Below are 57545 nucleotides of genomic sequence, written 5' to 3'. Positions count from 1 at the left end.
TGAAAAGCGCCTCGACCTGCTCGGGGTCGGTGACGTCGACCTTGACGAAGATCCCGCCCACCTCGTCGGCGGCGGCCTTGCCGCTCGGCTCGTCGATGTCGCCGCAGACGACGTGGGCGCCCTCGGAGGCGAACCTGCGCGCGGTGGCGAGGCCGATGCCGCTGCCGGCACCGGTGATGACGGCGGTACGGCCGACGAGGCGTCGGCAGATGGGGGCTTCGGTCGATTCGGTCACTGTGCGGGGCCTTCCGTGCTGATGAAGACGTTCTTCGTCTCGGTGAATGCGGCGAGGGCGTCCGGGCCGAGCTCGCGGCCGATCCCGGACTGCTTGAAGCCGCCGAAGGGGGTCGAGTAGCGCACGCTGGAGTGCGAGTTGACGGACAGGTTGCCTGCCCGGACGGCCTGCGACACACGCAGGGCGCGGCCGACGTCCCGGGTCCAGATGGAGCCGGAGAGGCCGTAGTCGGTGCCGTTGGCGAGCGCCACGGCGTCCGCCTCGTCGTCGAAGGGGAGGACGACGGCGACCGGGCCGAAGACCTCCTCGACTGCCACGCGCGCGTGCGGGTCGACGTCGGTGAGGACGGTCGGCGGGAACCAGAAGCCGGGGCCCGCGGGTGCCTCGCCCCGGATGCCGGCCAGGTCGTCGGTGACGTACGCGCGTACGCGGTCCAGCTGGGCCCTGGAGATCAGCGGGCCCATCTGGGTCTTCTCGTCCGCCGGGTCGCCGACGAGGACGGATTCGACAGCGGGGGCGAGCAGGCCGAGGAAGCGGTCGTACACGGAGCGTTGGACGAGGATGCGGGTGCGGGCGCAGCAGTCCTGGCCGGAGTTGTCGAGGAACGACATGGGGGCGGCGGCCGCGGCGGCCTCGATGTCCGCGTCGGCGAAGACGATGTTGGGGCTCTTGCCGCCGAGTTCGAGGGTGACGCGCTTGAGGAGCGCCGACCCCTTCGCCAGGACCTGCTTGCCCACGCCCGTCGACCCGGTGAAGACGATCTTCGCGACGCCCGAGTGCTCGACGAGCGCGTTGCCCGCGACGGGACCGTGGCCCGGCAGCACCTGGAAGAGACCCTCCGGCAGGCCTGCTTCCAGGGCGAGTTCGGCCAGGCGCAGCGCGGTCAGGGGGGTCGTCTCGGCGGGCTTGAGGATCACCGCGTTGCCGGCGGCGAGCGCGGGAGCCGTACCCCATGCGGCGATCGGCATGGGGAAGTTCCAGGGCGCGATGACGCCGACGACGCCGAGCGGTTCGAGGAGGGTGATGTCGAGGCCGCCGGCGACCGGGATCTGCCGTCCGGTCAGCCGTTCGACACCGCCCGCCGCGTAGTCGAGCAGGTCTCGGACGTTGCCCGCCTCCCAGCGCGCGTTGCCGATGACGTGCCCGGCCTCCCGCACCTCCAACTGGGCCAGTTCTTCGAGGTGTTCGTCGACGGTGGCCGCGAAGCGGCGCAGCAGACGGGCCCGGTCGGCGGGCGCGAGGGCAGCCCAGCGCGTCTGCGCCCGCGTGGCCCGTGCGACGGCCGCGTCGATGTCCTCCCGGGTGGCGGCGGGGACGGTGGCGACGACGTCCTCGGTGGCGGGGTTGAGGACGCGAAGCTCACGCTCGTACGTAAGTTCGCGCTCATGCTCGTACGACAAGAAAGGACCTCTCACAAGCGTTCGAAGGAGCGGCGAAGCTCCCAGTCGGTCACCGCGGCGTCGAAGGCGTCGAGTTCGACGCGGGCCATGTTGCGGTAGTGGGCGACCACCTCGTCGCCGAAGGCGGCCTGGGCGATGGGACTGTTCTCCCACAGCTCGGCGGCCTCGCGCAGGGTCGTCGGGACGTGCGCGTAGTCGCCGGCGTACGCGTTGCCCGCGCATGCCTCGGGCAACTCCAGCTTCTGCTCGATGCCGTACAGCCCGGCGGCGACCAGCCCGGCGACGGCGAGGTACGGGTTGACGTCACCGCCGGGCAGCCGGTTCTCGAACCGCATGGACCTGCCGTGGCCGACGATCCGCAGCGCGCAGGTGCGGTTGTCGTAGCCCCAGGCGACGGCGGTCGGCGCGAACGAGCCCGGCTGGAACCTCTTGTACGAGTTGATGTTGGGCGCGTACAGGAGCGAGAAGTCCCGGAGGGCGGCGAGCTGCCCGGCGAGGAAGTACCGCATCACCTCGGACATGCCGCCGGGGTCGGCCGCCGTACCGGCCATGACGTTCGTGCCGTCGGCGTCGGCGAGCGAGAGGTGGATGTGACAGGAGTTGCCCTCGCGCTCGTTGTACTTGGCCATGAAGGTGAGCGAGACGCCCTCCTGGCTGGCGATCTCCTTGGCGCCGGTCTTGTAGACGGCGTGCTGGTCGCAGGTGACGACCGCGTCGTCGTACTTGAAGGCGATCTCGTGCTGGCCCGGGTTGCACTCGCCCTTGGCGGACTCGACGATCAGTCCGGCGGCCGTCATCTCGTTCCGGATACGGCGCAGCAGGGGCTCGATGCGGCCGGTGCCGAGTACCGAGTAGTCGATGTTGTACTGGTTGGCCGGGGTCAGCCCGCGGTAGTTGGCGTCCCAGGCCTGCTCGTAAGTGTCCTTGAACACGATGAACTCGAGCTCGGTGCCGACCTTCGCGGTGAACCCGTGCTCGGCGAGCCGGTCCAGCTGGCGGCGGAGGACCTGGCGGGGCGCGGCCACGACCGGGGAGCCGTCGTTCCAGGCGAGGTCGGCGACGAGGAACGCCGTACCGGCGTTCCAGGGCAGGCGGCGGAGCGTGGACAGGTCGGGATGCATGGCGAAGTCGCCGTACCCCCGCTCCCAGCTGGACATCTCATAGCCGTCGACCGTGTTCATCTCGGTGTCGACGGCCAGGAGGTAGTTGCAGCCTTCGGTGCCGTGCTCCAGGACGTCGTCGAGGAAGAAGCGGGCGGCGAACCGCTTGCCCTGGAGCCGCCCTTGCATGTCGGGGAAGGCCAGGACAACAGTGTCGATCTCTCCGCTCGCGACGAGGGCGTGCAGCTCCTCGACGCTCAGCGGGGGTGTGCGGTCTGCCACGGGAAAGCTCCTTCGGCTTCTGCGCGTTTTTTCCGGCCGGGCCGGAAGCCATAAGGTATTGCGGAGAACCATTGCTTGGGAAGGGGGCACGACGAGATGTCGCTGGACGCGGAGGGCGGCTTGGAGGACCGGTTTGCGCCGGTGCTGCGGCCCGTGCGGGCGGGCAACGGTTTCGAGGAGGCGCTGGAACAGATCCTGCAGGTCGTGCGGCTGGGCCTGGTACCGGGCGGCGAGCGGCTGCCGGCCGAGCGCGAACTCGCGGAGCGGCTCGGGATCAGCCGGGTGACGCTGCGCGAGGTGCTGAAGGTGCTCCAGGACCAGGGGCTCGTGGAGTCGCGGCGCGGCCGGTACGGCGGCACGTTCGTACTGCCCCGGGACGGCGCGGGCGGTGAGGTGGAGCTGCGGCGGCGGATCAGCGCGGTCGACATCGAGGACGTCCTGCGCTTCCGGGAGGTGCTGGAGGTGGGCGCGGCGGGCCTGTGCGCGCAGCACGGACTGTCGCCCGAGCAGGCGGACCGGCTGAAGGATGCCTTGTCCCGCACGCAGGACGCGCCGCTCCCGGACTATCGCCGACTGGACACGCTGCTCCACCTCACCCTGTCCGAGCTGTGCGGCTCCCCGACGCTGACCTCGCAGTACGCGGCGGTACGGGCGACGGTGAACGACCTGCTGGACTGCATCCCGCTGCTGGTACGCAACCTGGAGCACTCGCAGCGGCAGCACGCGGCGCTGGTCGACGCGGTGCTCGACGGGGACGCGGACGGGGCGCGGGAGATGATGCGGGAGCACTGTTCGGGGACGGCGGCGCTGTTGCGGGGGTTCCTGGCGTGACGCGGGTGGGACATGGGTTGCCAGCCGGGACGAGGGTCGGCAAAGGTATGGCCGTACGCCATTGAAAGCCGCACCGATTGCCCGCTGGATGCCAGGGAGACCCTCGTGACGACGACCGGACGACGACCGCTCATCGGCGTCAGCACCTACCTGGAGTCCAGGACGCGCTGGGGTGCGTGGGAGCTGCCCGCGGCCCTCCTGCCGGCCGGGTATCCGCGGCTCGTGCAGCGGGCCGGGGGCATCGCCGCGATGCTCCCGCCGGACGACCCGGCACACGCCGCAGCGACGGTCGCCCGGCTCGACGGTGTCGTGATCGCGGGCGGCCCCGATGTCGATCCCGCCCGGTACGGCGAGGAGCGCGACCCACGTACGGGCCCGCCCGCCGAGGCACGGGACGCCTGGGAACTGGCCCTGATCCAGGCGGCGTTGGCGACCGGCACTCCGTTGCTGGGCATCTGCCGGGGCATGCAGCTGCTGAACGTCGCCCTGGGCGGCACCCTGGTCCAGCACATCGACGGCCACGCCGAGACACCGGGCGTCTTCGGCCACCACACCGTGAAGCCGGTACCGGGCACGCGATACGCGGAGGCGGTACCGGAGGAGACATCGGTACCGACGTTCCACCACCAGTCGGTGGACCGCCTGGGGAGGGGTCTGGTCCCCTCGGCGTACGCGGCCGACGGAACGGTGGAGGCGGTGGAGGCGGAGGGTTCCGAGTGGGTCCTGGGGGTGCAGTGGCACCCGGAGATGGGGGAGGACCTGAGGGTGATGGAGGCGCTGGTGGCTTTCAGCCTGTCCGGCGTTTGAGGACGAGCGCGTTCAGCGCGACAGGGGGGTCTGGGGGCACAGCCCCCAGGGATGGGACGGGTAAGGGCGGCGGGGGCGAAAAACTCGCCGCCCGCCCAGCGCTCACCCCCGCGTCAGGCCCAACAACTCCCGCGCCGGCCCCACCGGCCGATGCCCCGTGGGCCACACCGCCCGCAGCTCACGATCCAACCGCACTCCCGCCAACGGCACGCACACCAACCGCCGCGTCGCCAGCTCCTCCCCCACCGCCAGTTCACTCAGCACAGCGGGCCCCGCCCCACCCACCGCCGACGCCTTCACCGCGGTCGTCGACGACAGCTCGATCAGCGGACGCGCCAACCCGCCCAACGCCGTGTTCAGCACCTGCCGCGTCCCCGACCCCTCCTCCCGGAGGATCAGCGGCGTCACCGCCAGCTCCTCCGCCCCCACCGGCTTCCTCCGCCGCGCCCATGGGTGCCCCGGCGCCGTCACCACGATCAGCCGGTCCTTCGCGACGACCACCGAGTCCAGCCCGCTCGGTACGCCCGTCCCCTCCACGAAACCGATGTCGGCCTCGTCCGACAGAACCCGTTCGGCGACCGCCGCCGAGTTCCCCGCGAGCAGCGACACCGCCGTCTCGGGCCGCAGCACACGCAGCGCCAGCAGCCAGCCCGGCAGCAGGTACTCGGCGATCGTCATACTGGCCGCCACCCGCAGCCGGGAGTCGCGTCGCGTGCGCAGGGCCTGTGCCCCGGCGTCGAACGCCTCCGCCGCCTCGACGACCCGCCGGGCCCAGTCGGTGACGAGCACACCGGCGTCCGTGAGCCGGGATCCGCGCGGCGAGCGGTCCACGAGCGCCACGCCCAGCTGGCGTTCCATCGACCGGATGCGGCTGCTGGCGGCCGGCTGGGTGATGCCCAGTTCCTGCGCCGCCCGCCCGAGACTCCCCAGCCGCGCCACGGCAAGCAGCAGTTCCATCGCCCCGAGGTCCGGGACCCGCCGCGCGACCCCCGACGCCTGTACGGCCCTGCCCTCCACATCACCCATAGATCCAGCTTATGCCCTCATTCACCGAAACCCCCTGGTGACCGCACGTACCCCCGCGCGACCGTAAGGACATGGCCACCGCAGCCCCCGCCCCCACCCGCCCGCTCCCCCAGCACCAGGCCCAGCCCAAGCACCCCCTCTTCCCCGGCGGCAGCCTCCGCCATCTCGGCCCCAACTGGTACGCCCCCGTCATGGGCACCGCCATCGTGGGCACCGCGGGCGCCGGTCTCCCCGGCGCGGACGGCATCCCCGGGCTGCGTACCGTCTGCACGGCCGTGTGGGCCCTCTCCCTCGCCCTCCTCCTCGCGCTTCTCTGCGCCCGCGCGCTGCACTGGGCCCACCACCGCGACCAGGCCCGCGCCCACCTCCGCGACCCGGCGACGGCACCCTTCTACGGCTGCCTCTCCATGGCCCTGACGGCCGTCGGCGGCGGCGCCCTCGTCGTCGGCCGGGACTGGATCGGCCTCCCGGCCGCCCTGGCCCTGGACGCGGTCCTGTTCACCGTAGGGACGGTCGTCGGACTCGTCGCCGCCGTCGCCGTCCCGTACCTCCTGGTCGTACGCCGCGGGACACCCAGCCCCGTATGGCTGCTCCCCGTCGTCGCGCCCATGGTGTCCGCGGCACTCGGTCCGCTTCTCGTCCCCCGTCTCCCGCCCGGGCAGGGGCAGCAGACGCTCCTGTTCGCCTGCCTGGCCATGTTCGGGCTGAGCCTGCTCGGGACCCTCGTGATGCTGCCGCTCGTCTTCGCGCGCCTCGTCACGACCGGCCCGCTCCCGCTCGCCCTCACCCCGACCCTGTTCCTGGCCCTGGGTCCGCTCGGCCAGTCCACCACCGCCGCCGGTCACTTCGCCGACCTCGCCCCTGGCGTCGTACCCGTCCCGCATGCGGTCGCCGCTGCCGCCGCCGTCCTCTACGGCGTTCCCGTCATGGGCTTCGCCCTGCTGTGGCTCGCGCTCGCAGGTGCGCTGGTGCTGCGCGCCCGGCGCCGGGGCATGGGCTTCACGATGACGTGGTGGGCCTTCACCTTCCCGGTGGGCACCTGTGTCACCGGCGCGGCGAGTCTCGGCCGGCACACCGGGCTCGCCGCCTTCGCCGTCCTCGCCGCCGTCCTGTACGCGCTGCTCGTCGCGGCCTGGGCCGGCGCCGCCGCCCGTACCGTGCGGGGCCTGGTCAGCGGTGAGCTGCTCGCAGGGCCGCGCCCAGCACCCGTGGCGCCGCTGCCAGTGACGGCCCGTACCAGGTGAGGTGGCGCCCGCTGACGAGCGCGCAGGGCAGCCCCTCGAACGCCTCGGGACCGTCCTCGGCCGTGAATCGGTACGGCTCGTCCGGCAGCACGACCATCCCGGTCCGCGCTGCGGCCCGCAGTTCCTCGACCGGTACGCGCGGATAGCGCTCGGCGTGGCCCGCGTACGCGTTGTCGACGCCCAGTCGCGCCAGCACGTCACCCGCGAAGGTGTCCCGCCCGAGCACCATCCAGGGGCGTCGCCAGATCGGCACGACAGCGGTCGTACGACCGCTGTCTGCCGCCCTCCAGCGCTCCGGCGCCGACCACGCCGTCTCCGCCTCGTCGAGCCACCGGGGTCGGGATCCCGCGCCGCACGCCGTCACCACCCGCGCCAGTTCCCGGAACGCCTGCGGCACGTCCCGCACTTCGGTGAGCAGCACCTCGATGCCGGCAGCGCGCAGGGCGGCGAGGTCCGGTTCGCGGTTCTCCTCCTCGTTGGCGACGACCAGGTCCGGCGCGAGTTCGACGATCCGCCCGACCTCGGGGTTCTTGGTGCCGCCGACGCGTACGACGTCGGCACCAAGGTCCGCCGGGTGGCTGCACCAGTCCGTGGCCCCGACCAGAACGCCGGGCACCGTGACCGCCACCGCCTCCGTCAGGGACGGCACCAGCGAGATCACCCTCATGGCCGACCGGGCATCTCAGCGCCGCCCGTCCTGCACCGCCTCGATGTGTTCGGCCACCGCCACCACGATCACCCGGGTGTCCGGCACGGTCGCCCGCCAGCGGTGCCGCACCCCGCCCGTCAGGTACAGCGTGTCGCCGCGGCCGAGCCGGTGTGCGCGGCCCTCCGCCTCGATCTCGACGGCGCCGTCGGCGACGTACATCAACTCGTCGTTGCGGTGCTGGAACTCGCGGCCGGCGTCGTGGTCGCCGATGAACTCCATGGCGTGCAGCTGCTGGTGGCCGCGGACGAGGGAGCGCACCCGGGGCTCGTCGGGGGCGGGTTCGAGGGTGTCCGCGCGGACGACGTCGACGCTGCACGCCGGGTCGGCTTCCGCGAGGAGTTCGACCGCGGTGGTGCGCAGAGCGTCGGCGACCTTCTCCAGGGACCTGCGGCTGGGCCGCGCCCGCTCGTTCTCGACCTGGCTCAGGAAGGGCACCGACAGGCCACTGCGTTCGGCCACTACGGCGAGGGTGAGCTCCAGTGCCCGGCGCCGCCGCCTGACGGCCGCGCCCACCCGCAGGGGCTGTTCTTTGTGGTCGCCCATGGGTCCGGCTCCCTCCTCGGCTCGTCGTCGCGTCCCGGTGGCGTACGTCCCATCACAGCGCATCGCGCCGCGTGTTCGGTGGCTGTTCGCCAGATCGTCCCCGAACCATGCACGACGCGTTCTCTGATGACGTTCCCTGATGGGTTCCTTGCACCCTACGCATGTTCGTCAAACCGTTTCACGCGCCCGTCACATCGGTGTCACCCCCCGTCGGGTACGACCTCATGGTTCGCGCCAGCGGATGAGCCGCCCGGCCCCTCCCGGCGTCGGTCCACGCGCGCGTGCGGCGGACCTGACCAGCGGGACCCGTCGACGGGGCGGCCGAGCCAAGGGGATGGCCTGGCGCTCCGTGGTTGGCCGGATCCCTCTCGTACGCGGAACGTGTCCGTCCGGGAAAGCCGCAAGGGGTGGGCCGCACCGTGGACACTCGCACGCGCGCGTGTCTCCCGGCTCGACCCACCCCTCCTGAGCGGCTCCCTCAGTTGTTCATTACCCCTTTCGCACCGCTCTTGCCCTTGGAATCGCCGACCGGTGCCCATTTCTCGGCGAGCCCGGGGTTCGCCTTCAGCCAACTACGGGCGGCGTCCTGCTCCCCGCCCTTGCCCGCCTGCTGGATGCGCGCCTCCAGACCGGTGAGCTGTTTCTCCGTCATGGAGAATTTCATCAGCCAGGTCCCTGGGGACGCCGGAAAGTGACGCGCGGGGTTTGGAGCTGCTCACACTGGAGTGTGTTCAAGGGTGTTCTGGTGAGCGTGAGTGAGTGTGGGTGGTCTGTGTTCGGGTCGCGCACCTCGGCCGTGGGGCTGGTTCTCGGTGGGGAACTGACGTTCTTGCATCGAATGCGTGACCTTCCCGGGTGGTGCTCGTTTCTCATGACGACGGATCTTCGGATGGGGCCGGGCGGGGGTGACAGGGTGGGTGAGTTGAGGAGCATTGCGCCGACGTTCGTCGCGTCCGGTCCGAGTGGTGTGACAGTCCGGACCCGCCTCAAGCACCTGACGCCGGGCGATGAGAAGGTGCTACGTCTGGTGGGCGCGCATCTGGGGTCGCTGGCCTCGAAGGATCTCAAGACCCGCTGCCGGGACGGCTTGTCGCATTCCGGTGGGGCGTGGGCGGTGCGTAAGCGGGAGCTGACGCCGGTCTCCTCGTCGCGGTGGGCAGGCAGTATCACCAAGGCCACGCAGGACCAGTGGGCGCTGGCCCGCCGCTGCCAGTCGGCGCACATCCACAATCTGGAAGCGGGCGTCCGCACCATTGAGCACCGCCTGGCGCTGCCGGTCGGGCAGAAGGGGAGCAAGAAGGCACCCGGGGGTTACCGGTCCCAGCGGGAATGGCACGCGAAGTCGAGGCGGCTGCGGGTGCTTCAGGACCGGCTCACCGCCGCGAGGGCCGACCGCGAGGCCGGACTCGTCCACGTCGTACGGGGCGGCAAACGGCTGGCCCGCACCCGGCACCACCTGGACGCCGCCCAGCTCACGGAGTCGGCGTGGCGCCGCGGTTGGGAGGCGGAGCGCTGGTTCTGCCAGGCCGACGGAGAGTCCGGCAAGCGCTACGGCAACGAGACGATCCGAGTCAGCCCAGACGGTGAGGTGAGCATCAAGCTCCCCGCGCCGCTCGTGCATCTGTCGAACGCCCCGCGTGGGCGGTACGTCCTGGCCTGCCGGGTCACGTTCGCGCACCGGGGTGGCGAGTGGACAGACCGTGTCGCGGTCAACCGGGCGATCGCCTACCGCATCCACCTCGATACTGGCCGGGACCGCTGGTACTTGACCGCGTCCTGGCAGATCCCACCCACGCCAGCCATCCCGATCGAGGCGGCGCTCGCCCACGGCGTGATCGGCGTCGACATGAACGCCGACCACCTCGCCGCCTGGCGCCTTGACATCCACGGCAACCCCACCGGCAGCCCGCGCCGCTTCTTCTACGACCTCACCGGCACCGCCGAACACCGTGACGCCCAGGTCCGCCACGCCCTCACCCGCCTCCTGCACTGGGCCCGAACGTGCGGTGTCAAGGCGATCGCGGTGGAGGACCTGGACTTCGCCGCCGAGAAGACCCGGGAGAAACACGGCCGCAGGAAGCACTTCCGGCAGCTGATCTCCGGCATGCCCACCGCCAAGCTCCGCGCCCGACTGGCCTCGATGGCCGACCAGACAGGCATCGCGGTCATCGCCGTGGACCCGGCCTACACCAGCCGGTGGGGTGCTCAGCACTGGCAGAAACCCCTCACCACCACAATCCGCAAAACCACTCGCCACGATGCTGCTGCCGTGGCGATCGGAAGGCGCGCCCAGGGACACCCGATCCGGCGACGGACGACACCGCCCCCACAGCACCGGAGTGATGCTGTGGGGCATCGGACCGTCCAGGCCAGATCGGGTGTCCCAGGGCGTGAGGGAACCCGCCCCCGCATCCCCGGACCACGGACACGATCCGTGCCGCCCGGACGCGGAGCGAACGCGGGCCACCAGAACGCCCAACACCGTCCGGGGCGTTCGGCCGAGCATGAGACCTGGCAACAGGCCCCACTCCCGCTCAGTCTTTAGGAACGGTGACTGTCAGTGGCGTACGGCATGATGCGAGGCGTGACCGGACGACTGATGCTTCTCGACACCGCCTCGCTCTATTTCCGCGCCTATTTCGGCGTCCCGGAGTCCGTGAAGGCTCCGGACGGCACGCCGGTGAACGCCGTGCGCGGGCTGCTCGAATTCATCGACCGGCTGGTCAAGGACCACCGGCCGGACCTCCTGGTCGCGTGCATGGACGCGGACTGGCGTCCGCAGTGGCGGGTCGACCTGATCCCCTCGTACAAGGCCCACCGCGTCGCCGAGGAGCGCGAGACGGGGCCTGACGCGGAGGAGGTGCCGGACACCCTGTCGCCGCAGGTGCCGATCATCGAAGCGGTGCTGGACGCGGTCGGCATCGCGCGCGTGGGCGTCGCGGGGTACGAGGCGGACGACGTGATCGGCACCTTCACAGGCCGCGCCGAGGGCCCCGTCGACATCGTCACCGGCGACCGGGACCTGTACCAGTTGGTCGACGACGCGCGCGGGGTGCGTGTCCTGTACCCGCTCAAGGGCGTGGGCTCTCTGCAGCTGACCGACGAGGCCTGGCTGCGCGAGAGGTATGGGGTGACCGGAAGGGGGTACGCGGATCTCGCGCTGTTGCGCGGCGACCCGAGCGACGGGTTGCCGGGCGTGCCCGGTATCGGCGAGAAGACGGCCACGAAGCTGCTGGCCGAGTTCGGCGACCTGGCCGGGATCATGGCCGCGGTCGACGACCCGAAGGCGAAGCTGACGCCGTCGCAGCGCAAGCGGCTCGACGAGTCACGGCCGTACGTCGAGGTCGCGCCCAAGGTCGTCCTGGTGGCCGGCGATGTGCCACTGCCGGACGTCAACACAGCGGTGCCGCGTACCCCTCGCGACCCCGCGGCGCTCGAAGCGCTCGCCGCCCGCTGGGGACTTGGGGGATCGCTGGAGAGATTGCTCACGACACTCGGACACTGAGGCGCTCGCCATCCGCTCCTGAGGCACGATGCACTCGTGCCTCACCACCAGGCACGAGGCTCTGCCCGGAGAGAACGACATCGCCGCTTCAAAGAACGCCGCTCTCACTTTGAGGCATCTTTGCGAAACCGGTCGCCTCGGGTAACAGGGTTTCACCGGGGGGAGATGCTAACTTAGGTAAGCCTAAGCAGAGAACAGGGAGGCCGTCATGGCAGAGCGCCCGGAACGCAGGGCTCCGAAGCTCCACTCCGCGCAGGTCGTCCGCACCGAGCGACTGACCCCGCACATGCAGCGCGTGGTCCTGGGCGGCGACGGCCTCGCCGAGTTCTCGGCCGGCACCCGCACCGACCACTACGTGAAACTGCAGTTCCCGGCCGAGGGCGTCACCTATCCACAGCCTTTCGACATGCAGCGCGTCCGCGAGGAGTTCCCGCGCGAACAGTGGCCCGTCTCCCGCACCTACACGGTGCGCGCCTGGGATCCCGAACTGCGCGAGCTGACCCTCGACTTCGTCCTGCACGGCGACGAGGGCCTGGCCGGCCCCTGGGCGATGCGCGTCCAGCCGGGCGAGACGGTCGTCTTCGGCGGCCCCGGCGGCGCGTACGCCCCGGACCCCGACGCCGACTGGCATCTGCTCGCCGGTGACGAGAGCGCGCTGCCCGCGATCGCCTGCGCCCTGGAGGCGCTGCCCGACGGCTCCAGGGCGTACGCCTTCGTGGAGATCGCCGGACCCGAGGAGGAGCAGAAGATCGACTCCGACGTGGAGGTCCGCTGGCTGCACCGCGGTGAGCGGACCCCCGGCGAGGCCCTCGTCGAGGCCGTACGCGCCATGGAGTTCCCCGCGGGCCGGGTGCACGCGTTCGTGCACGGCGAGGCGGCCTTCGTGAAGGAGCTGCGCCGGCTGCTGCGGGTGGAGCGCGAGATCCCGCGCGAGGATCTCTCGATCTCCGGCTACTGGCGCCTCGGCCACAACGAGGACGGCTGGCAGGCGTCCAAGCGGGACTGGAACGCGCAGGTGGAGGCGGAGCAGGAGCCCGCCGAACCGGCGACCTCCTGACCCTCCGCGAGTATCCGGGGCCCGTGACCACCCCGGCCCCATCGGCCCGGCCCCTCGTCTCGTGGAGCCGGGCCGATGCCGTACCGCCCCGACCGAGCGGGTCCACTCCGGTCGGGGCGACGAGGCGGCCTTCGACTCCCCTCCCCCGGCGCCAGGTCGACGTTCCCGCTGGAGCAGTTGGCCACCGACGCCAGATCGACTGCAGATCCCGCATGCACCCCCGCACCAGCCCTTCACCACGCCCTGAAGACACCGCGCGAGAGCGTCGCCCGAGCCGGCAACACGCCACCGAGCCTCGTCGAATGCCCCGGTTGCCGAGCCTCAGTCGGCACGTGAGGACTTGGGTCCCGCCTCGTCACGGCCACGACATCCCTGCGAAACAGCGCCTCCCTAATTTCTGTCACCCGACAGGAATACGCGCCGAAGGCAGGTCCCGCCGTGACCACGACCGCTCCCACCGACGTACGCCCCGATCCGCCGGACCCGTCCGTCGACCGCTCCCTGACCGAGTTCGGCTACCGCCAGGAACTGCACCGGAGCCTCGGCCGGTACGCCTCGTTCGCCGCCGGGTTCTCCTTCATCTCGGTGCTGACGACCGTCTTCCAGTTCTTCGCCTTCGGGTACGCGTTCGGCGGCCCCGTCTTCTTCTGGGCCTGGCCGGCCGTGCTGATCGGCCAGTTGCTGGTCGCCGCGTGCTTCGCGGAACTGGCCGCGCGCTATCCGATCTCCGGCGCGATCTACCAGTGGTCGTCCCGGCTCTCCAACCTCACCTTCGGCTGGTTCGCCGGCTGGATCATGGTGATCGGGCAGATCGTGGTGGTCGGGGCGGCGGCGCTCGCCCTCCAGGTCGTCATGCCGGCCATCTGGTCCGGCTTCCAGCTGGTCGGCGACGACCCGTCCCCCGTCTCGGCGAGCGGCGCGGCCAACGCGGCGGTTCTCGGCGTGCTCCTGCTGGCCCTGACGACCCTGGTGAACGTCCTGGACAACCGCGTGATGTCCCTGATCAACCGGGTCGGCGTGACCGCCGAGATCATCGGCGCCGTCCTGATCGTCGTCCTCCTGTTCACCCACTCCGAGCGCACACCCGGCATCACCTTCCACACGGGTACGGCACTGGAGTCCGGCCTGACCGGTGCGCTGCTGGTCGGCTCGTTCACGGCGGCGTACGTGATGATCGGGTTCGACAGCGCCGGCGAGATGAGCGAGGAGACACACAATCCCCGGCGCACCGCGCCCCGCACGATCCTCACAGCGCTCGCCTCGGCGGGCCTGCTGGGCGGCCTGATCATCCTCGCCGGCCTGCTCGCCGCGCCGAGCCTCACCGACGGCCGACTCGGCGTCGAGGGCCTGAGCTACGTCCTGACGAGCAGCCTCGGCGACGGGGTGGGCCGCGCCCTGCTGGTCGACGTGGTGGTGGCCATCGCGGTGGCGACCCTCGCGATCCAGACGGCGGCTTCCCGGATGCTGTTCTCGATGGCCCGCGACGGCCAACTTCCGTACTCCGCCCGCCTCGCCAAGGTCAACCCGCGCACGGGCATGCCGAGCGCCCCGGCCCTGGTCGTCGGCGTCCTGGCGGCGGCCCTGCTCCTGCTCAACTTCGCCTCCCCTGAAGCCTTCCTGGCCATCGGCACCACCTGCATCGTGATGCTGTACCTGGCGTACGCGATGGTGACCGGCCCGCTCCTGATCCGGCGCCTCAAGGGCACCTTCACCGCCGACGGCACCGACGAGACCGGCAAACCCCTCTTCTCCCTCGGCCGCTGGGGCATCCCCGTCAACGCCCTCGCCCTCCTCTACGGCCTCTTCATGACCGTCAACCTGGCCTGGCCACGAGCAGCGGTGTACGACCCGGCGGGCGGGCACTGGTACTTCCAGTGGTTCACCGTGCTGTTCCTGGCGGTCACGGTGGGGGGTGGGGTCCTGTACCGGGCGGTGAGGGCGCGACGAGATGCGCTCGGTTCACTTGTCGAGCGTGATGAGTGAAGACACCGAACGGGATTTTGAACCCATGGCTGAGGCTTGAGGGATTGGATCAGTCCAGCCCCTCAACTCCGTGGACCCAGTTGTGGTCATCGGTGCACGTTCAAACACCATGGCGCACAGCTCCGGGGCCCCGTCCTGCTTCTGTCCTGATGCTCAACAGGCCGCTTCGGCGCGCCACCATGTTCGAGGTGAAGATGCGCCGGCATCCCAACCAGCGTGATCGCACGCCATGACGAACACCGAGCGGGGGAAACAGGGCGCGCCTGGCAGTGCCGGTCGTCCGCGGCGGCTCGTGGTCCCGGAACATTTTCCTGGCCAGGAGAAGTACGGGACCTTCATGCACCGCATGACGGGATGCGCGGACTGCGGATACGGAAAAGTCCAGAGCGAGGAGGCGACCGAACTCCGGTAGGCGTACAAGAGACCTCGGCGTAAACACACATGAGCCTCGGGGCAAGCGCTCACGTCCGCGTCGGCTTCGGAAGGGGGTGCGCTCGGAGTACTCGATAGCCGCCGTGGGCGTTCACCGCCTTGATGACCCGCCGCACCGAAGCGACCCCGCCCGCTCTCGTGGCAGCCGAGGGCGAGAAACCGACGCGACGAAGGCCGGCGTGACGTCCAGTTACCGGAGTGCAGCACGTCAGGGACCGTCGAGATCGAACGTCCCGCCTCAGCAACGTTCCGCTGTCCCGACTGCCGCCGAACAAGCCTGACACAGGCGGCGCAAGGGGCGGAGTGGGATGTAGGGCCGCGCATGCGCCCGCTTCATGCGCCCGCTTCATGCGCCGGGGCATACGCCCTTTCCGATGGCCGAAAGCCACTGCATCCTGCGAAGTAATGGGCTATCAGGGCGAGTTGGCGACATGCTCGGGTGTCGCACCTGGGCCCGTGGGGGTGATGTCCGGGTGCCCTCGACAGTCGGCAGTGCGACCCGGGTTCGGCGCAACAAGCTGATCAAGCCGGGCGGGACTGGGTGGCCCATATGAGCAGCGCAAAGTGGCGTGCCGGGGATACGACTCTGGAGATGGACCCGATGCGGTTGTATCGTATGGGGGTGCGAATCCGTCCGGAAGGACGATCTGCTCACCGTCAGCGAGGCCATCCGGATGTTCGCCAAGGATGCAGTACTTGCTCAAACGTTGGCATGCGGCGACCGGCGGGTGTCTTCGCACCGGTCGAATATGCGTCGCCGGGCGTACGTTTCGTACACCACTCGCAAGGTCCTGGCCAACATCTCCGCTGAGCGTGAGCGTTTCGAGGCCCCCCGGCCCAACCCCAGCGGAGGTCCTCCGAGGTGGACGCGGAACAGCGCGCAACAGCCGGCAGGCTGGAAGATCAATTCTCCGGAGAACGTCCAGGACACGACGGAAACGATCCACGGCCCGACCACCGACGACGCGGTCGCTGCGGCAGTGAGGCGCCTGTCCAGTTCCGGGCTTCTATGCACTGCATTCCAGGGGGATACCCACCTCAAGTTCGTCAGCTACTCGTCGTGAGGAGACATCGCTATGCCACCTCTTGAGCTCGACGTTCCATTCGCCCTACGAACAAATCCACGACTGGCACATGCTCTGCCAGAACATGTGCAGCGGCTGCGGAACTTCTGTCTGCCGGAGAAGGTCTACCTGGCCCAGCGGTGCCCCGACATCGTCGGAGGGTGGTGGCCTGAGGCAAACGGAGAAGAACTGGACCTAGGGCTGGACTTCTTCGCCTGGCTGTTCCTGGTCGACGACGCCTTCGACGGCCTCAATGCTCAGGACGCGGAGAAACTGATCAAGACGTTCACCGGCGTCGTAGAGGGTGCCGGCGGCAACGGCGATGGCCGGGTCGACTTCTTCGCCGATGTGTGGGACCGCCAGTGCAAGGGGATGTCAGCCCGATACCGCAGGCGCGCGGCAGACAACTGGACAAAGGTGTTCGACGCCCTCCTGACGGAGGTTGTCAACATCGCGGAGAATCATTTCCCCACGATCGAGGAGTACCGAGATATCCGGTACCGGTCCGGATACATGCCCCCCATACTCGACATGACTGAGCGCCTACGGGGTTTCGAGTTGACGCCCGAGGTCTACGCCGATCCAGTGTTCCGAACCCTCTACGACGCGAATGTGTGGTGTCTCAACCTGGTCGATGACCTGTTCTCGTTTGAGAAAGAGGCAGCTCAGGGCGAGCCTCACAACATGGTGCTCGTCATCGAGCGTGAGCGTGGCTGCCCACGGCCGGAGGCAGTCAATGCGGTGGTGTCCATGCTGGGTGGACACCTCACTGACTTCCTCACAGCGGAATCCCATCTGTCTGCCGCGCTGGAAACTCGTGGCGTTTCGCTGACGGACAGGGCGAATACCTACGCTTTCGTCGACGACCTGCGATCGAGCTGCGCATCCTCCTACTACTGGTGCCGGAGTTCCCCCCGCTACACCGGGGAGATGGAGTGGCTGAGCTTCCGCGACGAATGAGCCAACACTGTTGGTATCCGCTGCATCAGTGGTCGGCCGCCCCCAACCAGAAGCGGCCGACAACATTCGGGATCGCAACCAGCGACGTGCCGCCGTCGGTCACCACGGACGACCAGGCGTATCACTCATGTATCTTCGGCGACCTCCACGCTCCCGCGGAATCACCGAACCTATGCCTGACCACCGAAAACGCCCCCATCAGGTTCGGAGGACAACAGCCGCTCAGGAGAGTCCCGATCCTTTCAACTTCAGGTGCGTCATGCCGCGGTCGCGCCTCCGTCGGCTGCCAGAGCTTGCCCCGTGATGAAGGAGGCGTGATCCGAGCAGAGCCAGGCTGCGGCCTGCCCGATTTCATCGGGACGGCCAACCCGGTCCAACGGCTGCATGGCGCGGGCCTGTTCCTCGCTGAGAGCGCCCAGCCGAATGGCGTCGTCAAGCATCGGAGTGCGGACCACTCCGGGGCATATGGCATTCACCCGGATTTCCTGAGAAGCACACTCGAGCGCCGCGGCCCGAGTGAGCCCGACCACCCCGTGTTTGGCCGCAACGTACGCGGAAAGCCCCAAACCTAATCCGACCAGGCCGGCGAGGGAGGAAGTATTGACGATGGCGCCTCCCGTAGCGGACATCTGGCGGATCTCAGCCCGCATACACAGCCACACTCCAGTGAGGTTGACTCCGATGACCTCCTGCCAGTTTTCCATCGAGGAATCGGCCAGCGGCTTGATCTGGCCATCGATCCCGGCATTGTTGAACGCGCAGTCCAAGCGGCCGAAGTGTGTCACGGCGGCCTCTACCATGGCGGCGACCTCGTCGGGCTGCCGTACATCGGTAGTGATGAAGTGGGCCCTGCCGCCTGCTCGTTCCACGAGTTCGACGGTCTTCTTGCCGCCCGCGGGGTCGATGTCTGCCAGCAACACCTGAGCTCCATGGGCGGAGAAGACCTGTGCTGCCGCACGGCCAATGCCCGAGCTTGCTCCGGTGATGAGGGCTGTCTTGCCTTCCAACAACTGGCTCTTGTCCGAATCCATGGAATACCCCTTCGCCGCGGTGGAGGCTCAAGAGTTGCCCCATCGCTCTGGAGAGCTATTGGCAAGCACGTTTCCAGGGGATTGACAGATGTGGTCAGCGGTGGCCGCGGTCGCGCCGACACGGAGTGGCGTCTCTTGGAAGACCGTGGCGGACGCGGCACCAAGGGCATGCCCAACAGCGGATGGCCAAAACGGCTCAGCCCTCGCCTTCCATGGGCACTGGGCGTGTCCGGACGGCGTGCAAGATCGCCGAACGCCAGAGCACGCAGCGCATGAGCTCGTAACACAATCTTATCGAGGTGCCCTGGTCGGGCGGGGCCGATGTGACGATCCGGCATTCGTGAGGTGTTGGTACTCGGCCACTACCTCTGCCGACAGGGTGGCTGAGTAGACCCACACATCTCATGAGGATCGTCAGCTGGAGGCGTTGCGCAAGGGTGTCCGCGGGAGGGCGCGACGCTTTTCGACATCGCCTCGCTCCCTGTCAGTGCACCCTCGTACGCTTGATCGTGATGAGACGCAGAAGCCCAATCCCTCCGTCCCCCCTGCCGCAGCACGAGGGGGTGGATCCGGTGCGCGTGCGGTTGCCTGCCGAGGACGAGTGGGCGACCGTGCGAGATCATCTCGTGGCGCGGCTGGCGGCCGAGGCCGGGGTGATCGACGGAATGCTCGACGCGGGGCGGATCGTGGACGTCGCCGGTCGTCCGGTGCCGCGAGACATGGCGTACGTGCCGGGTATGTTCGTGTGGTTCCACCGGGACCTGCCCGACGAGGAGCGGGTACCGTTCGAGGTCGGCATCGTGTACCGGGACGAGCACGTGGTGGTGGCCGACAAGCCGCATTTCCTGGCCACAACCCCGCGTGGAAGCCACGTCGCCGAGACGGCCTTGGCGCGACTGCGGAAGCAACTGGGCGTCCCGACACTCGGCGCGGCACACCGGCTGGACCGGCTGACGGCCGGGCTGGTGCTGTTCATCGTCCGGCCCGAGGAGCGCGGCACGTACCAGTCGCTGTTCCGGGACAGGCGAGTGGCGAAGGAGTACGAGGCCGTGGCATCGTACGACCCCGAGCTGGCCCTTCCCCGTACCGTGCGCAGCCGGATCGTCAAGGAGCGTGGGGTCTTGGCTGCCCGCGAATTCGAGGGCGAGCCCAACGCCGTCAGCCGGATCGAAGTTCTGGAGCACCGGAACGGGCGTGCCCGGTACCGGCTGACACCGCGTACCGGGCAAACGCACCAGCTGAGGGTGCACATGAGCACGTTGGGGGTGCCGATTCTCGGCGATCCCCTTTACCCCGTGGTGACCGGCCCCGTGGCGGTCGGTGACTTCCGGCGCCCGCTCCAACTGCTCGCACGGGTGCTGGAGTTCACCGATCCGGTCACGAGGCGCGAGCACCGGTTCGTAAGCCCACGCGTGCTGCGGGCCTGGTCGTCGTACGACGAGTGGGCCGGGTAGCCCCGGTGCCCGGTCGGCTCAGTCGCCGCGCCACCAGCGAAGGAGGCGCCGGAACACCCCTGGCCGGCCGGCCGGTTCGGGCGTCGCCGCCGGCGTCGGAGCGGCGGACTCCGAAGTTGTGAGCCCTGAAGCGGCAGGCTGCGACTGCACCGTTCCGACCTGCATGTTCTTCGCATGCTGCGGCGCGGCAGGGTTGATGGAGGGCTTCTGCGTGACGTCCTGCTGGGGCTTCGGCGCGAACTTCACAGGCAGTTCCACCAGGTGCTGGTTCGAGATGGACGCTCGCCAGCGCAGCTCGTGCTCTTCACAGTCGAGTTGAATGTCTGGAAGGCGGGTCAGCAGCGCATCGACGCCTACGTCGGCGATGGCGCGGCCGATGTCCTGGCCCGGACATTCATGGGGACCCCCACTGAAGGCGAGATGGGAGCGGTTGCCCTGCATGTTCGCCTTGAGGTTGGGACGCACGCGTGGATCGACGTTGCCCGGCGCGATGCCCAGGAGGAGGCCGTCTCCCTTGCGGATTCGCTGTCCACCCAGCTCGGTCTCCTGCTTGGCGAAGTAGCCCAGGATGGAGCTGAACGGTGGCTCGTCCCACAGGGACTGCTCGACCGCCTGGGGCACCGTCATCTGGCCACCGTTGAGCTGGGCGCGGAACCCCGGGTCGGTGAGCACGACCCGCAGTACGTTGGCGAGCAGGTTGGCGGTGGTCTCGTACGCGACGATCAGGACGACGCGCAGGTGCTGACCGACCTCCTTGTCGTTGAGCTGCGCCGGGTGGTTGATCAGCTGGCTGGTGAAGTCCTCTCTGGCTTCGGCTCGGCGGCGGACCGTGAGTCGCGTCAGCACGTCCATGATGTACGCGTTACTGGCGATGGCGGTCTCAGTGCCCTTGAGCATGTCGCGAGCGGCATGCACGATCCGGTTGTTGTACTCGTCGGGCATGCCGAGGATCTCGCACATCACCGCCATCGACAGGTGCTCGCAGAACTGGCTGACCAGGTCGGCGCTGCCGTCCTCGCAGAATTTGTTGACGAGGAGCTGAGTCGCGCGGTTGATGTGGCGGCGGAGGCCCCGGTGGTCGATGGTCGACATGGCACCGGTGACCGCTCCGCGCAACCGCAGGTGCTCGTCGCCTTCGGCGTGGCAGCAGATGGGCTCCCAGGCGATGTGCGGCATGAGCGGGTGATCCGGCTTGACCGTGCCGTCCTGCAAGGCGGTCCACAACCGGGTGTCCCGGCTGTACTGCGAGGGGCTGCGCACCATGTGCATGTTCTCGCCATGCCCCAGCACCACCCAGACCGGCACATCGTCATGAAGCAGCGCAGGCGCCACCGCGCCGTGCTCGGCCCGCAGTTTTTCGTACACGGCTCCCAGGTCCTCGGCCTCGGGGCCGTACAGCCGACGCAGTCCGCCGGGACCGGTGCCGTGGGCGGGGCAGCCGGGGGGCGGGCTGAGGGCGGTGTCGTCCGTGTCGGTCAGGGAGTGGTGCTCAGGCGTCACAGTGATCGCTCCGAAACTGAGGTGGATCCGGTGTCAGAAGAGTTGGTGGTGTGCTGGGTGGTGAGGTGCCGTCCTCAGACAGGCGTCTTCGTCATCTCCAGCGAGTGCAGAAAACGCATGAGCGTCATGAGCGTGTCCCGGCTGGAGGCCCGGCGGCGGGCGTCGCATTCCACGATGGGGATCTCCGGGGCCAGGTCGAGGGCCGCGCGCAGGTCCTCGACCGGGTAACGGGGCGCGTCCGGGAAGGAGTTGACGGCGATGACGAAGGGCACGCCCCGCTCCTCCAGCCGCCCTATGACGTCGAAGCTCACTTCCAGGCGCCGGGTGTCGATCAGGACGACCGCGCCGAGGGCGCCTTCGAACAGGCCGTTCCACAGGAACCAGAAGCGTTCCTGGCCCGGGGTGCCGAACAGGTACAGCACCAGTTGGTCGGTGATGCTGATGCGGCCGAAGTCCATGGCCACGGTGGTGGCGGTCTTCGAATCGGAGCCGTAGTTGTCGTCGACGCCGATACCGGCCTGCGTCATGGTCTCTTCGGTGGTCAGCGGCCTGATCTCGCTGACCGAGCCGACCATGGTCGTCTTGCCGACGCCGAACCCGCCCACGATGACGATCTTCACCGCGGCCTGGGTGGTCTGCGGCAGGCGGTCCTCGGTCCGTGGACCCGTGATGGGGTCAGAGCTTTTGAAGTCCATGCATCACCGCTTCGAGGAGGGAACGGTCGGCGAGCGACTGACTGATGAGCGGGTCGCGCGCCTGGACCAGTTCAGCCGTCAACAGCTCGGTGAGCAGGACGGTCACCACGCTGAACGGCAGGTTGAGGTAAGCCGAGAGCTCGGCCACGGACAGGGGTGCCTTGCACAGGCGGAGCAGCGCCGACTGCTCCGGTGGGGCGGAGGGCGGGGGCTCGGCGCACGCCACGATTAACGTGACAAGGTCGAGGGAGGCGCGTTCGCCGCCCTCAGCCGCGCCGGTGAGCACATAGAGCCGTTCCGGGTTCTTGCGCTTCCCCTTCTTGCTCTCCGTGCCCTCCGTGGCCGCCGCGCTCTCGTAGTGAGACTCCGCCGGAGGGTCCTGCTTGGTGGGGTAGCGCCGCCGGCGCTGCGGAGGAGTCATACGGTCTGCCCGTTCCGCCGGGGCGGACTGGTGAGATGGGCGCCGATCCGGACCACGAGGTCGCGCATGTGATTGCTCATGTTGCCGGGTTCGGCGATCACGTTGGCGAGGACCGCGAGATAGGCGTTGGGGCCGGCGGCCATCAGGTAGAAGTAGCCGCCCTTGACCTCGATGATGACCATGCGCATGGTGCCGTCGCTGTCGGGGATCTCGTGCGCGACGGCGCCCGCGAGGCTCTGCAGGCCCGCGCAGGCGGCTGCGACACGGTCGGCGGCGTCGGGGTCGCCCCCGTAGCGGGCGATGCGCAGGCCGTCGGCGGAGAGCACCACGATCTGCTGGATACCCGGAACGCCGTCGGCGAGCTCCTTGAGCATCCAGTCGAAGTTGGCTCGCTGCGAGATCACTTGAGGTCCCCCTCGTCGTCGGCCTCGGCATGGGCCGGCTGCTGGTTGGTCGCGCTGGCTGCGGTCGGGTCTTCCCGGTGGCCGCCGAAGGCCGCCCGGTCGTCCCGGTGGCCGTCGCGGGCCCTGGAGCCGGCGGCCGGGAACGCGCTGAAGTCGACCGCGTCGTCCGGGTGACCCGAAAAGGTCGTCGGGTCGTCGGGGTTCCTGGTGAAGGCCGTGGGGTCCGGGTCGCCCTTGAGGCCCTCCATGAACGCCTCGACCCACAGGCCCGGCAGGGGTTCTTCTTCCTGCTTCTGCGGCTCGGGCTCCCACAGTTTGCGGAGCTCCGGGTCGGCCTCCATCTCGGCCTCGGCGGCCCTGGACCGGGCGTACCGCTCGCTGAGCGGGGTCTTGACCCGGCTGCGGCGCTGCGGCAGACCGTTCTCGGTCCACTCGGTGACCTCCGGGACGTCGTCCTCCATGGAGACGGAGGCCGGGATTCGCGGGCCGGTCGTGGGGCGGCGCTTCTTGGGCGGTCGCTTGGGACCTTCCAGTGCACCGAGTTCGATCTTGGGCGCGGCGGTGGCACCGATGCCGTGGGCGAGGCCCGGGGCGGGGTCGCTGGTGAGCATGTCGGACGGCACGACCAGAACGGCGCGGACACCGCCGTACGCGGACTGCCTGAGCGAGATCTGCATCTTGTACGAATCACAAAGGCGCCCCACAACCGCGAGGCCGAGGCGCGGGGACTCACCGAGGTCGTTGAGGTCGAAGCCGGCCTGAGCGCGGGCGATCATGCCCTCGGCGCGCTTGCGGGACTCCTCGCTGAGGCTGACGCCGGCGTCCTCGATCTCGATGGCGATGCCGGTCTGCACCTCGGTCGCCGTGACGTGCACCTTTGTGTGGGGCGGCGAGTAGCGCGTGGCGTTGTCGAGGAGTTCGGCCGCCGCGTGGATGAGCGGCTCGACGGAGTTGCCGTCGACGTTGACCTTCGCGATGGAGGTCAGATCGATGCGGCGGTACTCCAGGATCCGGGACATCGCGCCCCGCAGCACGCTGTACAGCGCGACGGGCTGGGGCCACTGGCGTCCGGGACGGCCGCCGCCGAGCACGGAGATGGAGTCGGCGAGGCGGCCGATCAGCGCGGTGCCGTGGTCGATGCGCAGGAGGTCGTCGAAGACCTCGGGGTTGCGGCCGTGGTCCTCCTCCATCTCCCGGAGTTCGTTGGCCTGCTGGTGGACGATCGCCTGAACGCGCCGGGCGATGCTGACGAACGCGCGCTGCGATCCGTCCCGCATGGCCTCCTCGCGGTCGATGACCGCCAGGATCTGCTCCAGCAGTTTGCGCTGCGGGACCGGGAGTTCGCGGTACGGAGAGTCCGGCCCACGCAGTTCGCGAATCACCCCTGTGGGTGAACCGGCGCCGCGCAGGAGATGAAGCCCGTACGGCAGGACTTCCTTGCCGAACCGGTCGAAGTCCTCGTCGTGGGCGGCGATGCGCCGCTCCAGATACGCGGTGTGACGGGCGTGCTCGGCCCGCAGGGTACGGACGGTACGGCCGCGGCGGACCACTTCGGCGGCGACCGCGACGACCAGGACCGTGGCGATGGCTCCGCACCAGCCGACGGCGGCGCGGGCCGGCCCCGTCACCAGGGCTACGGCGGCTCCGGTCGCCCCGGCCATCGCTATGGCAGGTAGCAACAGCACGCGCGCGTAGGGAAGTTCACGGCCACCGGGAGGCGATTGAACACTCACCATGTATGCCCTCTGAGACAAATCGACTGGGGTTGGGGGAGCTTGCTGTGGGGTACGTCTGGGGATTGTCTGGATCTTCGGTATTTTTGGGAACAAGCGCACGAATACATACCAACTCGGCGCGCTGCGGGCGAGCTTAGTCCGACGGGATCAACGCCGTGTCATATTCGGCAACCCTCTGAAACGCCCCCCACAAGTGGAGTACTCTCGGTCCATTTGCACACTGCGGATGCAATCGCACACAATGCGTCACGACATACAGGCGTACGAGAACCACTCACCGTGACGGGTGAACGCGGGCCTCCGGAAGCCTCAGAGGCCGCCGCGGCCCTCAGATACCGGCGATGCGCAGCGCCGCGTCCGCCGTGGCTTCCGCGAAGGCGGAGACCGGGCGCTCGGGGTCGGAGCGGTGCACGAGGATGACGCCCTCGATGAGCCCGAAGAGCAGATCCGTCCGCAGGTCCAGCTCACTCTTGGCGAGCGCGCCTCCGGCGTCCGTCGCGGCGAGCAACTGCCGGTAGGTGTCCTTGAGTTCGGCCCGCACCGCATGGAAGCCGGCGAAGCGTTCGGCGCGCACCTCGGGGAGGAGGTAAAGGCCGCCGAGGTTGTGCGGGCCGCCGCAGAGCAGCTCGACGTCGGTGCGGCACAGCTCCCACAACCGGCCCTCGGCCGGGGTCACGTCGTCGGCGAGCAGCCCTCGGGCGTAGGTCAACGAAGGGGTGACGGTGGACTCCAGGAGCTCGGCGAGCAGCTCCTCCTTGCCGGAGACGTAGTGGTACATGGACGCCTGCCGCATCCCCGCCCGCTCGGCGATGGTCCGGGTGGTGGTGGCCGCGTAGCCGCGCGTGGTGAACAGATCGGCGGCCGCGGTGAGCAGTTCGGCCCGTGGGGTGAGCCCGCTGTCCGGCCGCTGCGAGACGCGCGGCCTGCCGACCCGCCGTCCGCCCGGCCCACCCGTCGTTCCCATGTGTTCGATCCTCGCATACCGCCCGGTCCGATGATCTCGGTGAGCAATCGGTAACCAGGTGGCAACACCCGGGCAATTCCAGCGTCTCGCCCTCCGCCTAATTTCTGTCGCGCGACAGAAATTAGACAGCAGGACAGGCGCAAGCACCACGAGACGCAGTAACCAGACGCAGTACGAGAAGCAGAAGCAGTACGACTTCGGAGCCGGAGGACCCCCGATGGGGACATCGACCACGTACGGAGCCCGCGACCACGCCCGCGCCCAGGAGGGCGCCCGGGCCGAGGCCATGCCCGTCGTCCCGGCCGCCGACTGGCCCGCGCCGCCCTGCGCGGCGGGCCATCTGGTGTGGGCCGAGACGGTGGCGGGCGGCAACTACACGCACCGGGTGCTGGCCCGCGGCACCGAGCTGCGCCTGACCGATCTGCGCGGCGACGCCTGCGCCCATCTGCTGCTCTTCGCCGCGGACCGGCCCTGGGAACGGCTGAACGTCGCCGACACGGTCAAGGTCCAGTGGAACGCCTACCTCGGCGAGGGGCAGTTGCTGCTGTCCGACCAGGGCCGTGTCCTCGCCTCGCTGGTCACCGACACCTCCGGGCGCCATGACGCGCTGTGCGGCACCTCGACCCTCGTACGCAACACCGGCCGGTACGGCGACGGCACCCCGCAGTCGGCCTCTCCCGCCGGCCGCGAGCTGTTCAAGCTGGCCGCGGCCAAGAACGGCCTCCAGCCGCGCGATCTGCCGCCCTCGCTCTCCTTCTTCCAGGGCGTGGAGGTACGCGAGGACGGCGCCCTCGACTTCACCGGCTCGACCGGCCCGGGCGGCAGCGTGACGTTGCGCGCCGAGCAGGACGTCACGGTGCTGATCGCGAACGTCCCGCACCCCGCCGACCCGCGCGACGACTACGTCAGCACCCCGCTGGAGGTGCTGGCCTGGCGCGCCGGAGCGACCGGCCCCGGCGACCCGCTGTGGGAGGCCACTCCCGAGGGCCGCCGCGCGTTCCTGAACACCGCAGAATTCCTTGCCGCGAGGGGGCTCGCATGACCACACCGATCATCCGGAAGACCGTCGTTCCGGCCCGCGCCGCCTGGTCGTCGGTCGTCCGCGCGGGCGGGACGCTGACCATCACCGACCTGCACGGCAACCAGGCCGTCGACTGCCTCGTGTACGACGCCCACGACACGTCCGTGCGCTACAGCGCGCCCGACACGATCCACGCGCAGGGTGGCATCTTCCTCACCACGGGCAGTGTCCTGATGTCGAACGAGTACACGCCCCTGATGACCGTGACCGCCGACGACGTCGGTCGGCACGACACGGTCGGCGGCGCCTGCTCCAAGGAGTCGAACACCCTGCGGTACGGCCACCACACCTGGTCGCAGCACGCGTGCGTGGACAACTTCCTCGCCGAGGGCGCCCGACACGGCCTGGGCAAACGGGACCTGGTCTCCAACATCAACTGGTACATGAACGTGCCGGTGGAGAAGGACGGCACGCTGGGCATCGTCGACGGTCTCTCGTCGCCGGGGCTCTCGCTCACGCTCCGCGCCGAGTGCGACGTCCTGGTCCTCGTCTCCAACTGCCCCCAGATCAACAACCCCTGCAACGGCTTCGACCCGACCGAGGTGGAGATGACCATCACCGAGGCGGGCACCCTGGCAGGCCCGGAATGACCTTCGACACGCTGCTGGTCGCCAACCGGGGCGAGATCGCCGTGCGCATCATCCGTACGGCACGGGAGCTGGGCCTGCGTACGGTCGCGGTCTACTCCGACCCCGACCGCTCCGCCCCGCACGTCCGGCTCGCCGACGAGGCGGTACGGCTCGGTCCGGCGCCCGCGAAGGAGTCGTATCTCGACGCCAGCCTGGTGCTGGCGGCGGCCAAGGAGACGGGCGCGGGGGCGATCCACCCCGGGTACGGCTTCCTGTCCGAGGACGCGGACTTCGCGCGGCGCTGCGAGGACGCCGGGATCGTGTTCGTGGGGCCGACGCCGGGGCAGCTGGAGCTGTTCGGCGCGAAGCACACGGCCCGGGCCGCGGCCGAGGCGGCGGGCGTGCCCCTCGCACCCGGCACGGGGCTGCTGGCCTCGCTCGACGAGGCGTACGAACGGGCCGCCGCCATCGGCTATCCCGTGATGCTCAAGGCGACCGGCGGGGGCGGCGGCATCGGCATGTCGGCCTGCGCCTCGGCCGCCGAACTCACCGACGCCTGGGAGCGGGTGCAGCGCGTCGCCGCCGCGTCCTTCTCCTCGGCCGGTGTCTTCCTGGAGCGGCTCGTCGAACGCGCCCGCCATGTCGAGGTACAGGTCTTCGGCGACGGCGAGGGCCGGGTCGTCACCTTCGGCGACCGCGACTGCTCGCTCCAGCGCCGTAACCAGAAGGTGGTGGAGGAGGCCCCGGCACCCGGGCTTCCCGCCCATGTACGTGCCCAACTAGCCGACTCCGCAAGCACGTTGTGCGCTTCCGTCGGCTACCGCTCCGCCGGAACAGTGGAGTTCGTGTACGACGCCGCCCGCGAGGAGGCGTACTTCCTGGAGGTCAACACCCGGCTCCAGGTGGAACATCCGGTCACGGAGGAGATCTACGGCGTCGACCTCGTCGCCTGGATGCTGCGGCTGGCCCGCGGTGAGCGGGACGTCGTCCAGGACCCGGGCACCCCCCGAGGTCACGCCGTCGAGGCCCGCGTCTACGCCGAGGACCCCTCGCGCGAACACCGTCCCAGCGCAGGCCTGTTGACGCGGGTGGAGTTCCCTGGCGGGGTGCGGGTAGACGGCTGGGTGGAGACGGGCACCGAGGTGACCACGTCGTACGACCCGATGCTCGCGAAGGTGATCGCGTACGGCGCCGACCGGGAGCACGCGCTGCGCCGGCTCGACGAGGCGCTGGCCCGCACCCGGGTCGACGGCATCGAGACCAACCTCGGGCTGGTGCGGGCGGCGCTGGCGAACCGCGGCTTCCGCTCCGCGACGCACTCGACGGCGACCCTCACCGGGGTGAGCGATCCGACTCCGCGCATCGAGGTCGTCGCCGGCGGGACGCTCACCACGGTTCAGGACTGGCCGGGCCGCACCGGCTACTGGCAGGTGGGCGTGCCTCCGTGCGGCCCGATGGACGACCGTTCGTTCCGCCTCGGCAACCGCGCCCTGGGCAACGACGAGGGCGCCCCCGGCCTCGAATGCACCCTCCAGGGACCGTCGTTGAGGTTCACGCACCCGACGACGGTGTGCGTGACAGGGGCTCCGGCGCCGGTCACGCTGGACGGCACGCCGGTCGCGCAGTGGGAGCCGGTGACGGTACCGGCGGGTGCCGTCCTGGCGATCGGCGCGCCGTCGGAACAGGGCCTGCGGACGTACGTCCTGTTCGCGGGCGGCGGCCTGGAAGTGCCGCCGTTCCTCGGCAGCGCGGCAACCTTCACGCTGGGCAGGTTCGGCGGCCACGGAGGCCGGGCACTGCGCACGGGCGACGTCCTGCACGGCGGCGCGACGACGGCGGCGGGAGCCCCGGTTCCAACGACCGACCGCCCGGAGTTCACCGCGCCCTGGCACATCGGCGCCGTCGAAGGCCCGCACGCGGCACCGGAGTTCTTCACCGAGGAGGACATCCACGACTTCTACGCGGCCGACTGGAAGGTCCACTTCAACTCGGCCCGCACGGGCGTACGGCTGATCGGCCCCAAGCCCCGCTGGGCGCGCACGGACGGTGGCGAGGCCGGCCTGCACCCGTCCAACATCCACGACACGCCGTACTCCGTGGGCGCCGTCGACTACACCGGCGACATGCCGGTCCTGCTGGGCCCGGACGGCCCCTCGCTCGGCGGCTTCGTGTGCCCGGCGACCGTTCTCAGCACGGAACGCTGGAAACTGGGCCAGCTGCGCCCCGGAGACACGGTCCGCTTCGCACCCGTGGACACAACAGGCGTACGGCGGGCGGTGATTGTGGACGGGGGCGTACTGGCCAGGGACGGCGACATCACGTACCGCCGCAGCGGCGACGACAACCTGCTGGTCGAATTCGGGCCCATGCAGCTCGACTTGGCGCTCCGGATGCGCGTCCACGCCCTGATGGAGGCGGTGACGGAGCTGGACCTCGACGGGGTCACCGACCTGACACCGGGCATCCGCTCCCTCCAGATCCAGGCGGACCCGGCCCGGCTCCCCCAGCCCGAACTGCTCGGCGCGATACGGCAGACGGCGACGGCACTGCCTTCCGCAGACCGCCTCACGGTTCCCTCCCGCACGGTCCACCTCCCCCTCTCCTGGGACGACCCAGCGACCCGCGAGGCCATCGCCCGCTACATGGCGGGCGTCCGCGACGACGCTCCCTGGTGCCCGTGGAACATCGAGTTCATCCGCCGTGTGAACGGTCTGGACTCGGTCGACGACGTCTATCGCACGGTCTTCGAGGCGGAGTACCTCGTACTGGGCCTGGGAGACGTCTACCTGGGCGCCCCGGTGGCCACCCCGCTGGACCCCCGTCACCGCCTGGTGACGACGAAGTACAACCCGGCCCGCACCTGGACGGCGGAGAACTCGGTGGGCATCGGCGGCGCCTACCTCTGCGTCTACGGCATGGAGGGCCCCGGCGGCTACCAGTTCGTCGGCCGTACGACCCAGGTGTGGTCGGGCTGGCAGCAGCGCGGCGCGTTCGAGCCGGGCTCACCGTGGCTGCTGCGGTTCTTCGACCGCATCAAGTGGTACGCCGTCGAGCCCGACGAACTCCTCGACCTGCGCGCCGACATCACCTCGGGCCGCTTCGTCCCCCGCATCGAGGAGGGCGTCTTCTCCCTGGCGGAGTACGAGGAGTTCCTGACGGAGAACGCCGAGTCGATCGCGGAGTTCCGCTCCCGCCAGGGCGCGGCCTTCTCCACGGAACGGGACGCCTGGGAGGAAGCGGGCGAGTTCACGGGGGCGGAGTCGGCAACGGCACCTGCCGAGGCCTCCCCCGAGGTGACGGTCCCGGTCGGAGGGCATCTGATCGAGGCCGAATTCGCCGCGTCGGTATGGCAGTTGAACGTGTCCCCGGGCGACGAGGTGACAGCGGGCCAGCCGCTCCTGGCCCTGGAGGCGATGAAGATGGAGTCCCGGATACACGCCCCGATAGCAGGCGTGGTCCACGAGATCCTGACCAGGCCCGGCGCGCAGGTGGAGGCAGGCACGGCGTTGATCATCCTGACTCCGAGCAAGTGATATGCGGCGTGTATAGCATTTCGCCCCCGGCGCCACTTCCAGCCCGTCTGGGGGTCCCCCCTCTGGGGGAGTTTGAGGACGAGGCCCCTTCAGGGCCGAAGCGGGGGTCTGGGGGCGCAGCCCCCAGGGACAGGCCGGGTAGGGGCGGCGGGGACGAGAAACCCCTCGCCCACCCGCCCGCAGCCGACAGCACCACCCCAGCCCACCTCAAGGAGCACAGATGTCGACCCTGACCCGAGTCCGTACGGCCTACGCCCGCATCGACGCCGTAGCCCGCCCCGAGGTCTGGATCGACCTACGCCCGCAGACCGAGGTCGAGGCGGAAGCCACCCGCATCGACGAACGCCTCGCCGCAGGCGACCACCTCCCCCTGGCCGGCAGACTCTTCGCCGCCAAGGGCAACATCGACGTCCAGGGCCTCCCCACCACCGCCGGCTGCCCCGCATACGCCTACCACCCCGAGGCCGACGCCCCGGTCGTCGCCCGCCTCAAGGACGCCGGAGCCCTCCTCCTCGGCACCACCAACCTCGACCAGTTCGCCACCGGCCTGGTCGGCACCCGCTCCCCCTACGGCCCGGTCCGCAACGCCCACGACCCCACCCGCATCAGCGGCGGCTCGAGTTCCGGCTCAGCCACAGCCGTGACGCTGGGCCTCGTCGACTTCGCCCTCGGCACCGACACCGCCGGCTCCGGCCGTGTCCCCGCCGCCTTCAACGGCATCGTCGGCCTCAAGCCCACCCGAGGCCTGGTCCCCACCACCGGCGTCGTCCCGGCCTGCGCCTCCCTCGACTGTGTGACCGTCTTCGCCCGTACGCTCCCGGAGGCCGAGCAGGCACTCGCGCACATGGCGTCCCCGCCCGCCCGCGACCTCCCGCCGCTCCCCCAGCGCGCCCCCGGCCCCTGGCGCGTGGCGGTACCGCCGCTCGCCCAACTCGGCGAACTCGACCCGGGCTGGGCACAGGCGTACGAGGCCACGGTGACGCAGCTCCGCACGGCGGGCGTCTCCGTGCGCACGCTCGACCTCACCCCGTTCACCGAGGCCGCCGCGATGCTGTACCAGGGCGCGTTCGTCGCGGAGCGCTACACAGCGGTGGGCACCTTCGTCGACAAGTTGCTCGCCGAGGGTGGTGAAGCGGGCGCGACTCTCGACCCCACCGTCGCCGGCATCATCACCCGTGCCCGCGACGTCCCCGCCCACCAGCTCTACGCCGACCAGGAGCGGCTGACCACCCTGCGCACCCGCGCGCTCGCCGAACTGGCCGACGCAGACGCCCTGTTGCTGCCCACGGCCCCCGGCCACCCCACCCTCGCCGAGGTCGCCGCCGACCCGCTGGGCGCCAACGCCCGTCTGGGCCGCTTCACCAACTCCACCAACCTCTTCGACCAGGCCGCGGTCGCCGTGCCCGCGGGCGAGGTGGACGGTCTCCCGTTCGGCGTGATGCTGATCGGCCCGGCGTTCACCGACGAGCGGCTCGCCACGATCGCCCGCCTGCTCCAGCCCGAGGCCCGTCTCGCGGTGGTCGGCGCGCATCTCGCGGGCCAGCCGCTCAACCCCCAACTCCTCGCCCTGGGCGCCCGGTTGGAACGTACGACCACGACGGCACCCGTCTACCGCCTGCACGCGCTCCCCACGACCCCGCCGAAGCCGGGCCTGGTCCATGTCGGCGAGGGGGAAACCGGCGGGGCGTCCGTCGAGGCGGAGGTATGGTGTCTCCCCGCCGAAGGCCTCGGCCACTTCCTGGCCGCCCTCCCCCGCCCGATGGCCCTGGGCCGCGTCGAACTCGCCGACGGCACCCACGTATCCGGCTTCCTGTGCGAACCGGCCGCCCTCGAAGGCGCCGAGGACATCACGACGTACGGCGGCTGGCGCGCGTACCTGAACGACCGCCGCTGACCACCACGGCCCCGAACACCCGATCGCAACCAGCGCGCTCGGATACACGGGAACCCGGCAGCACACGCGCACCTCGATGGAGCGCGGCCTGAGCGGTGGGTGCGAGCAGACACAGAGAACCCGCACGCACCCACCGAGCAGAACCACAACCGCCGGATCACGACCCGCCGACGGCTACCCCACGGACGAGTACGCCACGACCCCCCGCAGCAGCCCCTCCACGGCCTTGCGCGCGTTCTTCGCGACCGTTGACCCCTCTACGCCGGAGACCGGCGCCGCGGCCGAGATCTGCCCGAGGACGTCGATGACCTGCTTGCACCACCGGACGAAGTCGCCGGCCGGCATCTCCGCCTCGCGCAGCACCTCGTCGAGGCCCTTGCCGGAGGCCCACTCGTAGGCCGCCCAGGCGAATCCGAGGTCCGGCTCGCGCTGGCCTACGCCCTCGCTCTGGGTGATCCGGAACTCCTCCTCCAGCGCGTCGAGCCGGCCCCAGATGCGGACCATCTCGCCGAGCGCGGCCTTGGCCTTGCCGGACGGCACCTTGGGTGCCATGGCGTCGTCGGCGACCCGGGACTCGTACACCAACGCCGAGACACAGGCGGCGAGTTCGGCGGGTGACAGCCCCTCCCACACACCCGCGCGCAGGCATTCGCTGGCCAGCAGGTCCAGCTCGCCGTAGAGCCGGGCGAGCCGCTTGCCGTGCTCGGTCACGTCGTCGCCCTGCAGGTAGTCCAGCTCGGTGAGCAGGGCGACGATGCGGTCGAACGTACGGGCGATGGTGTTCGTACGGCCCTCGATGCGCCGTTCCAGCTGCGAGGTGTCGCGCAGCAGCCGGTGGTAGCGCTCGGCCCAACGGGCGTGGTCCTCGCGGTCGTTGCAGCCGTGGCAGGCATGGGCGCGGATCGCGGTGCGCAGCCGGGCGATCTCCCGGTCGTCCGCCGCCTGGGCACGCTGCTTGCGGGCCCGCTCGGGCGGGACGTGCCCGGCCTTGGTGCGCAGCGCCGAGGCGAGGTCGCGGCGGGACTGCGGCGAACGCGGGTTGAAGGACTTGGGGACCCGCATCCGCTCCAACGGCTCGACGGGCACGGGGAAGTCCATGGACGCCAGCCGCTTCACCTGCCGTTCGGCCGTCAGCACCAGCGGCCGTGGGCCGTCGTGCTGCTCGAAGCCGCGGTGGCCGTTGGACCGGCCGGCGGGCAGTCCGGGGTCGAGGACGAGAGCGAGGCCCGCGTACTTGCCCGTGGGGACGTGGATGATGTCACCGGGCTTGAGCTTCTCCAGCGCGACGGCGGCCTCGGCACGCCGCTGGGCTGCGCCCTGCCGGGCCAGGTCGGTCTCCCGGTCCTTGAGGTCACGGCGCAGTGCCGCGTACTCCTCGAAGTCGCCCAGGTGGCAGGTCATGGACTCCTTGTAGCCGTCCAGGCCCTCCTCGTTGCGCTGCACCTGCCGGGAGATCCCGACGACCGACTTGTCGGCCTGGAACTGCGCGAACGAGGTCTCCAGCAGCTCGCGAGAGCGGTGCCGCCCGAACTGGTCCACGAGGTTGACCGCCATGTTGTACGACGGCTTGAAGCTGGAGCGCAGCGGATACGTGCGCGTGCCGGCCAGTCCCGCCAGGTGGTCGGGGCTCATCCCGCGCTGCCACAGCACCACGGCATGACCCTCGACGTCGATGCCACGCCGCCCCGCACGCCCCGTCAGCTGGGTGTACTCGCCGGGGGTGATGTCGGCATGCTGTTCGCCGTTCCACTTGACGAGCTTCTCCAGCACGACCGAGCGGGCCGGCATGTTGATGCCGAGCGCGAGGGTCTCGGTGGCGAAGACGGCCTTCACGAGGCCTCGCACGAAGAGTTCCTCGACGACCTCCTTGAACGTCGGCAGCATGCCCGCGTGGTGGGCGGCGATGCCTCGCTCCAGGCCCTCCAGCCACTCGTAGTACCCGAGGACGTGCAGGTCCTCGTCGGGGATGGAGGCGGTGCGCTCCTCGACGAGGGCACGCACGCGTTCCCGCGCCTCGTCGTCGTTCAGCCGCAGTCCCGCGTACAGGCACTGCTGTACGGCGGCCTCGCAGGCCGCGCGGCTGAAGATGAACGTGATGGCGGGCAACAGGCCTTCGTTGTCGAGCCGTTCGATGACTTCGGGGCGCCCCGGCGTCCACACGCGTGAGCGCGATCTGCGCTCCCGCTCACGGTCGGCCTCGCGCATGGCACGTCCGCGTTTGCGGTCCTGGAAGGAGGGCCGCTGGGCCTCCATCCGCGCGAGCCGGGTGAGGTCGGGGTTGACGGCCTTCCTGCTGCCCTCGCCCTCCTCGAAGAGGTCGTACATCCGGCGTCCGGCGAGCACGTGCTGGAACAGCGGCACGGGCCGGTGCTCGGAGACGATCACCTGGGTGTCGCCGCGCACGGTGTCAAGCCAGTCGCCGAACTCCTCGGCGTTGGACACGGTCGCCGACAGCGAGACGAGGGTGACCGACTCGGGGAGATGGATGATCACTTCCTCCCACACGGCGCCGCGGAAGCGGTCGGAGAGGTAGTGCACCTCGTCCATCACCACGTAGCCGAGGCCCAGGAGGGTCTGCGAGCCCGCGTACAGCATGTTCCGGAGCACCTCGGTGGTCATCACGACCACCGGGGCATCGGAGTTGACACTGTTGTCGCCGGTGAGCAGGCCGACCTTGTCCGCGCCGTAACGACGGCACAGGTCGGAGAACTTCTGGTTCGACAGGGCCTTGATGGGTGTCGTGTAGAAGCACTTCTTGCCCTGCTGGAGGGCGAGATGGACGGCGAACTCGCCGACGATCGTCTTGCCCGAACCGGTGGGGGCGGCCACCAGCACGCCCTTCCCGGCTTCGAGCGCCTGGCAGGCCTCGATCTGGAAGGGGTCGAGACCGAAGTCGTACATCTCGCGGAAGGACGCGAGTGCGGTGGCCTGCTCGACAGCGCGCTTCCGTGCTGCCGCATACCGCTCGGCCGGTGAGAGGTCCTCTGTCATCGTGCTTTCGAGACTACCGGCCCCCACTGACAACAGGACGATCATTATCCGGATGACCTGTGCCCATACTGCGGTCTCCTGACCCACAGACCGTCAGCAAGCGCTTGCAGATCCCCATCCCAAGAACCTTGACGCCACTCTTGACTGTCATGAAAGATCACAAACCGATGAGCGCACTTACGTGCGCATGTCACGCCCGACGCAGGACCGAACAAGGGGGATCTTGTGAAGTACACATTCGCGCGCCTGACCAGCACGGCGGCAGCGGTCGGCATGGTGGCCGTGGGCGCCGTGGCGCTGACGCCCGGTTCGGCCATGGCAGCCGCAGCGACCAAGTGCAGCAGCCAGCAGCACAAGGAGTTCGACACGGTCGGGGTCAACCTCGATCTCTACGTCACGCTGTGCGTGCACCGCACGGCCGGCAACGACTACTACGCCTACGCCGACATCGCCTGGTCGGACGGCGGTGGCGGTGCGAGCAGCGGCATGGAGAAGCTCGTCCTGAACCTCCGCCTGGAGCGGAACGACGCGGACTTCGAGAACGAGAACGTCAGCATCGCCGGGCGAGTCAACTACGCTATCGACGGCTCCACGCGGGTCGTCGGCAGCACGTACCACAGCGCCACCACAGGCGGCTGGACCGCCGACGGTAGCGTCGCCTGGAACATCCAGAACGACGGTGACGGCGGCGGCACCTGGTCGCTGGGCGGTTCGCCCAGCATCTGACATCGGATCACAGGAAGCACCACGAGGAACAGCAGCGGCCCATCGCTCGGCGATGGGCCGCTGTTCGTTCTCCCTGTCCGTACTCCCGCTCCACCGGGGAGCACCGTCACGGTGCCCACAGGCTCAGGAGGAGCCGACGCCGTCTCAGGTCACGTCGTCATAGCCGTTCACCCGTTCCGTGCCCGTCTGTTCGGGCAGTGCGGCGCGGCTGGCGGAGACGGGCTCGATCTCGTCGATGTCCTCAGGGGTGAGGTCGAGGTCGGAGGCCTCGTCGTCGTCCGGTCCCTCCGCGTCGCGGCGGGCACGGCGCCGGTCGTTGGCCAGGGCGATGGCCGACGCGCCGAAGTACATGACCCAGATGGGGCCCGCCAGCGCCAGCATGGAGATGGGGTCGGTGCTGGGGGTGGCGAGCGCGGCGAACACCGTGATGCCCATGATCATGCCCCGCCACCAGCCGGCCATCTTCTTCCCCGAGAGGACGCCGCCGAAGTTCAGCATCACCAGCAGCAGCGGCATCTCGAAGGAGAGGCCGAAGACGAGGATCATCCGCATGATCAGCTGCAGAAGGTCGTCGAGAGGCAGCTGGTTGTCGCTGCCGATGATGGAGAACTCCAGCATCACGGACGCCATCTTGGGCAGTGACCAGTAGGCGAAGTACGCCCCCATCAGGAACAGGGGGAACCCCGCCGCCACGAAGCCGAGGCTGTACTTCTTCTCGTTCCGGTGCAGGCCCGGCGCCACGAAACCCCAGAGCTGGTAGAGCCAGACCGGGGTGGCGAGCACGACGCCGGACGACAACGAAACGGTGAGCGCGAGCGTGAAGGGGCTGAGCAGACCGTTCTGCACGATGCGCGCGCACTGGGTCGTGTCAGTGGTGGCCTCGGACAGCTCCGCGAAGCTGTACTTGCACCCCACCGCATCCAGGATCGGGTCCGTGAAGAACTGGATGATGTCCTTGTAGAAGAAGGCCGCGATCACGGTCGTGACGACGATCGCCAGCAGGCTCTTCACGAGGCGGTTTCGCAACTCGCGGAGATGCTCCACGAGGGGCATCCGCCCCTCGGGATCCCTCTCCTTCTCCTTGTTGCGGGCAGACTTGAGCAACCCACGTCCTCATCTCGTGCGGCAGGCCGGAGGCATCCGGCCTTGCGTCAGCGTCAGCGCTTGGTCGTGTCCGTGGGCTCGGTGACCGGGCGCGCGCTCGTCACGTCACCGGGGGCGGCCTGGATGGTGCGCTGCACCGGGGGCTGCTCGTCGGTGTGCGGCGGGGCGGCGGGGGCGGGGTCCTGACCCTCGGACTTCATCGCCTTGGCTTCGCTCTTCAGGATGCGCGCGGACTTGCCGAGCGAGCGCGCCATGTCCGGAAGCTTCTTCGCGCCGAACAACAGGATGATGACGACGAGGATGAGAATGATCTCGGGGGCGCCGAGCCTTCCGAACATAAGTCTTTACCTTCTCACCGAGGCGGCTGGGTGGGGGTGCTGTCCGATCGTTCGGACAGGCGTCCGACCGTCGTGTTCACAGCGATCGTAACGCTCGGGGGTAAACCTGAGGCAATCCCTGTGCGTACTCCCGGTTTGCGGTCCGGGCCTCGTTTTCCGGCCGCGATCAGCAGCGTACCTGCCGACACCGACAAGGTGACAGGCCGAAGTCGCCCAAAACACATCAACCCGAGGACTCACAGGAGAGCCGCCGGACAGTCACAGCGCGTCCACAGAGCGTGCCGTGTGCACAGCGGCCCGCTCCAGGTCCTCGGCGGCCCGGTTGATGCGCCGCGCCGAGTCCGTGACCTGCCTTCCCAGGCGCTGCGCCTCCAGGAAGACCCGGACGGCGAGCACCCCGAGAACGGCGAGTCCCAGGAACCCCACAGCGATCGCGAACATCGGCCAGAACATGGCGCCGAGCCTAGCCCCTCACGTTTCCCACCCTCACCTCAGCGGCGGCCGGGGCACCTCCAGCCCGTCCGGAGTTTGAGGACGAGGCGGCCCCTTCAGGGCCGAAGCGGGGGTCTGGGGGCGCAGCCCCCACAGTGGGGTCCCCCCCTCTGGGAAGGCTGGGAAGGATGGGAAGGATGGGAAGGGTAAGGGCGGCGGGGGCGAACAACCCCACCCCTGCTCCGCGGCAGAGGAACCGCATATCTCGCGGAGCGCTCCTCACGCCGGCCCGGCCAGTCGCAGCGTCCTGACGCCGCCGCCGGTGAGCAGCTCGACGACGCGCTCGCCGGCCGGTTTGCGGACGGTCACGTCGCAGTCGGGGCAGGTGAAGGAGTAGAAGGTGGTCCGGCTGGTGGCGCCGATGGCCAGGCGCAGGGAGCCCGCGGTGAGCTCGAAGTTGCCGCGGCAGTCCGGGCAGGCGGCCCGGAACACCACGGGTGCCACCCTTCTCATCCCGGCGAAGGCCGCGGCCACGGTCATGTCCCGAACACCTGACATCGGAGACTCGCTCAACGCTCCTGCTCCCGCCTGTCGTACAGCCCGTCCTGAACTCCGTGCGCCCTGGACGTCGGCGACCGCGTCCCAGGGGCCTGCGGGCCGTCGTACGCCGCCAGCGCCTCCTGGGCGGCCTGCCGGGCACTGTCCGCCAGGTCCTGCGGCGAGACGATGCGCCCGTCGCGGCCGAGCCGCAGTGCCAGGCGTCGCAGCGACGCCGGTTCCGGGGTGCGCAGAGTGATACGCAGCCCGCCGTCGGGAAGCTCATCGGCGCTGTCGTGCGGGTAGTACTCGGCGACCCAGCGCCCGCCGGGCCCGACCTCGACGACCACCTCGGGATCCTCGGCGGCGGGCTGCACCAAGCCCTCCGACAGGTCCCGCAGCTCTATCTCGGGCGGCGCGGCCGGCTCGTCCAGGATCCTGATCTCGGCGACCCGGTCGAGGCGGAAGGTGCGACGCGCCTCGGAGCGCCGGCACCAAGCCTCCACATAAGTGTGTCCAACGCTGACCAGGCGGATCGGGTCGATCTCCCGTTCGGTGAGCTCGTCACGCGCGGGCGAGTAGTAGCGGATCCAAAGGCGGCGGCGCTCGGAGATCGCCCGGTCGACGTCCGCGAAGACGCCGCCCTCCGACTCGAAGGTCACCGACAGCCGCGCGCTGGCCCCGGCGGCCTCGCCGGCCGCCGTCTCCACCTTGGCGGTGGCCCGCAGCAGCGCCTGCCGGTCGCCCTCGCGCAGCCCGGGCAGCGTGGACACCGCGCGGGCGGCGACCAGCAGTGCGGTCGCCTCGTCGGCGGCCAGTCTGAGCGGCTCGGCGGCCTCCTCGCCGAGGGCCGCGGGGTTGTGCCACCAGATCCGGTCGCCGTCGGTGTCGATGTCGAGCAGGTCGCCGCCGCGGAAGCTGGTGCCGCACATGGGCAGCACGTCCAGGTCCGAGACCAGCTCGTCCTCAGTGATCCCGAACGCACGGGCGACGTCGCTGACGCGCGCGCCGGGCCGCTCGCGCAGATACGTGACCAGGGACAGCATCCGCCGCGTCTGGTCGATGGCGTTCACGGGCCTGGCCGGTTTGCCTGCCACTTGCTTGTGCTCTCCCTCAGCCCTTGGCCACGGCGCGCAGCCGGTCCACCACGTCGGCACGCAGCTCGGCCGGTTCCAGGACCACCACGTCGGGCCCGAACTCCACCAACCAGGCGTCCAGCCCGTGCCCGTACGGAATCTCCAACTCGTCCCAGCCCTCGCCGAGTTCCCGCACCTGGGACGCCTTCGCCCGAAGGGGGTAGCCGGCGCCCGCCCGCAGCCGGATCAGCGCGGAACGGTCGGCGCCCTCTCCCGCCCAGCTGGCGACGGTCTCGCGGACCGTGACGACATCGGGCACGTCGGCGGTGAACTTCGCGCTCCGGCTGCGGACCTTGCCGGTGATCCGCGACAGGCGGAACACGCGTTCGGCGCCCCGGTCGCGGTCCCAGCCCGCCAGATACCAGTGGCCGCGCCAGCACTCCAGCGCCCACGGCTCCACCTGACGGGGCTCCGGGCGGGCGGCGGTGGCCTTGCGGTAGTCGAAGGCGACCGGGCGGCGGTCCCGGCACGCCAGCATCAGCGGCTCGAAGGCGGCCTCGTGCACCGGGATACGCGGTTCCAGGGCGCCATGGGCCTCGTAGGGGTCGACATCCTCGGGCAGCCCGGCCGCACGCAGCTTCTGCAACGCGCCACTGGCCGCACCGGCGAGGCGGGCCTGCTGCCAGACCTTCGCGGCCAGGCCCAGGGCGGCGGCCTCCTCGGCATCGAGGGTGATGGGCGGCAGCCGGTTGCTGTCACGGCCGGCACGGTAGCCGACCTCGCCGTCGAGGTTCTCCACCGTCTCGATGACGAGCCCGAGTTCGCGCAGATCGTCCTTGTCACGCTCGAACATCCGGTTGAAGGAGTCGTCGCTGCCCGCCTCGAGGTAGGCCTCGATGGAGTCACGCAGCTCGCGCTTGCTCAGCGGCCGACGCGTTCCGAGCAGGCACAGCGCCAGGTTCATCAGCCGCTCTGCCTTGGCAATGGCCATCGACGCCCTTCGTCCTACCTATGGTGCTTACGACGGATGACCGTACCGCCCCGAAGTGGCGCGGCAAAAGCCGAGGGTCCATGCCCGGACAGGCATGGACCCAGAATGATCAAGTTCGGTCGAACCTCGTACCTATTTCGTACGACGATCCGACCCGATCCCGATCACATTCGACTGTCGTACGACGATCGGACCGGACCGTCAGACCGCGACCAGGTCCACCACGAAGATCAGCGTCTCGCCCGGCTTGATCGCCGGCGTGGGGCTCTGGTTGCCGTAGGCGAGGTGGGCCGGGATGATCAGCTCACGCCGGCCGCCGACCTTCATGCCCTGGACACCCTGGTCCCAGCCCTTGATGACCCGGCCCCCGCCCAGCGGGAACTTGAACGGGGTGCCCCGGTTCCAGCTGGCGTCGAACTCCTCGCCCGTGCTGAAGGAAACTCCCACGTAGTGGACGGTGACGTTCTGACCCGCCACCGCTTCGGCGCCGTCGCCCTCCCAGATGTCCTTGATCTGGAGGTCCGCCGGGGGCTCGCCGCCCGGGAAGTCGATCTCGGGCTTCTCGATGCTCACGTCTCTGGCTCCTGCTGGTGAATGAACAAAGGCAACACGCACAGTCTTTCATCCCCGGCGCGGTGACGCCCGCGCCAGGCCGACCTCCGCGAAGCGGTCACATCTTCGCGAGGATGTCCACGGAGAACACCAGCACCGAGTCCTTCTCGATACCGCTGCCCTGCGGCGGGTTGTCCCCGTAACCCAGGGCCGGCGGAATGGAGATCATCACGCGGCTGCCGACCTTCTTGCCGGCCAGCCCCTGCGCCCAGCCCTTGACGACCTGCGACAGCCCGAACGAGACCAGCTGCCCGTTCTTGTACGACGAGTCGAACTCCTTGCCCGTGTCCCACAGCACGCCCTTGTACTGCACGAGGACCGACTCGGTCTCCTTGACCACTTCGCCCTCGCCCTCGATCACGTAGTTCGCCACCAGCTTCGTGGGCGCGGCGGACTTCGGGACCTCGATCGAGGGGGCCGCGCCGTCCGTGTTCGTACCGACCTTCGGCAGAGCGGCGTCGTCCTGGGCGACGACCTTGCCCTTCGCCGAGCTCTTCGCGTTGAACGTGTCCTTGACGTCCACGACGAACACCAGCGTGTCGGTGCCCTTGATACCCGCCTGCGAGTTGCCCTGCGAGCCGTAACCCCAGGTCGGCGGAATGGCCATCTCGACACGGCTGCCGGCCTTCCGGCCCGTCAGCGCATACCGCCAGCCGTCGATGATGCCGCCCTGCGCGAGCTGGATGACGAGCGCGGTCCCCCGGTCGTACGAGTTGTCGAAGACCTTCCCCGAATCCCAGACCTGGCCCAGGTAGTTCGCCACCAGGTAGTCGTTCTCCACGACCGTCTTGCCGTTGCCCGCGATGAGTGTCTTCACCGCGAGATCCTTCGACGGCGTGCCGCTGCCCTTGGCCACGGTCGGCTTCTCGTCGAACTTCGCCCCCGCGGTGATCGCCGGCAGCGGACCGTCGACGATCTTCGGCGCCGGCGCGCCGGACGAACCCGACGCCGAAGGTGACGGACTGCTGTCACTGGCCTTGCTCTTGTCGGACTCGTCGTCGCCGCATCCGGCGAGCGTGACAAGTCCGGCAGGTACGGCAAGGAGAACTGAGCGTCGGCGCACGGTGAAAGCCTCGTATCGGTGTCGATCTTGGGTTGCTGGCGTGCGCGCAACTCTACGACGTGAGAAGGGCGCCGTACGGAAAAACGTACGGCGCCCGCGTTGCGTTCCGGAAACACGTCCGGCCGCAAATCTCACATACCGGTGACTCACATACCGGCGATCAGCTTCTCCACCCGCTCGTCGACACTGCGGAAGGGGTCCTTGCACAACACCGTGCGCTGCGCCTGGTCGTTGAGCTTCAGATGCACCCAGTCGACCGTGAAATCACGGCGCTGTTCCTGAGCCCGCCTGATGAAGTCACCGCGCAACCGCGCGCGAGTGGTCTGCGGCGGAACCGACTTGCCCTCGAAGATCTTCAAGTCGTTGCAGATCCGGGCGGCCAGGTTCTTCCTCTCCAGCAGGTAGTAAAGACCCCGCCTGCGGTGAATGTCGTGATAGGCGAGGTCTATCTGAGCGACGCGCGGATGCGACATCGTCATGTTGTGCTTGGCCCGGTACCGCTCGATGAGCTGGTACTTCATCACCCAGTCGATCTCGGTGCCGATCCGGTCCAGGTCCTCGGCCTCGATGGAGTCGAGCACCCGACCCCACAGCTCCAGCACCTGCGCGACCGTGCCCGTGCGGATACCTCGCCGGTCGACGAAGTCCACGGCCTTCTCGTAGTACTCGCGCTGTACATCCAGCGCCGAGGCCTCCCGGCCGCTGGCCAGCCGCACCTTGCGGCGGCCCGTGATGTCGTGGCTGACCTCGCGGATCGCCCGGATCGGGTTCTCCAGGGTCAGGTCCCGCATCACCGTGCCCGCCTCGATCATGCGCAGGACGAGGTCGGTGGCACCGACCTTCAGAAGCATCGTCGTCTCGGACATGTTCGAGTCGCCGACGATGACATGCAGCCGGCGATAGCGCTCGGCGTCCGCGTGCGGTTCGTCACGCGTGTTGATGATCGGCCGGGACCGGGTCGTCGCCGAGGAGACGCCCTCCCAGATGTGTTCCGCCCGCTGACTCACGCAGTACACGGCACCGCGCGGCGTCTGCAGCACCTTGCCCGCACCGCACAGAAGCTGGCGGGTGACGAGGAACGGAATGAGGATGTCCGCGAGCCGGGAGAACTCCCCGTGCCGGGCCACCAGATAGTTCTCGTGGCAACCGTAAGAGTTGCCCGCCGAGTCCGTGTTGTTCTTGAAGAGGTAGACGTCGCCCGCGATTCCTTCCTCGTGCAGGCGTCGTTCGGCGTCCACCAGGAGTCCTTCGAGAATGCGCTCGCCGGCCTTGTCGTGAGTGACGAGTTCCGTCAAGTCGTCACATTCCGGTGTCGCGTATTCCGGATGTGATCCCACGTCAAGATAGAGGCGTGCGCCGTTTCGCAGAAAGACATTGCTGCTACGGCCCCATGACACGACACGGCGGAAGAGGTACCGAGCCACCTCGTCGGGAGACAGACGCCGCTGTCCCCTGAACGTACACGTGACGCCGTACTCGTTCTCCAGCCCGAAAATGCGGCGGTCCATGACTGAACATTACGCCCGATCCCCCGAGCTGAAACGGGATCCGGCAGCACGGTTTGGATCATTTTCCGATGAGACCGCAACCACCGCACCCCCGACGGGAGCCGCCAGCACCCGCCCGGTGACCAGCAGAACCAGCAACGACACGGCCCCGGCACCCCCCGGCACGACGAACCCCCACAGCGTTCCGCCCCACTCCACGACCGGCCCTGTGAGCCCCGTACCCAGCGACGCGCCAACGGTGAACGTCGTCACAAGCCAGGAGAAAGCCTCGGTGACCGTCCCCCGCGGAGCATGCCGGTCCACCAGCACGAACACACACGCGAGAGCCGGTGCCAGGAACACCCCCGCGAGCACCATCAGCAACGTCATCGCGACCGCACCCGGCATCAGTGTCAACGGCAGATAACACACCGCCAGAAACCCCACCAGCACCGTCAACCGCCGCTCCGCCGGCCCACTCCACTGCCGCGCCCCGTACACAGCCCCGCCCAGCAGCGCGCCCAGCCCGACGGCCGCCATCAGCCAGCCGTACACCGTGTCACCGCCGTGGTCGTCCGCGTACGAGATCGACGCGACCGCGATGGACCCCAGCGCGATCCCCACGAACAGGAACGCCCCCAGCATCACCAACAGCCCCGGCGACCGCAGCGCGCCCAGCCAGTGCGCCTCGCGCGGCGCCGAACGCCACTCCCGCGAAGGCGGCGACAGCACCACGGAGAGCGCCCCCAGGACCCCGATCACGTTCAGCACGAGCAACGCCACCTGCGCCGACCACAGCGACGCGCACAACGTCACCAGCAACGGCCCCACGGTGAACAGGATTTCCTGCGCCACCGCGTCCATCGCGTACGCCGTGTGCACCTGGCCCTCCTTACCGAGGACGGAGGGCCACAGCGCGCGCAGACCGCCCTCCAGGGGAGGCGTGAACAGCCCGGCGACCGCCACGGCGGCATAGGCGAGCGGCAGCGGACCGGTGCCCGCGAACGCGAACACCGCCATGCCGAACGCCGACACGAGCGCGGCCGGCAACTGGACCCGCGGCTGCCCGTACAGGTCGACCAGCCGCCCCAGGAGTGGCTGCCCCACGGCATTGGCCACCCCGTACGCCGCGGCGAGCCCACCGGCGAGGCTGTACGTGCCGCCCTCGGCCCGGACGAACAGCACGATCGCGATCGCCGCCGTGGCGTTCGGCAACCGGCCCACCAGGGTGCCCGCCAACAGCCGCACCGCATGCCGTGACCTGAGGATCTCCAGGTATCCCGCCGCCATGACCAGCCCTTCCCGTCAATCGCGACGCCGGAAGTGTTACGTATAACGTCGCCCGTCATACGTACCATGTGGCCAGTCCACACGTCCACACGTCCACATGAAGGAGCGGCCCCCGGTGGCACGAGGCAGCACCCGACCCACCAGCCGTGACGTCGCCAGGGCCGCGGGCGTCTCCCAGGCCGCCGTCTCCCTCGTCCTCGGCGACAAGTGGCGCGGGCGCGTCTCCGAGACCACCGCCGAACGCGTACGCACCGCCGCCCGCGAACTGGGCTACCGCCCCAACCTCGCCGCCCGCAACCTACGCCTCGGTCACACCCGCACCGTCCTCCTCGTCGTCCCCGCCCTCACCACCGAGTTCTTCGCAGGCGTCTACACCGGAGCCGCCCGCATCGCAGCCGAACACGGCTTCGGCGTCGTCCTCTACCCCTCCCCCGAAGGCATCGGCCCCGCCCGCGACCCCTTCCACTCCGCCCGGGCAGCCCTCGACGGCGTCATCGCCTCCTCCATGGCCGCCGACGCCCTCACCGCCATCCGCGGCGACCAGCTCCCCCTCGTCATGCTCGACAGCGACCCCCACGGCAGCCTCGGCGCCGCCACCGTCAACCTCGACATCGCCGACGGCGTACGCCAGGTCGCCGACCACCTCCTAGCCCTCGGCCACCGCCGTTTCCTGCACCTCGCCGCCGACATCCCCTCCTGGACCTTCGCCGTACGCGCCCACGAACTCGCCACACGGCTCGCCGGCGTCCCCGACACCGACCTGCGCACCATCCAGGCCCCCATCTCCTTCGAGGGCGCCCAACAGTCCGTCACAGCCGCCCTCACCGGCCCCGGCCCCCACCCCACAGCCCTCGTCTGCGACGACGACAAACTCGCCACCGGCGCCTACAAGGCCGCCCGCCGCCTCGGCCTGCGCATCCCCGACGACCTCTCCGTCACCGGCCTCGACGACCTCGCCCTCGCCACTGCCATCGACCCCGAACTCACCACGGTCCGCCTCGACGCAGAACTCTTCGGCGAACGCGGCATGCAGGCCCTCCTCGCCGTACTCGACGGCCGCACCCCCACCCAGGGCGACATCCCCGTCCAACTCGTCGTACGAGACTCCACAGCGCCCCCGCCCGGCCGCCTCTGACACCCGCACCAACGCCCGCACCCCGGCCGCCACAGGCAACCGGGGTGCGAATCAAGACAACAAACAGGCGGAACACAACCACCGCTACACGGACACGGTCGCTGCTACTTCTCGTCCTCTTCGGCGCTCTCCGCCTCCGTGGTCGCCCCACCGGCCTCCAGCAACCGGCCGAGCTGACGACCGACGATCCGCTTGAACTTCCGCTTCTGCGGACGCGTACGGTCCAGCACCGCAACCTCCAGCCGCTCCGCCGGAATCTCCCGCTCGGTGCCGTTCGTATCGCGCGACAGAGCCTGAACCGCCAACTTCAGCGCCTCGGCCAAGGACATCCCGTCCTGATGACGCTGATCCAGATAAGTGCTGATCTGCTCGGCGTTACCACCGACCGCCACCGAACCGTGCTCATCGACGATCGAACCGTCATGAGGAAGCCGGTAGATCTGATCACCGTCAGTGGTCTCACCGACCTCCGCGACGACCAACTCCACCTCGTACGGCTTCTCCGCCGCCGAAGAGAAAATCGTGCCCAACGTCTGCGCGTACACGTTCGCCAGACCACGAGCCGTCACATCGGCGCGGTCGTACGTGTACCCGCGCATATCGGCGTACCGCACACCACCGATCCGCAGGTTCTCGTACTCGTTGTACTTACCGGCAGCCGCGAAGCCGATCCGGTCATAGATCTCGCTGAACTTGTGCAGCGCACGGGACGGGTTCTCGCCGACGAACACGATGCCATCGGCATACTGCAGCACAACCAGGCTGCGACCACGGGCAATGCCCTTGCGGGCATACTCCGCCCGGTCGGCCATCGCCTGCTGGGGTGAGACATAGAACGGCGTCGACACCGATTAACCGTCCCTTTCTGTCGAAGTCACTGGACTACCTGAACAAGTAGAGGCACTACAGCTTCCGCGAACTCACCCTCACAGCAGCGCGGCACGCGGGCCGTCCGGCTGCTCCAGACGCCGCTCCAGAATCGAACGGGCGACCTCGGCCGACTCCTCGTCCGTCAGCCTGCGGAAACCGTCCTCGGTGATCACGGTGACAATCGGGTAGATCCGGCGCGCGACATCGGGACCACCGGTCGCCGAATCGTCGTCCGCAGCGTCGTACAACGCCTGAACGACCAGCGTCGTCGCGTCCGCCTCGCTCAGATCACGGCTGTACAGCTTCTTCATCGCACTGCGCGCGAAGACCGACCCCGACCCCGTCGCGGCATAGTCGTGCTCCTCGGAACGCCCACCCGTCACGTCGTACGAGAAGATGCGCCCCTTTTCCCGGTCCAGATCGAACCCGGCGAACAGCGGCACCACGGCAAGGCCCTGCATGGCCATCCCGAGGTTCGAACGAATCATGGTGGACAGCCGGTTCGCCTTGCCCTCGAACGAGAGCTGCGCACCCTCCACCTTCTCGAAGTGCTCCAGCTCCAGCTGGAACAGCTTGACCATCTCGACGGCCAGACCGGCGGTGCCGGCGATCCCGACAGCCGAGTACTCGTCCGCCGGGAACACCTTCTCGATGTCCCGCTGCGCGATGACGTTCCCCATGGTCGCCCGCCGGTCACCGGCGAGCACGACACCACCCGGGAAGGTGGCGGCCACGATGGTCGTCCCGTGCGGCGCCTGGATCGCACCATGGGCAGAGGGCAACTTGCGGTTGCCGGGGACGAGATCGGGCTGGTAATCGGAGAGAAAGTCGACGAAGGACGACGACCCGGGCGTCAGGAAGGCAGCCGGTAGACGCCCGGTGCTACGAGTGTTGGCTTCCACGCGTTTCCTTCCAGGTAATCGGCCGCTCGGTACGCAGCTGCGGGGTCATCCCTCAACAGGCCGAGGCCGGAATTACAGTTGAAGCACAGTACGCCTCGGACCCTACCCGTCTTGTGACAGTGATCCACCTGCGTCGCAGGAGCAGATAGGCAGATACAACAGACCCCGCCCTGGGCGGCGATCAGCTCGTCTCGGTCTGTCTCGGTCAGGCCGTACCTGCGCCACAGATGCCGCGCAGGCGCCACGGCCGCTCTGCAAGCCTTGCAGCGGCTGGCAAACCCATCACCCTGCCGATGCCAGGCGTTGTGCGGCTTGACCTCGCCGCACCCCCGGCAACGCTTGTGCCCGGCGGGCACATTGCCTTTAGGGCCGAGCACCTGGGGCTCCGGTGCGCGACAGTGATAACGGGTCGCACAGTCACGGCAATGCCGCTGCAAGCCGTCAAGGTTTGACCGCTTGCGGGTGAAGGCTGCGCGCGCCTTGTACTCACCACACCGCACGCAGCGCTTCACACCGCCATCGCCTGACACGAGCACCCCCATCACCTTCGATTCGAAGGCTACTCGCCGCCTTTCTGAACGAAACTACGGACGAAGTCCTCTGCGTTCTCCTCGAGGACGTCATCAATTTCGTCCAGGACGGAGTCCACGTCGTCGCTCAGCTTTTCCTGGCGCTCCTTGAGGTCTTCGGATACCTGTGCCTCAGGTGCCTCCTCGACCTCCTCGGTGCTGCGCGTCGCCTTCTGCTGTCCGCCGCCGGTGTCCTTGGTCGCCATAACCCTCACCCCGCTCGGTTCGACGTTCTTGATCAGACCCTACAAGCAGGGTCCGACATTGGCCCCGCTGTTGCTACAACGTCCGGGAACCACCTCGATGATTCCCGGACGCCACACTTTCCACCCTGCCCGGCCGCACCGGCCCAAAGGCCCGCTCAGTGGCCCGACAGGACCCTGACCAGGTCTTCTGCCGTGCGGCAGCGGTCCAGGAGCTCTTTCACGTGATTACGCGTTCCGCGAAGCGGCTCCAGGGTTGGGACCCGTTGGAGCGAGTCCCGGCCCGGCAGGTCGAAGATCACGGAGTCCCAGGAGGCCGCCGCGACGTCGTCCGCGTACTGCTCCAGGCAGCGTCCGCGGAAGTACGCGCGTGTGTCCTCCGGGGGCTTCGTGCGGGCCCGCTCGACCTCGTTCTCGTCCAGCAGGCGCTTGATGCGCCCACGGGCCACGAGGCGGTTGTAGAGGCCTTTCTCGGCCCGTACGTCGGCGTACTGGAGGTCGACCAGGTGCAGCCGGGCGGCGTCCCAGTCGAGGTCGTCCCGGCGCCGGTAGCCCTCCATGAGTTCCAGCTTGGCGACCCAGTCGAGCTCGCCGGCGAGGCTCATGGGGTCGTTCTCCAGGCGGTTCAGGGTGTCTTCCCAACGGACCAGGACGTCCTTCGTCTGATCGTCGGCGTCGGCCCCGTACCGCTCCTCCACGTACTTGCGCGCGAGTTCGAAGTACTCCATCTGGAGCTGTACGGCGGTCAGTGTGCGTCCGCTGCGGAGCTTGACCAGGCGCTTGAGTGTCGGGTCGTGGGAGACCTGGTGGAGCGTGCGTACGGGCTGGTCGACCGCCAGGTCGACCGCGATGAAGCCGTCCTCGATCATGGAGAGGACCAGGGCCGTGGTGCCCAGCTTCAGATAGGTCGAGATCTCGGAGAGGTTCGCGTCGCCGATGATCACGTGGAGGCGGCGGTACTTCTCCGCGTCCGCATGGGGCTCGTCCCGGGTGTTGATGATCGGGCGCTTGAGGGTGGTCTCCAGGCCGACCTCGACCTCGAAGTAGTCGGCGCGCTGGCTCAGCTGGAAGCCGTGTTCGTGACCGTCCTGGCCGATACCGACGCGGCCGGCGCCGGTGACGACCTGGCGGGATACGAAGAACGGCGTGAGGTGGCGCACGATGTCCGAGAAGGGGGTCTCCCGCTTCATCAGGTAGTTCTCGTGCGTGCCGTACGAGGCGCCCTTGTTGTCGGTGTTGTTCTTGTAGAGGTGGATCGGCTGTGCGCCGGGGAGCTGGGCGGCGCGCTCGGCCGCTTCGGCCATGATGCGTTCGCCGGCCTTGTCCCACAGGACGGCATCACGTGGGTTGGTGACTTCGGGGGCGCTGTATTCGGGGTGTGCGTGGTCGACGTACAGCCGCGCGCCGTTGGTGAGGATGACGTTGGCCAGGCCGATGTCCTCGTCGGTGAGCTGGCTGGAGTCGGCGACCTCGCGGCCGAGGTCGAAGCCCCGCGCGTCGCGCAGCGGGTTCTCCTCCTCGAAGTCCCAGCGGGCCCTGCGGGCCCGGTGCATCGCCGCCGCGTAGGCGTTGACGATCTGGGACGAGGTGAGCATGGCATTGGCGTTGGGGTGGCCGGGGACCGAGATCCCGTACTCCGTCTCGATGCCCATTACTCGCCGTACGGTCATGCGGCCCTCCTTGCCCGGCGGTGTCCTCGGTCGGGGACGCCGCTCAAGTACCGGTGGTGCTCCGGTGCGTGTGCGGTGCCCGTCCCCGCACTGCGCGACCCGGCGGTACGGAAGAGCCTAGAACGCCTTTGCGCTGGTGGGGAGATCATTTGCGTCATTGCCTCGCTCCGGCTGTGGCCTGAAAAACAGTTGGCTGCGGGTACCCGGTGAGGGCACCCGCAGCCACCCCGCTTTTTACAGGTACTGACCGGTGTTGGCCACCGTGTCGATGGAGCGTCCGGTGTCCGCGCCCTGCTTCGAGGTGATGAGCGTACGGATGTAGACGATCCGTTCGCCCTTCTTTCCGGAGATCCGGGCCCAGTCGTCGGGGTTGGTGGTGTTGGGGAGGTCCTCGTTCTCCTTGAACTCGTCCACGCAGGCCTGGAGGAGGTGGGAGACGCGGATGCCCTTCTGCTTCTTGTCGAGGAAGTCCTTGATGGCCATCTTCTTCGCGCGGCCGACGATGTTCTCGATCATGGCGCCGGAGTTGAAGTCCTTGAAGTAGAGGACTTCCTTGTCACCGTTGGCGTAGGTGACTTCCAAGAAGCGGTTCTCGTCGGATTCCGTGTACATGTGTTCCACGGCCGTCTGGATCATGCTCTGGACGGTGACGGACCTGTCGCCGCCGTGCTCACCGAGGTCGTCGGGGTGCAGCGGGAGGCGCGTGGTGAGGTATTTCTGGAAGATGTCCTTGGCGGATTCGGCGTCCGGACGTTCGATCTTGATCTTCACGTCGAGGCGTCCGGGGCGCAGGATGGCGGGGTCGATCATGTCCTCGCGGTTGGAGGCGCCGATCACGACCACGTTCTGCAGGCCTTCCACGCCGTCGATCTCGGCGAGGAGCTGGGGGACGATGGTGTTCTCCACGTCCGAGCTGACGCCGGATCCGCGGGTGCGGAAGAGGGATTCCATCTCGTCGAAGAAGACGATGACGGGGGTGCCCTCGCTGGCCTTCTCCCTTGCACGCTGGAAGATGAGGCGGATCTGCCGCTCGGTCTCGCCGACGTACTTGTTGAGGAGTTCGGGGCCCTTGATGTTGAGGAAGAAGCTCTTGCCGGTGGCCTGTCCGGTGACCTCGGCGACCTTTTTGGCCAGCGAGTTGGCGACGGCCTTGGCGATGAGTGTCTTTCCGCATCCGGGGGGCCCGTAGAGCAGGACGCCCTTGGGCGGCCTGAGTTCGTGCTCCTTGAAGAGTTCGGGGTGGAGGTACGGGAGTTCGACCGCGTCGCGGATCATCTCGATCTGGTTGCCCAGGCCGCCGATCTGCTCGTAGCCGATGTCGGGTACTTCTTCGAGGACTAGTTCCTCGACCTCGCTCTTCGGTACGACTTCGTAGACGTAGCCGGAGCGGGGTTCGAGCAGGAGGGCGTCGCCGGGGCGGATGACGATGTCCAGGAGGGGCTCGGCGAGCCTTACCACCCGTTCCTCGTCGGTGTGCCCCTGTACCAGTGCGCGCTCGCCGTCCTCGAGGATCTCCTTGAGGGTGACGATGTCACCGACGCTCTCGTACTCCATGGCCTCGACCACGTTGAGAGCTTCGTTGAGCATCACTTCCTGGCCACGTCGGAGCTCTTCGAGCTCGACGCTGGGGCTGACGTTCACGCGGAGTTTGCGGCCTCCGGTGAAGATGTCGGCCGTGCCGTCCTCGTTGGCCACGAGGAAGACACCGAAGCCTGCCGGGGGCTGTGCCAGCCGGTCGACTTCCTCCTTGAGGGCCACGATCTGGTCGCGGGCCTCTCGGAGTGTGTTGGCGAGCCGCTCGTTCTGTGCGGACACGCCGGCCAGGTTGGTCTGCAGTTCGACGATCCGCTCTTCGAGAATCCTCGTGTGTCGCGGAGAGTCGGCGAGCTTACGCCGCAGGACGGCGATCTCCTGCTCAAGGTAGGCAATCTGCCCGGACGGGTCGTCGGACCCTCGTCCCGGGCGGATGCCGCGGTTCATGTCGTCGTCGTGGGCTGCCACGGTCCTCACCTCCTCCAAGGGGAGCTGGACGCTTCCAGACCCTACCTGGGTGGGTGTCGATTGAAACCCCTAGATCACAAAGACTCTAGAGGTGTGTCCGATCTTCACCCTTGCGCTCTCCCTCACGCCAGGGGGATACCCACAGAACATGATTGGGAAGCGGCCGGAGGTAGGGTCGAAGTGTTCAACACCCGTCAGAGCTGGGCCGACTTGCCGTCGGATTGTCTTGCTCGGGACAGAAACGGCAGGAGATGTGACCGTGCAGGAGGAGTCCGTGGCCGACGGTGAGGCGTTGGAGGTCTGGATCGACCAGGACCTGTGCACAGGGGACGGAATCTGTGTCCAGTACGCGCCGGAGGTGTTCGAGCTGGACATCGACGGGCTGGCGTACGTGAAGAGCCCCGGGGACGAGTTGTTGCAGGCCCCGGGGGCGACGACACCGGTACCGCTGCCGCTGCTGACAGATGTGGTGGACTCCGCGAAGGAGTGTCCGGGCGACTGTATTCACGTACGTCGAGTTTCGGACAGGGTCGAGGTTTTCGGCCCGGACGCGGAGTGATGGTCCGACCACTCCGCGCCACCGCCGGCTGATTCACACACTCGCCACTGTCCGGTTTCTCACAGGAGCGCGGTCGTACGTACGTTCCACGATTACCGGTCGATCAATTGTTCCCGTGTTCACACGCTCTGTGCGCCGGCGGGTGTCGAGCGGAGGAACGAGCCGTTCTTCCACTGCCACTTGGCGCGCTCGTCGACGTCGGGGCAGCACCGGGGGACGTCGAGGGACGAGTAGCCGAGGAGGGTGGCTGTCACCGCGCCGTCACTGACGGTCAGGTCCGTGACGGTGAGAAGGTCCTTGGGGTCGACGAGGGTCGCGACGATGCGCGGCTGCCCGGCGTCGGCGGCCCGGGTGAGGACGTACACCCCGTTGGGCGGGGTGCCGGAGCCGGCGTCGCAGCGTACGGAGGCGACCGTTTCGGGTCTGCCGTCGCCGTCGAGGTCTCCGGTGGCCTTGTCCTGTACGAGGATCGGGAGCGGGCCGCACTTCAGGGGGAAGTCGACTCCGGTGGGGTCGGGGGGTGCTGCGGCCGCGGCGGGTCTGCCTGCGGGGCCGGCTGCCTGGGCCGCGGTGGCGGAGCCCGGCTGGAGCGCGGAGGAGAGGGCGACGACGCCGGCGAGGGCGGTGGCCGTGGCGAGCCAGTGGATGGGGCGGGTGTGCGTGTGTGCCAGTTCCGGGACGGCGGATTGCTGCACTCGGAGTGTCTCCCGTGGAGGGCTGTGCCGGTGGGGTGTCCCGCATAGTGCCACACGTCACAGTGCGGGGGAACGGCGGGGTGAGCGGTGTTCGGTGGCAGCACCGGTGCCGTTGTGGCGTCAACGGGAAAGTGTTGTGGCCGGGTTCCCGGTGTGCTGCGGGAACCCGGCCACGGTGTCGGTGCGTTGACGCGGTCAGCGGCCGTTGCCGCCGTCGGCGTTGGGGCCGGTGTAGTCCTCGCCGTAGGAGCCCTTGGAGGGGCGGCGGCGGCGCATGGGCGGCTCGACGCCGTCGGCGAGGCGGCGGGCGGTGAGCAGGAAGCCGGTGTGGCCGATCATGCGATGGTCGGGGCGGACGGCGAGGCCCTCGATGTGCCAGTTGCGGACCATCGACTCCCAGGCGCTCGGCTCGTTGAAGCAGCCGATCTCGCGGATGGACTCGACGGTCCGGGCGAGCTGGGTGGTGGTCGCGACGTAGCAGCAGACGATGCCGCCGGGGACGAGCGCCTTGGAGACGGCCTCCAGGCATTCCCAGGGGGCGAGCATGTCGAGGACGACGCGGTCGACCTCGGTGTCGCTCAGGTTGTCCTGGAGGTCGCCGACGGTGAGCTGCCAGGCGGGGTGGGGGCCGCCGAAGTAGCGCTCGACGTTCTGCTGGGCGATTTCGGCGAAGTCCTCGCGGCGCTCGTAGGAGTGCAGCATGCCCTGGTCGCCGATGGCGCGCAGCAGGAAGCTGCTGAGCGAGCCGGAGCCTACGCCCGCTTCGACGACGCGTGCGCCGGGGAAGATGTCGGCGAAGGCGAGGATCTGCCCCGCGTCCTTGGGGTAGACCACGGCGGCGCCGCGGGGCATGGACAGGACGTAGTCGGGGAGCAGGGGGCGCAGCGCGAGGTAGGCGACGTTTCCGGTGGTGCGGACAACGCTGCCCTCGGGTGCGCCGATCAGCTCGTCGTGCGGGAAAGAACCTTTGTGGGTGTGAAAGTTCTTTCCGGCTTCGAGCGTGAACGTGTAGTGGCGGCCCTTGGGGTCGGTCAGCTGAACCTGGTCCCCGACCTTGAAGGGCCCGCGCCTGCGGGCGGCACCGGTCGGTTCGGACATGTGAAGAGCCTACCGGTGTTGCCGAGGACCGCTGACCATCGGGTTGCGGGTGCGGGACCGGCTTCGGGAGTGACCCTCGCGGAGAGTCGTGCTCTAGTTCGGGCGGGCCATCGCCTTCACGAAGGCGCGCTCCACGTCGGCCGCCGAGAGGACTCCGTAGATCTCGCCGGAATCCTCCACGACCAGGTATTCGGTGGCGGGGGTCGCGCGCAGGGCGTCGAGGAGTTCCTCGCCGGAGAGTTCCGCGGAGACCCGCATGCCGTCGGTGAGGTCCTGGGCCAGGCCGCTGACGGAGACCCAGGGGCGGCGGTGTTCGGGTACGCCGACGATGGCGGCCTCGCGGACGAGGGAGAGGGGTTCTCCTTCGGGGTCGACGACGACGAGGGCGCGGGCCCCGGCGTCGTTGGCGCGGCGCAGGGCCTCGGAGAGAGGGGTGTTGGTCTCGACGGGGACGGCACGGCGGGTGAGGTTGCGGGCGCGCAGCTCCGGGAGGTGTTCGCGCAGGCGGGCCATACGGAGGCTGTTGCCGGCGCCGGTCCAGATGATCGCTGCGAGGATCGCGGCGAGCAGGGCGTCGGTGACGGTGTCCATGCCGACGCTGTCCTCGGCGGTGGAGCCGAGGGCGCCGGACTGGGTGAGCAGCGGGAGTCCGATGAGGACGGAGACGGCGAGGGCTCGGCCGACCCAGGCGGCGGCGATCGTGCCGGTCATGGGTTTGCCGGTGATCTTCCAGACGACGGCGCGGAGCATGCGGCCGCCGTCGAGGGGCAGACCGGGCAGGAGGTTGAAGGCGGCCACGATGAGGTTGGAGATCATGAGGCCGGCCAGCAGGACGCCGGGGACGGTTCCGGGTTCGACGGTCTGGAGGGCGATGTAGAAGACGCCCGCGAGGATCAGGGACAGAAGCGGACCGACGAAGGCGAGGACGAATTCGCGGCCGGGGGTCTCGGACTCCTTCTCGATCTCGGAGACGCCGCCGAAGAACTGGAGCTGGATGCGGCGTACCGGGAGTTTGAAGCGGAGGGCGGCAACGGTGTGGGCGAGTTCGTGGACGAGGACGGAGGCGTAGAAGGCGACCGCGAAGAAGAGGGAGACGAGGTAGCGGACGGCGCCGAGTTCGGGCAGTACGCGGTCCAGCTGGCCGCCGAAGACCCAGGTGATGAGGGCGGCGACGAGGAACCAGCTGGGGGCGACGTAGACGGGTACGCCGAAGGGCCGTCCCATGAGGAGGCCGCCGCCGGGGTCCTTGGGCCTGCGAGGGACACGGGACTTGGCGAGGCGGGGCGTGGCGCCTGTGCGGCCGGGGCTGTCGGCGGCCTCGTCGGTTTCAGTGGCTTCCGCCGGTTCCGGGGTGGCCGGTTCGTCGGTGTCGGTATGCTCGTCGGTCCGTGTGGGTTCCGGCTCCGCGTCGGGTTTCCCGGTCTCCGCGACTCGGGTGCCGGTCGTCGTGGGTTCGGCGTGTGTGGGGTCGGTGGTCGACGCCGTACCGCCGGTGTGGCGGTCGGTCGACTGGTCGTTGCCGGAGCGCGGCTGTCCGCTCCCGCCGCTCTCGTCCACGGTGTCCCCTTGTCGGATACGTCTCCCTTTTCCGCTCCGGGGCGGAAGGGCCTCGGGTCGATGGTATGCGGCCGTCGCGACGTGTTCCGCCCCGGCACCCCCTGTGTTCGCCGGGGTGTTGTGGCCTGGGCGTGGCGGTGGCTGGGTCACTGTCAGTGGCGGGCCGTATGGTCGTCGTCATGGAAATGAGCACCGAGGGCGCCGCCGAGTCCGTCTCGCCGGTCGTGCTGCCCTCCGCGCCGGCGTCGCTGTCGCCCTCGCGGGCCAGTGACTTCATGCAGTGCCCTTTGCTGTACCGGTTCCGGGTGATCGACCGGCTGCCGGAGAAGCCGAGTGAGGCGGCGACGAGAGGCACGCTGGTGCACGCGGTGCTCGAGCGACTGTTCGACGCGCCGGCTGCCGAGCGGACGGCGCCGCAGGCGAAGTCGTTGATCCCGGGTCAGTGGGACCGGCTGAGGGAGTCGCGGCCGGAGGTGGTGGAGCTTTTCGCGGACGATCCGGACGGGGAGCGGCTGGCGCGGTGGCTGGGCGAGGCGGAGCGGCTGGTCGAGCGCTGGTTCGGGCTGGAGGACCCGACGCGGCTCGAGCCTGCCGAGCGTGAGCTGTTCGTCGAGGCGGAGCTGGATTCCGGGCTGAAGCTGCGCGGGATCATCGACCGGGTCGATGTGGCGCCCACGGGCGAGGTGCGGATCGTCGACTACAAGACGGGGAAGGCACCGCGTCCGGAGTATTCGGAGGGCGCGCTGTTCCAGATGAAGTTCTACGCGCTGGTCGTGTGGCGCTTGAAGAATGTGGTGCCGCGGCGGCTTCAGCTGGTGTATCTCGGCAGTGGGGATGTGCTGACGTACGACCCGGTCATGGCCGATCTGGAGCGGGTGGAGCGGAAGCTGCTGGCGTTGTGGGAGGCGATCCGGGAGGCCACGGAGACGGGGGTGTGGCGGCCCCGGCCGACGAAGCTGTGCGGTTGGTGCGATCACCAGGCGGTGTGTCCGGAGTTCGGGGGGACTCCCCCGGTCTATCCGTTGCCCGTGCGTGGGGCTCCACCGGAAGCGCCGTAGTCACCTGCGGGTTGGTGGGGATTGGTCGCTCCCCCACTCGCGGCGGAGCCGCAGATCGATACAGCCTCGCGCCCCTTCGGGGACGCGGTGGCGCACAGGGCAGAATGGGGCTGACGAGCGA

General features: G+C 69.2%; 50 protein-coding genes and 2 pseudogenes (1 of these 52 only partly in view). 18 read left to right on the top strand and 34 right to left on the bottom strand.

From position 1 onward, the window contains the following. The 3 genes in view from G3I71_RS33580 to G3I71_RS33570 are tightly spaced (at most 11 nt apart) and all read right to left on the bottom strand, a layout consistent with a single transcriptional unit that may run on beyond the window. Positions 1 to 235: the 5' portion of a 3-oxoacyl-ACP reductase gene (locus G3I71_RS33580; RefSeq protein ID WP_164320608.1), read on the bottom strand. Its footprint begins 557 nt before the window's first position; the window shows 235 of its 792 coding nt (coding positions 1-235); the start codon lies at positions 233 to 235; its stop codon lies beyond the left edge, outside the window. Then, positions 232 to 1635: an aldehyde dehydrogenase gene (locus tag G3I71_RS33575; RefSeq protein WP_164320606.1), complete on the bottom strand. Its 1404-nt coding sequence runs from the start codon at positions 1633 to 1635 to the stop codon at positions 232 to 234. The genes G3I71_RS33580 and G3I71_RS33575 overlap by 4 nt, the downstream gene beginning before the upstream one ends. 11 nt (positions 1636 to 1646) lie before the next feature. Continuing rightward, positions 1647 to 3017, bottom strand: coding sequence for a glutamine synthetase family protein (locus G3I71_RS33570; protein ID WP_164320604.1), 1371 nt, complete (start codon positions 3015 to 3017; stop codon positions 1647 to 1649). A gap of 96 nt (positions 3018 to 3113) precedes the next feature. Here G3I71_RS33570 and G3I71_RS33565 point away from each other — a divergent pair, with 96 nt between their 5' ends. Together G3I71_RS33565 and G3I71_RS33560 are read left to right on the top strand one after the other, a co-directional pair. Then, positions 3114 to 3848, top strand: a complete 735-nt coding sequence (locus G3I71_RS33565) for a FadR/GntR family transcriptional regulator (RefSeq protein WP_164320602.1) — start codon at positions 3114 to 3116, stop codon at positions 3846 to 3848. A 105-nt stretch (positions 3849 to 3953) separates the two neighbouring features. Continuing rightward, entirely contained in the window at positions 3954 to 4655 is a 702-nt protein-coding gene (locus G3I71_RS33560) for a gamma-glutamyl-gamma-aminobutyrate hydrolase family protein (RefSeq protein WP_164320600.1), read from the top strand. Positions 4656 to 4757: 102 nt separating this feature from the next. Here G3I71_RS33560 and G3I71_RS33555 read toward each other — a convergent pair whose 3' ends face one another. Further along, positions 4758 to 5681 carry a LysR family transcriptional regulator gene (locus G3I71_RS33555; protein WP_164320598.1) on the bottom strand — a complete coding sequence of 308 codons (924 nt, stop codon included), beginning with the start codon at positions 5679 to 5681 and terminating at the stop codon, positions 4758 to 4760. A 71-nt stretch (positions 5682 to 5752) separates the two neighbouring features. Here G3I71_RS33555 and G3I71_RS33550 point away from each other — a divergent pair, with 71 nt between their 5' ends. Next, positions 5753 to 6925 carry a TDT family transporter gene (locus G3I71_RS33550; RefSeq protein WP_164320597.1) on the top strand — a complete coding sequence of 391 codons (1173 nt, stop codon included), beginning with the start codon at positions 5753 to 5755 and terminating at the stop codon, positions 6923 to 6925. On the opposite strand, the gene G3I71_RS33545 is transcribed toward G3I71_RS33550, so the two are convergent. The 3 genes and pseudogenes from G3I71_RS33545 to G3I71_RS33535 all read right to left on the bottom strand — a co-directional run. Beyond that, positions 6852 to 7592 carry a helical backbone metal receptor gene (locus tag G3I71_RS33545; RefSeq protein WP_164320596.1) on the bottom strand — a complete coding sequence of 247 codons (741 nt, stop codon included), beginning with the start codon at positions 7590 to 7592 and terminating at the stop codon, positions 6852 to 6854. The two genes, G3I71_RS33550 and G3I71_RS33545, sit on opposite strands and share 74 nt — an antisense overlap. 15 nt (positions 7593 to 7607) lie before the next feature. Further along, positions 7608 to 8177: a helix-turn-helix domain-containing protein gene (locus G3I71_RS33540; RefSeq protein WP_164320595.1), complete on the bottom strand. Its 570-nt coding sequence runs from the start codon at positions 8175 to 8177 to the stop codon at positions 7608 to 7610. A gap of 478 nt (positions 8178 to 8655) precedes the next feature. Further along, a pseudogene (locus tag G3I71_RS33535) lies at positions 8656 to 8853 on the bottom strand (glycine/betaine ABC transporter permease); the annotation flags it as partial. Positions 8854 to 9090: 237 nt separating this feature from the next. Between G3I71_RS33535 and G3I71_RS33530 the strand changes: the two are divergent. The 6 genes and pseudogenes from G3I71_RS33530 to G3I71_RS33510 all read left to right on the top strand — a co-directional run bounded on the left by G3I71_RS33530 (position 9091) and on the right by G3I71_RS33510 (position 17178). After that, a pseudogene (locus G3I71_RS33530) lies at positions 9091 to 10722 on the top strand (IS200/IS605 family accessory protein TnpB-related protein). A gap of 30 nt (positions 10723 to 10752) precedes the next feature. Continuing rightward, positions 10753 to 11682: a 5'-3' exonuclease gene (locus G3I71_RS33525; RefSeq protein WP_239149497.1), complete on the top strand. Its 930-nt coding sequence runs from the start codon at positions 10753 to 10755 to the stop codon at positions 11680 to 11682. A gap of 208 nt (positions 11683 to 11890) precedes the next feature. Then, positions 11891 to 12739 carry a siderophore-interacting protein gene (locus G3I71_RS33520; protein WP_164320593.1) on the top strand — a complete coding sequence of 283 codons (849 nt, stop codon included), beginning with the start codon at positions 11891 to 11893 and terminating at the stop codon, positions 12737 to 12739. Positions 12740 to 13177: 438 nt separating this feature from the next. Next, positions 13178 to 14722, top strand: a complete 1545-nt coding sequence (locus G3I71_RS33515; RefSeq protein ID WP_164320592.1) for an amino acid permease — start codon at positions 13178 to 13180, stop codon at positions 14720 to 14722. Positions 14723 to 15828: 1106 nt separating this feature from the next. Beyond that, positions 15829 to 16218 carry a DUF6192 family protein gene (locus G3I71_RS52980; RefSeq protein WP_369335576.1) on the top strand — a complete coding sequence of 130 codons (390 nt, stop codon included), beginning with the start codon at positions 15829 to 15831 and terminating at the stop codon, positions 16216 to 16218. Between the two features lie 87 nt (positions 16219 to 16305). After that, positions 16306 to 17178, top strand: coding sequence for a terpene synthase family protein (locus G3I71_RS33510; RefSeq protein ID WP_164320591.1), 873 nt, complete (start codon positions 16306 to 16308; stop codon positions 17176 to 17178). A 257-nt stretch (positions 17179 to 17435) separates the two neighbouring features. On the opposite strand, the gene G3I71_RS33505 is transcribed toward G3I71_RS33510, so the two are convergent. Beyond that, complete coding sequence (locus tag G3I71_RS33505) at positions 17436 to 18209, bottom strand: glucose 1-dehydrogenase (protein ID WP_164320590.1); 774 nt, start codon at positions 18207 to 18209, stop codon at positions 17436 to 17438. Between the two features lie 512 nt (positions 18210 to 18721). On the opposite strand from G3I71_RS33505, the gene G3I71_RS33500 reads away from it, so the two are divergent. Further along, positions 18722 to 19663, top strand: coding sequence for an RluA family pseudouridine synthase (locus G3I71_RS33500; protein ID WP_164320588.1), 942 nt, complete (start codon positions 18722 to 18724; stop codon positions 19661 to 19663). Positions 19664 to 19681: 18 nt separating this feature from the next. On the opposite strand, the gene G3I71_RS33495 is transcribed toward G3I71_RS33500, so the two are convergent. From G3I71_RS33495 to G3I71_RS33470, 6 genes are all read right to left on the bottom strand, one after another. Next, positions 19682 to 21163: a cytochrome P450 gene (locus G3I71_RS33495; protein WP_164320586.1), complete on the bottom strand. Its 1482-nt coding sequence runs from the start codon at positions 21161 to 21163 to the stop codon at positions 19682 to 19684. Positions 21164 to 21237: 74 nt separating this feature from the next. Continuing rightward, on the bottom strand, positions 21238 to 21858 hold the full coding sequence (locus G3I71_RS33490; RefSeq protein WP_164320584.1) for an ATP/GTP-binding protein: 621 nt from the start codon (positions 21856 to 21858) through the stop codon (positions 21238 to 21240). Next, complete coding sequence (locus G3I71_RS33485) at positions 21839 to 22279, bottom strand: DUF742 domain-containing protein (protein WP_164320582.1); 441 nt, start codon at positions 22277 to 22279, stop codon at positions 21839 to 21841. Before G3I71_RS33485 ends, G3I71_RS33490 begins: the two co-directional genes overlap by 20 nt. Further along, positions 22276 to 22683 (bottom strand): roadblock/LC7 domain-containing protein, encoded by a 408-nt coding sequence (locus tag G3I71_RS33480; protein ID WP_164320580.1) that lies wholly within the window; start codon positions 22681 to 22683, stop codon positions 22276 to 22278. Before G3I71_RS33480 ends, G3I71_RS33485 begins: the two co-directional genes overlap by 4 nt. Further along, entirely contained in the window at positions 22680 to 24419 is a 1740-nt protein-coding gene (locus G3I71_RS33475) for a sensor histidine kinase KdpD (RefSeq protein WP_164320578.1), read from the bottom strand. The genes G3I71_RS33480 and G3I71_RS33475 overlap by 4 nt, the downstream gene beginning before the upstream one ends. Before the next feature lie 328 nt (positions 24420 to 24747). After that, positions 24748 to 25383 carry a TetR/AcrR family transcriptional regulator gene (locus G3I71_RS33470; RefSeq protein ID WP_164320577.1) on the bottom strand — a complete coding sequence of 212 codons (636 nt, stop codon included), beginning with the start codon at positions 25381 to 25383 and terminating at the stop codon, positions 24748 to 24750. A 217-nt stretch (positions 25384 to 25600) separates the two neighbouring features. Here G3I71_RS33470 and G3I71_RS33465 point away from each other — a divergent pair, with 217 nt between their 5' ends. The 4 genes from G3I71_RS33465 to atzF all read left to right on the top strand — a co-directional run bounded on the left by G3I71_RS33465 (position 25601) and on the right by atzF (position 32460). Continuing rightward, a complete protein-coding gene (locus G3I71_RS33465) occupies positions 25601 to 26425 on the top strand; it encodes an urea amidolyase associated protein UAAP1 (RefSeq protein WP_164320575.1) in 825 nt (274 codons plus the stop codon). Beyond that, on the top strand, positions 26422 to 27054 hold the full coding sequence (locus G3I71_RS33460) for an urea amidolyase associated protein UAAP2 (RefSeq protein WP_164320573.1): 633 nt from the start codon (positions 26422 to 26424) through the stop codon (positions 27052 to 27054). Before G3I71_RS33465 ends, G3I71_RS33460 begins: the two co-directional genes overlap by 4 nt. Further along, entirely contained in the window at positions 27051 to 30566 is a 3516-nt protein-coding gene (locus G3I71_RS33455) for a 5-oxoprolinase/urea amidolyase family protein (protein WP_164320571.1), read from the top strand. The genes G3I71_RS33460 and G3I71_RS33455 overlap by 4 nt, the downstream gene beginning before the upstream one ends. 220 nt (positions 30567 to 30786) lie before the next feature. Continuing rightward, positions 30787 to 32460, top strand: a complete 1674-nt coding sequence (atzF, locus tag G3I71_RS33450) for an allophanate hydrolase (protein WP_164320569.1) — start codon at positions 30787 to 30789, stop codon at positions 32458 to 32460. A 174-nt stretch (positions 32461 to 32634) separates the two neighbouring features. Here the strand turns inward: atzF and G3I71_RS33445 are convergent, their stop codons facing one another. Continuing rightward, positions 32635 to 35496: an RNA helicase gene (locus G3I71_RS33445; RefSeq protein ID WP_164320567.1), complete on the bottom strand. Its 2862-nt coding sequence runs from the start codon at positions 35494 to 35496 to the stop codon at positions 32635 to 32637. A gap of 180 nt (positions 35497 to 35676) precedes the next feature. On the opposite strand from G3I71_RS33445, the gene G3I71_RS33440 reads away from it, so the two are divergent. Continuing rightward, positions 35677 to 36177 carry a hypothetical protein gene (locus G3I71_RS33440; RefSeq protein WP_343243143.1) on the top strand — a complete coding sequence of 167 codons (501 nt, stop codon included), beginning with the start codon at positions 35677 to 35679 and terminating at the stop codon, positions 36175 to 36177. 144 nt (positions 36178 to 36321) lie between these two features. On the opposite strand, the gene tatC is transcribed toward G3I71_RS33440, so the two are convergent. From tatC to G3I71_RS33390, 10 genes are all read right to left on the bottom strand, one after another. Next, a complete protein-coding gene (gene tatC, locus G3I71_RS33435) occupies positions 36322 to 37281 on the bottom strand; it encodes a twin-arginine translocase subunit TatC (RefSeq protein ID WP_164320565.1) in 960 nt (319 codons plus the stop codon). Positions 37282 to 37334: 53 nt separating this feature from the next. Beyond that, on the bottom strand, positions 37335 to 37619 hold the full coding sequence (gene tatA, locus G3I71_RS33430) for a Sec-independent protein translocase subunit TatA (RefSeq protein WP_164320563.1): 285 nt from the start codon (positions 37617 to 37619) through the stop codon (positions 37335 to 37337). A gap of 258 nt (positions 37620 to 37877) precedes the next feature. Beyond that, complete coding sequence (locus tag G3I71_RS33425; RefSeq protein ID WP_006379812.1) at positions 37878 to 38072, bottom strand: hypothetical protein; 195 nt, start codon at positions 38070 to 38072, stop codon at positions 37878 to 37880. A gap of 258 nt (positions 38073 to 38330) precedes the next feature. Continuing rightward, positions 38331 to 38624, bottom strand: coding sequence for a hypothetical protein (locus tag G3I71_RS33420; RefSeq protein ID WP_164320560.1), 294 nt, complete (start codon positions 38622 to 38624; stop codon positions 38331 to 38333). Next, the gene (locus tag G3I71_RS33415) at positions 38621 to 39685 is read right to left on the bottom strand and encodes a WYL domain-containing protein (RefSeq protein ID WP_164320557.1); all 1065 of its coding nucleotides are present in this window, start codon (positions 39683 to 39685) and stop codon (positions 38621 to 38623) included. The genes G3I71_RS33420 and G3I71_RS33415 overlap by 4 nt, the downstream gene beginning before the upstream one ends. Positions 39686 to 39701: 16 nt before the next feature. Further along, positions 39702 to 40655, bottom strand: a complete 954-nt coding sequence (locus G3I71_RS33410) for a YafY family protein (RefSeq protein WP_164320556.1) — start codon at positions 40653 to 40655, stop codon at positions 39702 to 39704. Positions 40656 to 40856: 201 nt separating this feature from the next. Beyond that, entirely contained in the window at positions 40857 to 41228 is a 372-nt protein-coding gene (locus tag G3I71_RS33405) for an FKBP-type peptidyl-prolyl cis-trans isomerase (RefSeq protein ID WP_164320554.1), read from the bottom strand. Between the two features lie 97 nt (positions 41229 to 41325). Continuing rightward, positions 41326 to 42330 (bottom strand): FKBP-type peptidyl-prolyl cis-trans isomerase, encoded by a 1005-nt coding sequence (locus tag G3I71_RS33400; protein WP_164320552.1) that lies wholly within the window; start codon positions 42328 to 42330, stop codon positions 41326 to 41328. 146 nt (positions 42331 to 42476) lie between these two features. Beyond that, entirely contained in the window at positions 42477 to 43838 is a 1362-nt protein-coding gene (gene pafA / locus G3I71_RS33395) for a Pup--protein ligase (protein ID WP_164320550.1), read from the bottom strand. A gap of 9 nt (positions 43839 to 43847) precedes the next feature. Then, positions 43848 to 45107 carry an MFS transporter gene (locus tag G3I71_RS33390; protein WP_164320548.1) on the bottom strand — a complete coding sequence of 420 codons (1260 nt, stop codon included), beginning with the start codon at positions 45105 to 45107 and terminating at the stop codon, positions 43848 to 43850. 115 nt (positions 45108 to 45222) lie between these two features. Between G3I71_RS33390 and G3I71_RS33385 the strand changes: the two genes are divergently transcribed. Beyond that, positions 45223 to 46242, top strand: coding sequence for a LacI family DNA-binding transcriptional regulator (locus G3I71_RS33385; RefSeq protein ID WP_164320546.1), 1020 nt, complete (start codon positions 45223 to 45225; stop codon positions 46240 to 46242). A gap of 104 nt (positions 46243 to 46346) precedes the next feature. Here G3I71_RS33385 and prcA read toward each other — a convergent pair whose 3' ends face one another. The 6 genes from prcA to arc all read right to left on the bottom strand — a co-directional run bounded on the left by prcA (position 46347) and on the right by arc (position 52457). After that, complete coding sequence (prcA, locus tag G3I71_RS33380; RefSeq protein ID WP_164320543.1) at positions 46347 to 47090, bottom strand: proteasome subunit alpha; 744 nt, start codon at positions 47088 to 47090, stop codon at positions 46347 to 46349. 78 nt (positions 47091 to 47168) lie between these two features. Then, entirely contained in the window at positions 47169 to 48014 is an 846-nt protein-coding gene (prcB, locus tag G3I71_RS33375; protein ID WP_164320541.1) for a proteasome subunit beta, read from the bottom strand. Continuing rightward, positions 47966 to 48556, bottom strand: coding sequence for an endonuclease VII domain-containing protein (locus G3I71_RS33370; protein WP_164320539.1), 591 nt, complete (start codon positions 48554 to 48556; stop codon positions 47966 to 47968). Before G3I71_RS33370 ends, prcB begins: the two co-directional genes overlap by 49 nt. Before the next feature lie 17 nt (positions 48557 to 48573). Further along, positions 48574 to 48789 (bottom strand): ubiquitin-like protein Pup, encoded by a 216-nt coding sequence (locus G3I71_RS33365; protein WP_006379817.1) that lies wholly within the window; start codon positions 48787 to 48789, stop codon positions 48574 to 48576. A 155-nt stretch (positions 48790 to 48944) separates the two neighbouring features. After that, positions 48945 to 50456: a depupylase/deamidase Dop gene (gene dop / locus G3I71_RS33360; protein ID WP_343243142.1), complete on the bottom strand. Its 1512-nt coding sequence runs from the start codon at positions 50454 to 50456 to the stop codon at positions 48945 to 48947. A 234-nt stretch (positions 50457 to 50690) separates the two neighbouring features. After that, a complete protein-coding gene (gene arc, locus G3I71_RS33355) occupies positions 50691 to 52457 on the bottom strand; it encodes a proteasome ATPase (RefSeq protein ID WP_164320537.1) in 1767 nt (588 codons plus the stop codon). Between the two features lie 253 nt (positions 52458 to 52710). Here arc and G3I71_RS33345 point away from each other — a divergent pair, with 253 nt between their 5' ends. Next, on the top strand, positions 52711 to 53016 hold the full coding sequence (locus tag G3I71_RS33345; RefSeq protein ID WP_164320535.1) for a ferredoxin: 306 nt from the start codon (positions 52711 to 52713) through the stop codon (positions 53014 to 53016). Positions 53017 to 53135: 119 nt separating this feature from the next. Here G3I71_RS33345 and G3I71_RS33340 read toward each other — a convergent pair whose 3' ends face one another. The 3 genes from G3I71_RS33340 to G3I71_RS33330 all read right to left on the bottom strand — a co-directional run bounded on the left by G3I71_RS33340 (position 53136) and on the right by G3I71_RS33330 (position 56366). Beyond that, the gene (locus G3I71_RS33340; protein WP_164320533.1) at positions 53136 to 53711 is read right to left on the bottom strand and encodes a hypothetical protein; all 576 of its coding nucleotides are present in this window, start codon (positions 53709 to 53711) and stop codon (positions 53136 to 53138) included. Between the two features lie 195 nt (positions 53712 to 53906). Continuing rightward, a complete protein-coding gene (locus G3I71_RS33335; protein WP_164320531.1) occupies positions 53907 to 54809 on the bottom strand; it encodes a tRNA (adenine-N1)-methyltransferase in 903 nt (300 codons plus the stop codon). 93 nt (positions 54810 to 54902) lie between these two features. Next, complete coding sequence (locus G3I71_RS33330; protein WP_164320529.1) at positions 54903 to 56366, bottom strand: site-2 protease family protein; 1464 nt, start codon at positions 56364 to 56366, stop codon at positions 54903 to 54905. A 179-nt stretch (positions 56367 to 56545) separates the two neighbouring features. Here G3I71_RS33330 and G3I71_RS33325 point away from each other — a divergent pair, with 179 nt between their 5' ends. Continuing rightward, the gene (locus G3I71_RS33325) at positions 56546 to 57424 is read left to right on the top strand and encodes a RecB family exonuclease (RefSeq protein ID WP_239149493.1); all 879 of its coding nucleotides are present in this window, start codon (positions 56546 to 56548) and stop codon (positions 57422 to 57424) included. Positions 57425 to 57545: the final 121 nt, after the last annotated feature.

The sequence above is a fragment of the Streptomyces sp. SID12501 genome (genome assembly GCF_010550245.1).
Classification (GTDB): Bacteria; Actinomycetota; Actinomycetes; order Streptomycetales; family Streptomycetaceae; genus Streptomyces.
The sequence above is the reverse complement of the archived record's forward strand: the minus strand, read 5'-3'. Positions and strand labels throughout refer to the sequence as shown.

Excerpts from the sequence above, each read along its gene's own strand:
- pafA (WP_164320550.1), bottom strand. The coding sequence starts at position 43,838 with ATGGACCGCCGCATTTTCGGGCTGGAGAACGAGTACGGCGTCACGTGT.
- G3I71_RS33455 (WP_164320571.1), top strand. The coding sequence starts at position 27,051 with ATGACCTTCGACACGCTGCTGGTCGCCAACCGGGGCGAGATCGCCGTG.
- G3I71_RS33475 (WP_164320578.1), bottom strand. The coding sequence starts at position 24,419 with ATGGTGAGTGTTCAATCGCCTCCCGGTGGCCGTGAACTTCCCTACGCG.
- dop (WP_343243142.1), bottom strand. The coding sequence starts at position 50,456 with ATGACCGTACGGCGAGTAATGGGCATCGAGACGGAGTACGGGATCTCG.
- G3I71_RS33365 (WP_006379817.1), bottom strand. The coding sequence starts at position 48,789 with ATGGCGACCAAGGACACCGGCGGCGGACAGCAGAAGGCGACGCGCAGC.
- G3I71_RS33545 (WP_164320596.1), bottom strand. The coding sequence starts at position 7,592 with ATGAGGGTGATCTCGCTGGTGCCGTCCCTGACGGAGGCGGTGGCGGTC.
- G3I71_RS33525 (WP_239149497.1), top strand. The coding sequence starts at position 10,753 with ATGCGAGGCGTGACCGGACGACTGATGCTTCTCGACACCGCCTCGCTC.
- G3I71_RS33425 (WP_006379812.1), bottom strand. The coding sequence starts at position 38,072 with ATGTTCTGGCCGATGTTCGCGATCGCTGTGGGGTTCCTGGGACTCGCC.
- G3I71_RS33540 (WP_164320595.1), bottom strand. The coding sequence starts at position 8,177 with ATGGGCGACCACAAAGAACAGCCCCTGCGGGTGGGCGCGGCCGTCAGG.
- G3I71_RS33555 (WP_164320598.1), bottom strand. The coding sequence starts at position 5,681 with ATGGGTGATGTGGAGGGCAGGGCCGTACAGGCGTCGGGGGTCGCGCGG.
- G3I71_RS33370 (WP_164320539.1), bottom strand. The coding sequence starts at position 48,556 with ATGGGGGTGCTCGTGTCAGGCGATGGCGGTGTGAAGCGCTGCGTGCGG.
- G3I71_RS33565 (WP_164320602.1), top strand. The coding sequence starts at position 3,114 with ATGTCGCTGGACGCGGAGGGCGGCTTGGAGGACCGGTTTGCGCCGGTG.
- G3I71_RS33520 (WP_164320593.1), top strand. The coding sequence starts at position 11,891 with ATGGCAGAGCGCCCGGAACGCAGGGCTCCGAAGCTCCACTCCGCGCAG.
- G3I71_RS33410 (WP_164320556.1), bottom strand. The coding sequence starts at position 40,655 with ATGGCCATTGCCAAGGCAGAGCGGCTGATGAACCTGGCGCTGTGCCTG.
- G3I71_RS33505 (WP_164320590.1), bottom strand. The coding sequence starts at position 18,209 with ATGGATTCGGACAAGAGCCAGTTGTTGGAAGGCAAGACAGCCCTCATC.
- G3I71_RS52980 (WP_369335576.1), top strand. The coding sequence starts at position 15,829 with ATGTTCGCCAAGGATGCAGTACTTGCTCAAACGTTGGCATGCGGCGAC.
- G3I71_RS33470 (WP_164320577.1), bottom strand. The coding sequence starts at position 25,383 with ATGGGAACGACGGGTGGGCCGGGCGGACGGCGGGTCGGCAGGCCGCGC.
- G3I71_RS33550 (WP_164320597.1), top strand. The coding sequence starts at position 5,753 with ATGGCCACCGCAGCCCCCGCCCCCACCCGCCCGCTCCCCCAGCACCAG.
- G3I71_RS33460 (WP_164320573.1), top strand. The coding sequence starts at position 26,422 with ATGACCACACCGATCATCCGGAAGACCGTCGTTCCGGCCCGCGCCGCC.
- G3I71_RS33485 (WP_164320582.1), bottom strand. The coding sequence starts at position 22,279 with ATGACTCCTCCGCAGCGCCGGCGGCGCTACCCCACCAAGCAGGACCCT.
- G3I71_RS33500 (WP_164320588.1), top strand. The coding sequence starts at position 18,722 with ATGAGACGCAGAAGCCCAATCCCTCCGTCCCCCCTGCCGCAGCACGAG.
- tatA (WP_164320563.1), bottom strand. The coding sequence starts at position 37,619 with ATGTTCGGAAGGCTCGGCGCCCCCGAGATCATTCTCATCCTCGTCGTC.
- G3I71_RS33390 (WP_164320548.1), bottom strand. The coding sequence starts at position 45,107 with ATGGCGGCGGGATACCTGGAGATCCTCAGGTCACGGCATGCGGTGCGG.
- G3I71_RS33325 (WP_239149493.1), top strand. The coding sequence starts at position 56,546 with ATGGAAATGAGCACCGAGGGCGCCGCCGAGTCCGTCTCGCCGGTCGTG.
- G3I71_RS33335 (WP_164320531.1), bottom strand. The coding sequence starts at position 54,809 with ATGTCCGAACCGACCGGTGCCGCCCGCAGGCGCGGGCCCTTCAAGGTC.
- G3I71_RS33490 (WP_164320584.1), bottom strand. The coding sequence starts at position 21,858 with ATGGACTTCAAAAGCTCTGACCCCATCACGGGTCCACGGACCGAGGAC.
- G3I71_RS33465 (WP_164320575.1), top strand. The coding sequence starts at position 25,601 with ATGGGGACATCGACCACGTACGGAGCCCGCGACCACGCCCGCGCCCAG.
- atzF (WP_164320569.1), top strand. The coding sequence starts at position 30,787 with ATGTCGACCCTGACCCGAGTCCGTACGGCCTACGCCCGCATCGACGCC.
- G3I71_RS33445 (WP_164320567.1), bottom strand. The coding sequence starts at position 35,496 with ATGATCGTCCTGTTGTCAGTGGGGGCCGGTAGTCTCGAAAGCACGATG.